Genomic DNA, 57,671 nt, shown 5'->3' on the forward strand with positions numbered 1-57,671 from the left:
TCACCCAAACAAACACGTTTGTTTAAACAATTGATACAATTCAGCCCCTGATTCCAACAAATCAGGGGCTTTTTCTTACTCTTTAAGACGTGAATATTCAGAATAATAACAAACAGGCAGAGTTCCGCAACAAACAAAGCACTTTGCGCAACAAACGAGGAGAGTTCCGCAACAATCACCCTCATTTCCGCAACAAACAAAATTTGATCTATAAAAAGAACATTATTTACGACGACCACAGCCACCCAAATAATCATGAATTGAATTCAAGTCTTGTATTTTGGACATCATAAAGAATATTAAACGAAAGTTTCCAGATACAATAATGCTGAAAATACACCCTATTTAAAAGACAACAAGATTATAAACGTGAAAGAATATCAAGAACTTTTCAGAAATTATACTGGCTTCCACTATGGTGTAGTCGGTCATATGCAAAACTTCTTTGATGGAGCATATAATTGATTTGGTATCAGTAGTCAAAACTCACAATAGCGGATACTAAAGCAATCACCCCTTAACTTAAGTTCAGGGGATTTTGATATGTGAAAAATACTAAGCACTTTTCAACAATCGGCACTAATTCTAGAAAACGCTACACTATTAATTTGTAAATTAATGAATATTATATAAATAATAGTATTATTGTTATCTAAAATAGGGTATAATAGTCTATAAAATTTACTATTATAAGAGGGATTATATGAAAAAACTACGTATTTATGTGTTAGGTCTTATTGCTTTGTTCGCTTTCTTTACGACGTCTGTTGCTTATGCAGCGGAACCACTGGATGAAGCTAAGGAATTAGTGGAGAAATATTATTATCCGAATATATCTAAAACAGCATTAAATAGTAATTCAATTCAAGAAATGACAAGCCAGTTAGATCCATATTCAGTCTATATGACAAAAGATGAATATGAAGAATTCGCGAATGCAATTGATATGAAGTTGGTAGGGATCGGAGTAACGCTTGAAGAAGATCCTAAGGGAATAATAATTACTTCTATTATGGAAGGTGGGCCTTCTGATAAAGCAGGGCTGCAGCCAGGAGATATTATACAAGCAGTGGGAGACAAGGATTTAAAAGGGGAAGCATCTCAAACGGTATGGGGACTAATTACGGGAAAAGAAAATACCGAAGTAACTTTAACCATCTATCGTTCTACAACTAACAGTACATTTACTAAAACGGTAACGCGAAAAGTCATCAATATACCAAATGTTGAAACAGAAAAACTAGCTGGTAATATTGGTTTTGTACGTCTGAATAGTTTTGCAGAGAATAGTGGCAAAGAGATTCAAAAAGCAATTAAGTCAATGCCTGGTATGAAGGGATGGATTTTTGACTTAAGAAGTAATGGTGGCGGTTATATAACAGCAGCAGGAGATGTCATTGGATTATTCCCAAAAGCCAAAGTTGGTTATTTGTTAAAAGACAAAGACGAAACTTATTCTATGGATCCAGTGAAGCAAAAAGTAAGATGGAACGCACCTGTATCAATTTTAACGGATGCCCATTCAGCAAGCGCTTCTGAAATGACAGTAGCATCATTAAAAGACCAAAAAGCGGCAACAATATACGGCCAAACTACATATGGAAAAGGTGTTATGCAGTTAGTATTTCCTTTAAAAGACGGCAGCCAATTGAAATTGACCGTCGGGGAATTCACAGGACCAAACGGCAAGAAAATACAGAAAAAAGGCATCAAACCAAATGTCACAACACCAATCGGTAAAGAAGTAGAGTACAGCCATAGCGACTTCTTAAAAAAACAATTGAAAAGTTACAACAAGCTCTCAAGTATTAATTTGAAAGCAACTCAAAAAACGATCACCATTAAAAGTAGTACGAAAATGAACTGGAGCACTATGAAAAAAGCGAAAGTTTCCTTGTTGCAAATTGGTGGTAAAGAACAATCGATGAAAGTCCAACAAGCATTAAAGAAACAGCTAAAACTTACAACCAATAAAAATCTAAAACCTGGCACGAAATATTATGTTGTCCTAAAAAGCAAAACAAGAAAATCTCCAGGTGCTTATGCAGAGATGAAGGTTGCAAACTAAGCGAACCTTAATCATTTTAAAATACGTAGTCGAAAAGACATGCGCTAAACGTGGCCTAGTCTTTTCTGGCTACGTTTTTTGTTGTAGTAAATTATAAATACACCAGGTATGTTGATTAGGGGAATATTGTGTTGTTTTTTACCGTTAAAATGGGTTAATTAACACACCTGTACATACATAACACTACCGACAGTTCATATGGCCTTTTCTTCATAACTGATAAAATTTAATCCTTTTTGTCTTTTGAATAGTCTCAGAACTAATTGTTATAACATCATTAACTTCTAACAGAGTGACTTTGAAAATCTTGATAAATGAATATTATTCCATTCTGATTAAACTTCAATCTGCATCTTTTCTTCAATTTAATTTTAACCTTGAGCATGATTAGATACGCATTAGGCATTTTTGCATTCGCCAATTCATAAAATACCGTATTTGGTCAATGTTTATTGGCTGTATGCTTTTAAATTCTGTGTAGTTGAAAAGTGGAGGAGATTAAAATGGGGAAGTATAATTTGAGATTTATTAAACCGTTAATTTCATTATCATTAGGCGCGGCAATTATTACAAGTGCAATAGTAGGCGGAGCTGAAGATGCCTCAGCGGCAACAAATTACAAAATTTCTAATGGAATATTAGTTTTTAAAGCTACTAAAAAAGTAGTAAGAGGCACGGTAACTTATAAAGGAAAAGTATATAAGAACGGACAGTTATTCACCGGTGCAAAAGGTAATACTTATTACAAAAATGGAAAAAAGGCAACTGGTATATATAAAGAAAGGTATTATTTAAACGGTAAAATTTATTCGGGTATAGCAAAAGGCATTTATTATAAAAATGGTGTTAAATCAACTGGCACATATAAAGGGACTTATTACTTAAAGGGTAAAGCCTATACAGGTTTAGTTGTAGACATATATTATTCAAATGGCAAAAAAGCGAATGGTACGTATGAAGGAGTATTTTACTTAAATGGGACGGCGTTTACAGGACTTCACCCGAACACTGGATATTTATACATTAATGGTGCATTGAATACAGTACTAAAAGTATTCGAGGGTAATTTGTACAACGGCGCAAGATTAAATGAAGGTGTGATCCAATACAATGGTTTATGGTACGCTGGCAAGACAGTGGCAAACGGTACGATTACAATACCAGGTGGACAAATAATTATAGTAGAAAACGGAAGACAAACGGGTACTATAAATTCAGGCCCAGGTAGTTATTATTCAGTCATAAACGAAGCGATAGCTAAATTAGGAGCTTTAAAATTTTATGAAGTGTATACAATTAATCATGTAACAAATTTAGTAGATGCTAGAAGGCAATATAACGAAGCAAAAGTAGCAGTTGATGTTGCAGTAGCAAGAGGTGCAGTAACGTCAGAATTCGGTGTAAATTATTGGAGATTAGCAGCGCAATCGAGAGAGATTGACCGTTATGAAGGAAGAGATACGAAAGAAGTAGCACTTAATAAAGCAACAACCGAATTAGCAAGACTTGAATATACTGCTGTTAATTCAATTCGTTCTGCAACAAATTTAACAACGGCTAAATACCAAGATGATGCCGCAACAACAGCAGTAGAAGCCGCAAGAACGAAAGGTGCAATAACATCAGATTTTGGAACAATTTATTGGAGATTAGCAGCACAAAAAACGGAGATTGACCGTTATGAAGGAAGAGATACGAAAGAAGTAGCACTTAATAAAGCAACACCCGAATTAGCAAGACTTGAATATACTGCTGTTAATTCAATTCGTTATGCAGCCAATTTAACAACGGCTAAATACCAATATGATGCCGCAACAACAGCAGTAGAAGCCGCAAGAACGAAAGGTGCAATAACATCAGATTTTGGAACAAATTATTGGAGATTAGCAGCACAAAAAACGGAGATTGACCGTTATGAAGGAAAAGAATCGAAAGAAGTGGCAATTACAAAAGCAACAACTGAATTAGGCAAGCTCAAATTTACAGATGATGAATCAATTAAGGATTCGACAAGTTTAACAACAGCCAAATCACAATACGATGCAGCAAAGAAAGCAGTAGAAGCTGCAATAGCGAAAGGTGCAGTAACGTCAGATTTCGGCTCGGATTATTCAAAATTAGCAGCGCAAGGAAAAGAAATTAATCGCTACGAAGAAGTGAAACCAACAGCAATTAAAGATGCGACAACAAAATTAGTAGCCCTCATATTCTATACAGAAAACTCAATAGATGATGCAACAAAGTTAGCAATAGCACAAACACAATATAATGCGGCAAAAACAGCAGTAGAAGCTGCAATAGCGAAAGGTGCAGTAACGTCAGATTTCGGCTCGGATTATCCAAAATTAGCAGCGCAAGGAAAAGAAATTAATCGCTACGAAGAAGTGAAACCAACAGCAATTAAAGATGCGACAACAAAATTAGTAGCCCTCATATTCTATACAGAAAACTCAATAGATGATGCAACAAAGTTAGCAATAGCACAAACACAATATAATGCGGCAAAAACAGCAGTAGAAGCTGCAATAGCGAAAGGTGCAGTAACGTCAGATTTCGGCTCGGATTATCCAAAATTAGCAGCGCAAGGAAAAGAAATTAATCGCTACGAAGAAGTGAAACCAACAGCAATTAAAGATGCAACAACAAAATTAGCAGCCCTCATGTTCTATAAAGACAACTCAATTGATGATGCAACAAAGTTAGCAACAGCACAAACACAATATAATGCGGCAAAAACAGCAGTAGAAGCTGCAATAGCAAAAGGTGCAACAGAAGCTGATTTTGCAAACCTTGCAAATTTAGCAGCACAAAAAACGGAAATTGATCGCTATAAGGCACAAGCGGAAGCAGAAAAGGCAGAAGCTGAAGCGACAGCAGCCGCAAAATCTTTCCGTGAAGCACATGAAAAAGCACTAACATTAACTGTAGAAAATGTTGGGGTTAAAAATGAAGCGGAAGTGAAAGCAGCATTATCGGCATATGATAAATTATCAAAAGCAGCACAAGGTAAAGTATCTGATGGTAAAGATCATCTTGATAAATTATCTGAAATAATAACTAAATTAATAGAAGATATAAAAGTACAAAATATAGCAAATGAAGTAATCACAGCGTTGGAAAAAATCAACTGGAAAGACGCAAAAAAAGAAATGGTAGAATACGGTATGACTGAAACTAAAGAAGCTCAATGGCATATTAGTAATATAAAAGACGCAGTAGTCAAAGTAGCTTACCAAAATCGTCTTGATATTGTAGAAGCTGCAATTCTGGCACGTGAAGAAGCTATATCAAGGGAAATCAAAGTAGTTAAAACAGGAGTTAAAGACATATAATTCTCCGTTGCGAATTAATCGGTGCCAGTCACCCAAACTAAAGTGAAAATCGTGATAGTTTGAACAATTAATACAATTTATCCCCCTAAACTTAGGTTTGGGGGATTTTGTATGTCGCAAAATCACTCCTCCCCAAAACAATTGGTAAGTAACTACTATTTTTTGCTATCGCGTAAATAACTTTCCGACTGAAAATACTAATAAATAGGCTTCAAGTGATGTATTTTGGATAACATAAAGAAGAGTTGAATAAATAACCACGGCCCGGTATTTGGAAAATACAATTGAGGAGAAAAATAATCATGAAAGAATTCAAAGTAACATACTTTTTTGATGAAGAGCATTACATTAGAAGGTTTATCCATATCGAATCTCAAGAAAAAGCGGAAGAGCTAATTCAAAATGAGCGGGATCAATATATTTCGTTTACGGATAGTAGAGGCATTTATCACGAGCTGAATACAAGTAAAGTTAGGGTAATTCAAATTTCCGAATATCATAGAATAGACAAAAGTAAAAAAACGATCAATTGATTTCATTGTATAATACGTGTCACTCATAATAATCGTAACTTGAGGGAACATAAAGGTATACCAAAATGGAGGTGTCTTGATGAACATTAACAAAGAGGGGAATTTTACGTCTTCGGGAACAGATATCGATGAGGTAAAAAGAAAAAATGCAGAGTCCGGCTTGTCTTATAATGAAGTAAAAGCCATACTTGCAAAAACTGGTGGACAAGGTACGGCAATGTATAGTGATACGAATATCCAGGAAGTAAAAAACAACAATCAGAACCAGTCTCCAAATTAATCGTGAAATCATGTTAGTTTAAACGATTGATACAGTTTAATCCCTAATCTCTTTAGAGGTTTGGGATTTTTGTATACAGAAATAAGTGACGTAAAAAGAAAATTCCATTTGCAGGAGTATTTGGTGATGAAGGGAATTGAAAGTAAGTTTGATATAGGCGAATATAGAAAAGGTATTATTATTTAAACACTAATATTGGTCTATTTTATTTTTAAATATTGTCTTTCCCTTTAGAAAGAAAAGACAATAAAATACGTAGCCTCGTTTTTATGGCTACGTATTTTGTAGAGTATTTAATTACTTACCAATACCCAATGACCAGGATTCACTTCTTGCAAAGTACTTTGGCTGAAATCATATTGTGGTGCTTCTACTGAATCTGTTTTTAATTTCTTCGATTCAATAGAAGGATCGGGAACGGGTACAGCAGATAATAATGATTTCGTATAAGGATGAATAGGATTGCTATAGAGTTCTTCGCTTTCTGCAAGTTCAATAATTTTTCCTGCGTACATCACCGCGACACGATCACTTATATGCTTTACCATTGATAAATCATGTGCGATAAACAAATAGGTTAATCCGAATTTCTCTTGTAAATCTTTTAGCAACTCGACAATCTGCGCTTGTATAGAGACATCGAGTGCTGATAGTGGCTCATCACAAACAATAAATTTTGGGTTCACAGCTAGAGCTCTGGCAATACCAATTCTTTGGCGTTGCCCACCTGAAAATTCATGAGGATAGCGCATTGCATGTTCTTTTTTTAAGCCAACCAGTTCTAATAATTCTTCCACACGTGCAAGTCGTTCGGATTTGTTTTTACATAATTGATGAATATCTAAAGATTGGCCTATAATATCCAACACCTTCATGCGTGGATTCAAAGAAGCATAAGGATCTTGGAAAATAATTTGAATCTCTTTACGAAGCAGTTTCATTTCCTTTTTGCTTAATCGGTTAATAGCCATACCTTTGTATAAAATTTCCCCATGAGTAACCTTTTGAAGCTGTAGTAGTAATCTACCGGTAGTAGATTTTCCAGAACCGGATTCGCCAACGAGTCCTAATGTTTCACCAGGTTGAATCGAAAAGCTAATAGAATCGACAGCTTTTAAAGTACGCCCACTTCCAAGTGGAAATACCTGATTTAAATCGTGTACTTCAATAAGGGGTTTGTCAGGGTTAATATCTGCTGGTAAATGTAATACTCCTTTTGGCTTTTTCTTCTCATCCATACGGGGAAGAGCATTCAGTAATTTCTTTGTATACGGATGTTGAGGAGAAGAAAAAAGTTCTTCAGTCGTATTTGTTTCGACTATTTCGCCCTCTTTCATGACGACGACACGGTCACACATACCGGCCACTACACCTAAATCATGCGTGATTAGAATAATCGAAGTACCAAATTGCTGTTGCATTTTTTTCATTAAGCGCAGTATCTGAGCTTGAATCGTTACATCGAGTGCAGTAGTTGGCTCATCAGCAATGAGTAGTTTTGGTTGGCAGGCGAGAGCCATTGCAATCATGGCACGCTGACGCATTCCCCCAGAAAATTCATGTGGATATTGATTGTAACGTTCTTCGGCATTTTTTATCCCTACGAGTTGAAGCATTTCAATTGATCTGTTCTTTGCTTCTTTTGAAGTAAGCTGCTGATGTTTGGTTAGAATCTCATCGATTTGCTTTCCCACTTTAATCGTAGGATTTAGAGATGTCATTGGATCTTGGAAGATCATACTAATCTCTTTTCCACGAACGGCTTCCATTTCGTGGTCGGTAAAAGTAGAAATCGTGTTACCTGCAAATTCGATAGCACCTTCTGTCATTAACTCAGGTGGAGATGGAAGTAAACTCATAATGGAGCGCGCAGTGACACTCTTTCCAGAACCCGATTCACCAACAATCCCTAATGTCTCTCCTTTATGTACTTCAAAAGAAACCCCTTTAACCGCCTCAAAGACTTCATGATTTGAGACAAATGAAATATGTAAGTTATCAACCTTTAAAATTCTATCCATATTATAATTCCTCTTTTACTAATAATTTAGAATAATAACCTTGACTTCCAATAATTTAAAATTTATACTTTGTTTCTAATAGTATACTAAACCGCTAGGAATAATCAATATTAATGGAGTGATCTTTCTGAAAATGAAAACAGAAAAGGTAAGAGAGCAAAATAGAAGTAGTTTAGCGAATATTTATAGCAAGTTAAGCTCGCTCCTTTTTTTTAAGTACATATTATTCTTGTTAGGTTTACCAGTCCATATCGTGATGTGGTGCATCTATAAAACAAAATATAAGAACACACAGTATCAGCAAATGCTATTCAATCATATGGAAACAATCAAGAAATCTTCTACCTATAGTGAACTGATTCATCGGTATGAGGAACAATACCGAAGTAAAAAGCTATATTTTCATGAGTCCATCCGTGAACAAGAAATGCGGGAAGAAGCAACAAAGCTGGCAAATGAACAAATTTTGAAAATGGCAAAAGTACAATTGGAAACAACAGATCAAAGCAATACAAATTATCAGCACATCTTTGCACAATGCCTACAAAATAAAAGCTTTGTTGTGGTGAGTTTTATACCAGGAATCATGATGTATTTGTTCTTATTAATCTATGCGAGACCGCTTGTTCGTTATATTTTTGAACGTTTACTGATGACTGTTTTCGTAATAATATCAGTCACCATCTTTGTATTTACAATTTTGCATTTCTCGCCTTCCGATCCAGCAGCTAATATTCTAAGGGAATCTGCAACAGCAGAACAACGTGCAGAGTTCAATCATCAATATGGTTTGGATCAATCGTATTGGGTGCAATTATGGGATACGACCAAAGGGATTCTCACGTTAGATTTAGGCTATTCTTTTACAGGCAATGAGGATATTATGACAAGCATTGCAAACAAATTCCCTATAACACTAACGATTGCTTTTTTGTCATTGTTAATGGCTATTGTGTTGGCTATACCAGTTGGAATGATTTCTGCAGCGAAGCCCAACTCCTTCTGGGATTATACCTTTATGTTTGTCGCATTAATCGGCTTATCTATTCCTAACTTTTGGCAAGGACTTGTTTTCATTTTAAACTTTTCTATAAAGTGGCACATATTACCGGCTACGTATTCTCCGGATGATTGGTTATCTATTATTATGCCTGTGGTTGTACTAGGTACTGGATTAACAGCCTCTATAGCACGCATGACAAGATCGTCTATTTTAGAAGTGATCAATGAAGAGTATATTGTGACTGCGAAAGCGAAGGGGTTAAAGCCAAGTCGAGTATTTATAAACCATGCTTTGCGTAATGCAATCATTCCTATTATTACGATTATCGGCCTGCAATTTGGTGGCATGCTAGGCGGGGCAGCAGTGACAGAGAAAGTATTTAATATTAGTGGCTTAGGAAGTTATATTGTAGACAAACAATTCATACCCGATATTCCGTCTATTTTAGGGGGTGTTGTTTACATAGCCATCACTATTTCACTTGTAAACTTAGCCGTTGATATTTTATACGCTTTCTTAAATCCGAGAATTCGATCGCAAATGAAAAATACTTAACGAGGTGTATGAAATGACAGCACAACAGGATTTTGCTTTGAAACAGTCGCAAGAGTTTAAACATGCACTCTTTGTCTTTGTTATTTCAATTGCACTAATGCTCATTTTTTTAGTGAATACCTTTGATTTTACAGAGGGAACATGGAACAAAGTTTGGGGCTTTTTCGCAATAACTTATTTAGTTGTAACAGGCTGGCAAGCTATTATTCTATTTTGTATGAAACGAGATTTACTAAATACTGGGGTTATCGAAAAAAGAACGCGGTTAATGAGTGGATTACAACTATTGAGTATTTTAGTGGGAAATGTTTTTACGACAACCTACGCTTTTCGTATGTTGCGTCGGAAAGGTTCTATTGAATATACGCTTTCCTATTATATGGTGCTGACTCAATTGTTAATTGTTTCAGTTTCATTATTAAATCTATTTAAACCATATGTATCAGATACGTTTTTACTTTCAACGCTGATGTTTACTGTATTAATCGTCTTTGATGTCGCAGTAGTAGTTATTTTTGGCAAGGTGGATATGGAACGTCATAGCAATCCTTCATTTAAATGGTTAGGCATTACTTTAATTATTACAGGCTTTACTGGAAACGTATTTGGTTTCATTTTAGGGTATAGTGTGTTATTAAAAAGTACGAATCGAGACATGTCAGCGATTGATAAGTGGAATAAGATTTGGTTTAAGATCACAAAAAATTTCACTGCAATGCTTGGTTTACTATTTGTAGTTTTCACATTTGCTATTTCAATCGCTAGCTACGGTACTTTTGTATATGAATTTGCTGTAGAAAATAATTATGGAGAAATGCTTCTAAATCCGAGTTTAGCTCATCCGTTTGGCACAGATAACTTTGGTAGAGATGTCTTTTCGCGAATTATATTTGGAGCACGTATTTCATTAATCGTTGGGGTAGTATCCACGATCATTCCGTTAGTAATTGGTGGCTTTTTAGGAGCTGTTGCCGGTTACTATAGCAAGTCGATTGATAATGTAATTATGCGTATTTTAGATGTACTATACGCGATTCCTGGAATCTTACTTGCAATTGCGATTATAGCCGCTTTTGGTGCAAATACGCTAAATTTGATCATTGCTTTAAGCGTAGGTTCCATTCCGACTTATGCTAGAACTATGCGTGCCAATGTCATGATGGTATCCAATTTAGAATTCGTGGAGGCTGCAAAAGCACTAGGCGAGTCAGATTGGAAAATAATATTCAAGCAAGTTGTCCCGAATTCTTTTGCGCCGATGATTGTCAAAGCTACATTAACTATAGGCGGTGCCGTAATTGCAACAAGTAGTTTGAGCTTTTTAGGATTAGGCGTAGAACCACACATTCCAGAATGGGGCAATATTTTAAAAGTTGGTAGCATGTATCTAGAAACCAATCCTTATTTAGCAATTTTCCCGGGAATAGCCATTATTATATTGGTACTTTCCTTTAACTTTTTAGGGGATGGGTTAAGAGATGCTTTAGATCCAAAATTGGATTGATAAATATTATTTATGGAGGAATACAAATGAAAAAGAGATTATTACTTTTCTTAGCAGCAGTAGTACTCGTTTTAACAGGCTGTGTAAATACGAAATCAGATGTAGACAAAGAGGAATCTAAAACAGATTCTAAAACGAAAGGCCCATCTATTGAAATTTTAGGAATGAGCACTGGTGAAGATGATTTAAATATTCTGCGTGATCAGCTCACAAAAAATGGATTCAATGTAAAGCTAAATATACAACCCGATTATGGTAGCTTCACTTCGCAAAAAGATGCTGGTAACTATGATTTAGCACTAAGTAGCTGGACAACTGTAACAGGTAACCCTGATTACGCCGTTCGTTCGTTATTTACATCTAATGGAGACAATAGTTTATTTGCAGATAAAGAAGTAGACAAATTAGTAGATAAAGCAAGTACACAATTAAAAGATGATTATACAAACACATATAAAGAATTAGAACAACATGTTGTTTTTGATAATGCTTATATCGTACCACTTTATACATCATATAAAGCACAAGCTGTTAATAACCAAGTAATCGATGAAAAAACGGTGCGCTTACCAAAATCTAGAGCAGCGGTGTGGGAAGCAATATCTTTCAAAGATAAGTCTAAAAGCGCAGCACAACCATTAATTGTTCAACAAGGAATTGGTGCTTTAACTTCATTAGATCCGATCAAAGGAAATGATGGATCTATTAATACATTAAATACGAATATGTATGTTCGCTTAGTCAATTTAACGGATGATGATGAAGTTGTATCAGATGGCTCATTGTCATTAAATCATGCGATTGCAGATGGTAGTAAGGATTATTACTTCTTGTTACGTGATAACATTCATTTTGCATCAGTTAAAGACAAAAAAGCAATTGACTCAGGTGAACGTGTAGGGGCAGAAGATTTAAAGTTCTCGCTAGATCGTGCTAAAGACAAAAACTCTGTACCTGACCACCGCACGTTCAGTCTTCATGAAAGTATGAAAGACATTTCAATTGTAAGAGACCTAAAAGAGTTAGATATAAAATCTACGGATGGTCAAGCGACTGTTCGCGAACAATTAGAAAAAGGTCTAGATCAAAAGATTTCAAAATTAGTAACAGATAAAACAAAAGCAAATAACGGATCTGGAACGTATCAAATTATAAAAGTAACGACAGAAAAGCCATTCCCACAAGTACTAAATTACTTAGCACATCAATCTGCTGGTATCGTTTCAAAGAAACAAGTTGAAAGTATTAACACGTATGATATTGCTAAATATGACGTCAACAAAGATATCGCTTATGGTGATCAGAAAACAGTAACAGAGGGCAAGGGCTACAATAATGCACTTTATGCAAGTGGACCTTACATCCTAACGTTCAAAAATGACTACGAAGCGCACTTTGTGAAAAATCCAGCATACATGACAGGTACAGAATATGAACCGAAAATTTCAGCAGTAACAGTGAAGTTTATTCAAGACCCAGAAAGTGCATTATCTGCATTACGTAACGGCGAAATCCATATTTTAAATGGAGTTCCAGAAAATAAATACGATATTGTGAAAGATGATAATAAGCTAACTTTGCAACAAAACAAAAGTAACGGTGTCGCATATCTATCCTTCAATATGAAAGATCGTGATGTGTCTACAAGTATTCCATTACGTCAGTCTATTCTATATTCCGTAAATCAAGAAGAATTTAAAAGTTTCTACCAAGGCAACAAAATGAATGCTTTTTCAACAGTCAGTCCTTTAGTTGAAACTGGTCTAAAACTAGAAGCGGATAGCAAAAAAGCAAAAGAGTTATTAAAAGAATATCAAAGTAAGAATTAACCGTGCAGTTCCCTAAAACTAACGAAAAAAATGATAGTTGATCTATTAAAACAATTTAGCCTCCAAACTCGAATTTGGGGGTTTTTTATCATTTCAAAGAAACCGTCATTTAACACCTATTCATGCCAGCAGTAAAGGGGAACTTTCCTTATATACAATAGTTATTTTTTACTAATTATGATAAATTAAAGGAAAGGTTTTTATTCTTAAAAAGAGGAGATGGGAGAAGTGAAGTACTATTATCAAGGGGAAGAAATAATGGATTTTAGTGCAATAACAGTGCATATTATTGAAGCAGATCGTGATGAACGTAGAATGGTATATTTAGTTCGAACGACGTATGAGTTTCCGGTAATATTTATAGTTGATGACACCATGAATACAGATTCTACTTTTGATATGGAAACCACTGAAACGAGACTACAAAGAAGAGATTTACATACACATATGAAAGAATGGAGAGGGTTTACAACGCACCATCATTTTATTACGAGACGGAGATAGTCAATAGATGCAGCACCACAAAACAAATACTAAACTAAGAGGTTTAAAATACGTAGTCAAGAAAGACAGTCGGTGATCGTTGCCGAACCTTTTCTGGCTGCGTTTTTTGCTGAAGTAAATAATGGGGGATCTTATGGAGCTAGCGTCATATCAAAATTCCTATCCGTCGAATTGTTAAAAATTGGTAATAATATATGATTCCTACAAAGCTTATAAAAAGGGTCGCATCAAAGGGAATTTTAAGTATTTTTAATAATACTATCCATTTATAATAGCCTGTTTATTGTATTTTTTGATATAATGAGTACTATAGAACTGGATATGTACAAATAATTCACAGAAAAGTAAGTGGTGACTATCTTTCATATGACCGGTAATTAGGCTTAAGCATGAGTATTAGAAATTTTTACAAAATAGTAAAATGCTAATTATATTTAATAAGGAGGATTTTTAAATGGGTAAATTTAATCTTAAATTCGTAAAACCAGTAGCATCATTAGTAATTGGTGCAGCAGTATTAACAGGATCGTTTGCAGCAACAGGTGCATCTGAAACAGCTTTCGCTAAAGAAGAAACTGTAAAAGTGACAAAAGGTAAGTTAGTATCTGTAAAATCGAGTAAGGTTGTCAAAGGTTATAAATCTTATCAAAATGTATTATATAAAAACGGCAATAAATTCACGGGCTTATACAAAAAAACATTTTACAAATCCGGTAAAAAAGGAACGGGAATCTACAAGAGTGTGTATTACATAGCTGGTAAAAAAGGTGCTGGCTGGTACGGTTCAGGATCAGCAAAAAAATGGTATTACAACGGCAAACCTTTAACGGGGATTGAAGGAAAGTCCAATAAGTTATACGTAAATGGTAAAGTGGCTAACGGCGTTGTAAATTACAACGGTGCTGAAAAACTATATAAAGATGGTATGGTAGTGTCAATGGTCATTGGTGCAGTAAAAGCGGTTAACAACACAACTGTTGAAGTGACATTCGAAAATGCTCAAAATGTTAGTGAGGTTACTGCGGGGCGTTTTGCAATTGAAGGTCTAACAATTTCTAGTGCTACTGTTAAAGCAACTGACCCTAAAGTTGTCGTATTAGTAACTTCTGCTCAAGAAGCTGGTAAAGCTTACAATGTAGCAATTGATGGTGGGAATTCCAGTATATTCTTTGGTGTTTCTGCGGTTATTCCTACAGCAATTAAATTATCAACACCTTCAGTTCAAGCTGTTGTTGGTAACCAGGTAACAGTCGAAGCTCAAGTAGAAGTTGCTGCGGGGCAATCTAAAGCTAAGATTCCTGTAACATTCGACGTAGAAAATTCTGCAGATGCTACTAAAAAACTTACTACAGAAGTATTAACCGACGAAAACGGTGTAGCTTCTTACTCTTACACACAATCATCATTTAGTAACGATACAGTATCTGCTTATGCAACTAAAAATGTAGCACTTAAATCATCCGCATCAAAAGTTTACTGGGGTAACAATGAACGTTTAACGATTGTTGATGTAACGGAAGGTTCAACATTAGCTAACGGTGCTAAAAAAGTATATAAGGTAAACGTCAATCCTGCAGATGTATCTAGTGATACAAAAGGGAAATACGTCAACGTAACATTTGCTGAAAACGTTAACGTCACTTTAGACAAAATTGATCGTAAAGCAACGGTAGTTGAAAGTAATAATACGACACCTTATCAAACTGCAAATGGTCAAGTAGGAGCAAAAGTGTATGTGAATACAAATGGTGTAGGAACATTTACGGTGACGGGTGCTAGCACATCGGTCACGCCAATTGTATTTGCTAATGGTAAAGAAACGAGAGAAAGATTAGATGTAACTGGATTACAAGCAAAAGGTTCAACAGTTAAATTTGAAATTAAACACACGATTGCTTTAAACGTTGAAGCCATTGGTACTGAAAACGCTTCTAACGCTTCTACTGAACGCAATGTTGCTGTTGGGGGAACTTACGCAGCTAACTTTGGTGGACGTCAATATAAAGCAACTGTGACGGATCTAGCAGGCAACAAAGCACCTGCTAATATCGCTGTAAAAGTTGTATTACAAGGTGATACGCAGACAGCACATATTTTCCAAGCGGGTAAAGCTGTTAATCTAGACAGAAATGGCCTTTATTCATTAGTAACTGACAAAAATGGCGTTGTCGAATTTACAGTAGTGAATAGAAAAGTGGGCTCTTATATCACGCCAACTGTATTTATCGATAACGGCTCTAGTACAGCAGTTGGTAGATTAGATGATGCTGATTTACAACAAGTAGCACCAATCACTTACTTCAATGACGCAATAGTAAATACAGCTAAAGTAAAATTTTACAATGCAAAAGGTGAAGAAGTAACAGCTACCAGAGCGGATTCTCCTGTCACTGTAAACTATCAAACAGTGGACCAAAATGGCCTTCCATATGCTCCAAAAGTAGGCGGAAATGTAACATTTGAATTTACTACTGTATTTGGCACGATTATATTATCAAACGGAATTGGTAAAGTAATCACACCAGGAAGCCCAGATAACAAACAAATGGTACTAATCGGAAAAGATGGCAACATCTCATTCACAATGAAGTCTAGCCATGCTGGTATACTCGATATTCGGGCGACAGCATCGGATAGTATTATTGAATCAGTAGCTACTGCATTAAATGTAACAGACCAAGCAACCGCATTTGAAAAAGTGAACAGTGTAACGGAAATTACTGAAATGCTATCTGCGCTATATGAAATAGAGTCATTTAAAGCAAAATTAGACAGACTTACTTATGCTAATAAAACAACAATTGCAAAATTTGTAATAGAAAAACGTCCAGCAGGAACTGGTTATGCTAACCAGACAGATTTAGAAAAAGAATTTAATGTAAAATACAATGAATTAAACTTCTAAGTCGGTGTCAGTGGTCAAGCCCCTCGAAAATGGACACTAAAATAATTGTCCATTAAGTCCATTTAAAATAAGTAGTTAGAAAGACAACTGGTGATAGGAAGCCATGTCTTTTCTAACTACTTTTTTGTTGTTAAAGCATAATTAGTTGATCATAAATATTTAAAAAAACTAGTGCTTAACAAATTTCAATTGTTCTTTGGGTAGCATCTCTGTAATTGCTACTAGTATCAAAGTAGGGAAACAGAGAAGACACATAGGACATGAACATGAAATGCCTTATCGTATCAAAAATGATGGAGAAAAGGTTATTAGTTTGCAGGAAATTCAGGAGTATTTTACTGAACACTACAATGCAGATAAGTTTTTGGTCCAGTATAGGCGCAATACAGTTACGATTGTCACCGTTTGTCTTGAGGATAAAGAAACAGGATGGACATTAACAGGGTATGAAACTAATAATTGAATTTTGGGAGGAATAGTAATGCAAACAGCATTGAGTACATTTGAAGACGAGAAATTTTTTGCAAATACTATCAATTCAAACAACGTGATGATATTAAGGGATTGGAAAGGACATAAATTAACAAGTGTTATTGTTCCTGCAAAATTGGCTTCTTCGTTTTATTCGTAAAAATCTCTTTACAGAAGTTAATAAAGCTATTAAAGCGTACTGTAATGAGATAGGAGACCAAGAAACTGCATTTACTTCCAAAGCCAGTGTACCCATCCGTCAACTCGATTTTAAAAGTATCTGAGAGCGCTTGATTTTTACTGGTTAATTTCAAAATATATTTGACAATGAGGTTATCCAGTTAACGGCTTAAAATTGCAATTTGTATGTTGAATAAAGGATTCGGCGAAGGGTTGTCATTAAAGATTTTTATCGGGATGCTGGAGTATAGTGTTGGAATTATATACCAGAAATATTAGAAAATTAATATTCTACTAATGGATTTCTATAGATTATTTGATTAAGATTATGTATATTACTTGACTAGTCAATACTAATCTTAGATTTAATGAACTTCAATAAGTTGTCATCTTTAGCATTTAAGGCTAAATAATAGGCGGTTTTGTAGGATTCAATATAGTTTTGTTCATTTAGCATTTGCTCATTGTAGGCTTTCTCATAATATAGATGGCTTAGGCGTAATTGTGTATTGATATTTGATTTATTTGCCCATTGAATACCTTTTATAGCGATTTTCAAAGCTTTTTCATAATAACCATATTTTGAATAGGCGTTAGCTACATTGAAATAAATTAGCGTTATTTTCGAGTTATTTTCTATTTTTAAGTTCGTATCGATATCTTGTAAAATGATTTCTAAATAGTGGAAACCTTCTTCAAGCATTTCCATTTTTAGTGCGAAAATACCAAGGTTATTGAATATAATAATCTCTTCATAGGAAAGACTCTTTTTATTTGCATAATAAGTGATATAGAGTGCTTTTTCTAATATTTCATAAGCCTTATGATATTTACCATTCGTAAAACCATAGTACAGTGCTTTATAAAATAAAAGAAGTTGTTTATCTAATGGTGTATAAAAGTATGAATTAAGATTAGATTTTATCAATACATAAATTTCTTCATATTTACGCTGGTAAAAAAGTACGGCTAATTCTTCTTTTAAGTTCTTTTTAATAGTCAACTCAGTTGTTGTGTATTCATTCAAATCATCTAATTTTACTTCCATTTTTTTACAAATTTTTGCGAGTAAGTGGAAATTAGGTGTGTGTTTATTTTTCTCAATTTGGCTTAACATACCTTGCGAACAGATTCCTTCGCTCAACTCTTTTTGAGAAACACCTTTTGACAACCGAAGACTGCGAATTTTAGTCCCTATATCCATGCTTTTTTCACTCCTAAACCGAAATGAGGTGCAATAATGCTAGATTTTTTAATCACAATACTAAGTGATCTTCCTTACAACCTAATTCACTTTTTCAAGTTCTAATATAATTATGTTTATAATACCATTAAAATAAAGTGTCTCATCTTTCATGGAGTATTTAAAAAGAAAAAATAGGTCAATGATTTTCGAACGACATTCCAATTTAAAGTATCATTATGAAAACAGACAGTTGTGGTGTTAAGAATTATGACGGAAAAAATACAGTGTGACATATATCCTGAATGGGAAAGAATGTAGTTAAGGGGAAATTTGATGGTTAATAATAAATACATATATTTGGATAATACTTCAACAAGTTATCCAAAACCTAATAACCTTAATAAAGTATTTGAAATACTAAGTACAACTCCTGATACTTATAATAGGAGACTACAGTAGCACCTATAATTTAAGTAATGTGATTGAATCTACAAGACAACGCTTAAAAAAATTAATAAATTGTCCTATAGATCATAAGTTAATATTCACATTAAATTCCACACAAGCAATTAATATGGGATTACGAGGTATCTTAAGAAATGGAGATCATGTGATTACTACCAACTTTGAACATGCAGCTGTTTCTAGAACTATAACTGCCTTAAAAAAAGATAGAAATATAGAATTCTCAGTTATAGATATAGATGGGATGACATCTTGCGAAGAGTTTTAAAAAAACTAACACATTTAATAAGACCAAATACAACGATGGTAATCATTAATCATGGTTCAAATGTTACTGGAGAGCTTATATATAAGCAAGGATATGGTGGAATAGCCCATAAATACAAACTATTTATGTTTGTAGATTCTTCTCAAGCCATTGGTAATGTAGAAATTAGTGTTGAAACAGATAATATTGATATCATGGCATTTTCTTGTCATAAAAGCCTTCTAGGATTCACAGGAGTAGGAGCACTTTATTTTAATAATGATATTAAAATTAATCAGATAATAACGGGTGGAACAGGAATTAGAAGCGAAAGTGATGAAATAGATCTTTTAGAAGAATCTGATTATGAAACTGGAACTATTAATATGCCTGGACTATTATCACTAAATTATTCGCTTGAATTTATTGAAAATAACCAGTAAATGAAAATGAAAAAATAGAATTAAGACTAGTTTCAAGGGAAAAACTCGTTGCTGGAAATACATATTTTTTCCCAGCAGGAGTGTTTCATCGTATTATCCCAAGTAATGAAAAAACAATTTCATTACTTGTAAGAGGGGAAGCCATTTTACCGTATACACGAATTCTTGATTCTAACACAATGAAAATAAGAAAAAAATCAGGCTCAGTTGATACATTTCTAAATAACATTAAATCTCTTATAGAAGAGCTGTAAGGAGTTAAACAATATGTTTAAACATAATTTTGCAGATAGGCTTAATAAAGCAGTTGCACAAAAAAAGTCCCATTCGGTCATAGGGCTAGATCCTGTTATTTCACGTATTCCAAATTTTATAAGGGAAGAAGCTAAAAAAAACTATGGTGAAAATCCAAAGGGAGCTGGGTTTGCTTTTACTCAGTTTAATAAATTAGTTATTGATGCAATAAAAGATCATGTAGCAGTTATAAAGCCTCAACTAGCGTATTATGAAGTCTTTGGTGAACATGGAATTCATGCTTTTTGGGAAACTGTGAATTATGCTCAACAAATGGGGTTACTTGTAATTGCTGATGCTAAACGGGGAGATATAGATTCTACTGCAACAGCATATGCAAATGCATTTTTCGGAAGTGAGTGTGAACAATGGAATGAAAACGAAAATGCAGTAGATTCACTTACGATTAATCCCTATTTAGGTAGAGATAGCCTCGAACCGTTTTTTGATGCTTCTAAAAAGAGAAATTCTGGATTATTTGTTTTAGTTAAAACAAGTAATCCGTACTCTGGGGATTTTCAAAATCAAAAGTTAACAGAGGGAATAACTTTAGCTGAGAAAGTAGGAGTTTTAATAAATAAATTTTCTAGTGAACACTTAGGGGAATCAGGTTATTCTTCAATTGGAGCTGTTGTAGGAGCAACCTATCCTGAAGACATGAAAATATATAGAAAATTAATGCCTAAATCTATATTTTTAGTACCAGGATATGGAGCACAAGGGGCAACTGGAAAAGATATTGTAAATGCTTTTAATGAAGATGGATATGGGGCTTTGATTAGTGCCTCTCGCAGTATTATATATTCTTTTGAGTTAGTAAATGCTCAAGATCATACGTCTGTAAAAAATGCTATTACACAAGCAACTATTGAAATGAATAATGATATTAATTTAGCTTTGAAAAACGAAAACAAATTTATTTGGTAGACTTTTCTGATCAATAATTTAGAAACAGGAGTGTCAATGTTTTTTACATAAATAACAACCCAACCTTTTCGAGTAAATCATCACATTTTTGTTTTTTTTACTTTTCTGGAAAGGTTAATCCTTTCAAATTTTTTGCAAGTGCTAAATAACTGAGAAAAATAGCATGGGATTTTTTTGAATCACTTAAAATAGTAGCTCACAGCAGACTTAATTATTTGAAGAGCCTTTGTTTTGTTTATAAAGGTATACTTTTAGGACGCTCTTAAAAGTATGCCTTTTTTATGTTTGTAAACCATGGTAAAAATGTTTATAAGCGTTTATAATAATTCGCGTATCTTTATTAAACGAAAATTAGGGATGAGAAGCGTGATTCATAGTGACGATTTCATTTACATCACTCGATTGCTTGGGATGTAATTATGATGAAATCATTCGGGAATCGATGGACATTACACGTGTGGTCAATGCTGATAATATTTTCACACGATACTTATCCTTTAGCAGCAGGGTCATCAGAAGTTTTAAAATAGGTTTGAAATCCAAACGAATGACAGTCGGTGTCGTTGGCGTGTCATCAGCCTCATCAATTCATACGATACGAATGGTTTAATGTAATAACTCAACTGTACATGGGTGACATTAAACCAGCTCGATGGAGTAGTGTTTTTTCAATCAACTCGTCTAAATAAGGCTCTGATAAAAAATGCTACTCAGCTGATGTTTCCTGAATTACTTGAAACAATAGATCATTCGCGAGCATCTCTTGTAGACGCTTCTCTATTGAACTCGTCTGTTCGATACGCTAGCCTCTCCTGTTCTTCGCAAAAATTTTCAATTCTTTTCTCCCCTATGGCAGAATTAACCCGTTATGGCGCTCATTTGTCCCTCGCTCACAGGACGTATAGGGGTGGGTAAAGTAGATGTCCGTATCTTCTTTTTTTAGTGTAGAGTCCAGGTCCGCAAATCCAGATCCGTTGTCGGTAGTAATTGTTTTGAACACTTTTGAAAAGTTTGAACCACATGTAGCTTTGAAATAAAGCCACGATGTTTGTAAAAAAAATACGATGTTTAAAATTTTAGTGATGGCTTCTTTAACAATCAAATTTGAAAGTAACAGTGACGGTGCTAGAAAAACGCTAGCAATTGCAACAACATCAGCACCAGGCAATAACACTACAGATGGTGTATTCATCCATGAAAACAATGTTACGTTAAAAAACATCACAGTAACAAGAACGCATGAAGACAACCTAATCGAAATTTATGGTGATTACGTAACACTTGAAGACGTAACAGTATCAGGTGGTAGAAAAGCTGGAGTTTACGTTAATAACAACGGTACAGCAATAATTACGGTCTACTTCAAAGGAATTCACACAAGTGGTCGCACAAAAAAGAAGGATCTAAAGTTATCGCAAAATTCTCTGGAGAAAACACATTCGGTGAAAATGTAATGGTTTATACAATTGATAGTAAGAAATACAAAGGTGAGTATGAAGTGCTTGGATTAAAAGGATATCAAGAAACAAATGATGAAAACCAAGTTAAATGAGTAAAAGAATAAAGCTTAATAACTAACGACCACAATTTGTCCCCTAATCTAAAGATTAGGGGATTTTTGCTATCACCATAACCGCAGTTATGAAGCATGTCGAAGAGTAACAACTGAAAGAACCCATTCATACTATACAACTAAAGACATAGTTGAATGTTTTGATACATCCATTTATTGAACAATCAGCTAGTAACATTTAGGAGCGTGAGTATGGCAGCTATTACTGGGAAACAATATATTGATCGAATTAATCGGTTGAAAACGAATGTATGGATAGATGGAAAACCTGTGACAGGCAATATCTCCGAGCACCCTGCATTTAAAGGGATTATGCAAAGCCAAGCAGCTTTATATGATATACAACATGATGCGTCATTAAAAGGTGTTATGACTTATCCATCACCAACGACGGGAGATCAAGTTGGTCTTTCTTTTTTACAACCAAAAACAAAAGAGGATTTAGCTAAAAGACGGGCAATGGTACAACAATGGGCTAAATCAAGCAATGGTCTAATGGGAAGAAGTCCAGACTATATGAATACAACATTAGCGGCCTTTGCGTCAGCCGCAAAATTTTTAGAAGGGAAAGAGAACTGTTTTCCTGAGCACTTACTTGCGTTTTATGAATACGCACGTGAAAATGATATATCAATGACACATACATTTATCGATCCACAAGTAAATCGGGCACAATTTTATTTTGAAAATACAGATGAGCCTATTGCTGCCAAAGTAATAGATAAAAACGAAGAGGGAATAATCATAAAGGGTGCACGACTGCTGGCAACACAAGGTGGCATAACAGATGAGCTATTGGTTCTATCAGCTGCAGGGGTTATTGAGGAAGAAAAAGGATTTGCATTTTCCATACCTAGTAATAGCAAAGGGCTAAAATTTATATGCAGAGAATCTTTTGTTGGTGGAGATTCTACATTTAACTATCCATTAAGTTCTCGGTATGATGAAATGGATACAATTGTTGTATTCGACAATGTATTAGTGCCATGGGAACGCGTATTTTATTATGCTAACTTAGGCGTATCGAATAATTTTATGATGGCTAGCGCGTTTCAACCATTTGCATTACATCAAGTTATTTCTAGACAGATTGTAAAAACAGAATTTATTTTGGGATTAGTTCAATCTATTATAGATACGATTAATATCTCGGAATACCAACATGTTCAAGAAAAGGCTTCTGAAATTATTATAGCTTTGGAAACGATGAAAGCATTGGTGCTTAAATCAGAAATAGAGGCGGAAAAGGATGCTTGGGGATTTATGCGACCAGATCGTACTACACTGCAAATCGCCATTAACTTTTTCCCACGTGTATATCCAAGGTTTACTGAAATCATCCAGCTTTTAGGTGCTAGTGGATTAATGTCTATCCCAACGGAAAATACATTTCAATCAGCAGTTCGACCAGATTTAGATCAGTATCTGCAGTCTAAGGCTGCCAATGCTGAGGATCGTGTGAAAATTTTCCGTCTGGCGTGGGATTTAACGATGAGCTCTTTCGGTACACGCCAAACGTTATATGAGCGCTTTTTCTTTGGTGATCCTATTAGGCTTTCTAGTCAGCTGTATAATTCATATGATAAAAGTCCATACGTGCGTCGTGTGATGGATATACTGGAGTAATTTAATGCATGCCAGTTAGCTAAAAAAGTAAATTTAATAGTAGTTTTAACAATCAATACCAAAAATCTTCTTATCATAAGATAAGGGGATTTTTTGCGTAATAATTTATCGTATTTAGAGGATACTCATATAAATCGATTTATTATAACGCAAAAAGAGGAGTGTTTTTATGAATCAATATCTGTTCAAAGACAAAAGAGTGATGTACCTGTACATAACTTTGTTTATCATTATGGCTCTAATTGGTTGCTCCTCCCATCAAACAAAAATTGCTGCAAGCAGCAACGTAAGCTTTTTAGATATGGTGATTTTTAAAATAGGAAAAGCGGATAGTATGCTTTTAATGGCTGGCGGTAAAACTGTGCTTATTGATAGCGGGGAAGATAAGGATGGGGACAAGGTTGTGAAGTATTTAGAAGAAAATAACATCGATAAAATTGACTATATGATTTTAACGCACTTTGATAAGGATCATGTAGGAGGAGTCGATGTAATTATTAATAGCGTGGATGTTGGGCAAATTATTACGCCTAATTATAAGCGGAGTAGTAAACAGTATAGGGAGTATAAGAATGCAATTACAGCAAATCATAAAACACCCAAAGCCTTGATCAATACTTATACCTTTAGTGCTGGTACCGCTGAATTCACAGTCTACCCACCTCAAAAAAATAAATACAAAGAGGAAAATGATTACTCTCTTGTGGTTAGTGTAAAGCACGGAAACAACAGTTTATTGTTAACTGCAGACGCAGTAGAAGAGCGACTTGATGAGTTAATGGGACACAGCGATATAGAGCATACTTTCTTAAAAGTTCCTCATCATGGTAAATTTGAAGCGAATACCTTGGAGTTTTTTAGTATGGTGAAACCGCAATTTGCTGTTATCACTAGTGCAAGGAAACGAAATAAAACGGTTAAAGCGTTGGAGAAATTAGGTACGAAAGTCTTTGTGACAAGAAACGGCAACGTCTATGTGAAAAGTGATGGATATTCAATGAGTATGCAACAATAACAAATGCTTAACAAACCATTCGATTCACCGTATGTTTTATGCTCATTGAAATGAACTAGGTGAAAGTAGTGTTTTGTTGTTGGGAAATGTCAAAAAACAGCATCTACATGTTCTGGAGTCGTTATGAATGATATTACAATTAATGATGAGCCAGTCGTTGCATTTGGCGATAAAAAGCAATTTGGGTTCTGGACAATGTAATTTACTAAATTTAAATACGTCAATTGAAGGGTGAGTATGGCAATGGATTTTCTGTTGTAGCAAGTGAGAATAGAAAACTCGCCCTCAATTGAACAAAAAAATGTCACTAAAATGGATGGCATCATGGAACAGATTAATGATCCAATCAAACAACTGGACCGATTATTTCAATGACAATGCAGAAATTAAGTCGTAACGCTAGCTAAAAAGGCAGAAAATCTAACGAAAATATAGAGGATTTAGATTAGCGCCAGTTACTAGAGTGCTTCCCAATCTCTCCGGAGGTTGGGTTTTTTCTTTCTTCAATACGTACCACACATCAAAAAAAGATATCACTTTCCCCGTTTGAATATATGCATCATAGGAAAGAATAAACACAATAATCCTTTTGGGAGGAGATATTAAATGACTAAAAGACCTTGGATCATGACGCAAGAATGGCATGATGTATTCTTTCTGCATTGGTCGGTTTCTGCGGAAGACATACGGAAACATATCCCTTCAGAATTAGAACTAGATCTCTTTAACAATAGGGCATGGATCAGTTTAGTGTTTTTTCAAGTAAAGAGGAATAGACCAAGGTTTATGCCACCATTACTGGGCTCTGGTTCTTTTTTAGAACTAAATGTTCGAACGTATGTCACTCATAAAGGCAAGGCAGGTGTTCATTTCTTCAGTTTAGATGCTAATAATTCTTTAATAGTGAAATTAACAACATTTAGAAACTTTCTACCTTTCCGAAATGCGAATATTACTTCAAAAAAAAGTAATAATACATTTACTATTTATAGTAGAACTAAACAATTTACAACATTTCCAGAGACACTTATTGCTTCATTTGAACCGATTTCTCGTCCAATTAAACATACTCAATTGGATCGGTGGTTGACGGAGCGTTATCATGTATGGGTCAAAACTCAGGGGCAGCTATTTCGAGTAGATAATTGCCATTCACCTTGGGTTTTGCAAAATGCAGTTTATACGATCCATCAAAATTCATTAGCTTCATTTTTAGAGTGCCATTATCAAGAAAATCACCCAATCGTTCACTATTCCGAAGTGAAAAAAGCTCGCTTTTTTCCGCCTGTTAAGGAAAATTGACTATAACCGGAGTAATCACTCAAACAATAAAAACAAGAGCGAGATAAATAGTAGTACTCGATTCAAATATGAAGAAATTAACAGATGTTTATTTTGAAATGATGTTTAAATAGATAGTTGTTTAGCACTTCATATATATGGAAATGTAAACACCTAATTTTAGCTCTAGAACTTGTTCGTAGAACTCTCACAATTCATTAGCAGCTAAGGTTCTAATATACGTCTGAACCGTTTAAACTAGGTAACAACTATACTAGAGAACGACGCATCATTTCATTCATTAAAAGACTTATAAATTCAGGGCTTAGCTTAATAGCATTTGCAGTAACATAAGCCTTGATTAATAAATCATCTGATAGTTTACTCATACGTGAATTCACCTCCAAGTTTTTAAATACAGTGTTCTAATACGAAGAACGAAAGAATATAGTAATAAGTTGCCAAGACACTTACTTAATTTATCAAATAGTTTTGTTCAAAACAACCCATGAATTATCCACAGGAGTCGGTGGATAATTTGTGATTAACTCCTGTGGATAGCAGGGGAATGCATATAGTACAAGGGTCGAAATGTGAATAACTTTATCCACAGACGATCAAGAAGCATAAATTTGTCGAAACATTTTTTTGATTTGCATGTACCCCATTGTTATTTCGGGTTGAATCGACAACGGAAAACAATCCGTACCAGTTCCTTAAAAATAAGACGAGGTTCTTTTTAGATAACATTTTTTAATCGAATGCTAAACCTGTCTTAGATTACGATTGTTTTATTCAAATAAAAAGCAATATGAGGGAGCTATTTTTATATGAAAACGTCCGGTTCTTAAATAGAGAACCGGACGTTTTTGCATCTCAATTATTTCTCAACAGGCTGCGATGCGATCATTGGCAATTTTCTCTTCATTAAGTATAGAGAGTAACCAATTGCAGTTCCTACAAATGCAGGAATAACCCACCCTAATCCAAGCTCTGCAAATGGAAGATAGCTCATATATTGATCAACTACGCCAAAAGTGAAGCCAAATGCTTTTAGGCCATCATATAAGGCAACTACTCCTGTCAGCGCTATTGCCCCAACGTATACATAAGAAGAACCTTTAAATAACGGATGGAAAAGGGAAATCACGATCAATACTATTGTTAATGAGTAAGCAGCAACTAGGAAAGGTACACTTACCGTTAAAATAGTATTTAAGCCAAAGTTAGCTAATGAAAAACTAATAAATGTAAATAATAAAGATATTTTTTTGTAACTAACTTTTGGAGCTAATGAATGAAAATAGTTTCCACAAGCAGACACCAAACCTACACAAGTAGTGAAACAAGCTAATACAAAGATAACACCTAATAGTAAATTTCCCCGTTGCCCGAACAGTAAATAAGAAGCAGATGAAAGAAGGGTACTACCGTTTTCAAATGAACCTATTCCAGCCATTTTGACTCCAATATAACCAAGAGAACAATATACAACAGCAAGTAATAATCCTGCTAAAAGACCTGCTTTAAGCATTTCTCTTCGAATCATTTTGCCTTCTGTAGCACCTTGTCGCTTCAACGTAGTCAAAATGACAATACCAAACGCAATAGCAGAAAGTGCATCCATTGTGTTATATCCTTCCAAAAAGCCTTTTAAGAAAGGAGATTCAGCATACTCGGTTGTTGCCGGCGCTAACGTGCCATTTTGTAATTGAATAAAGCCGGTTACGACTAATACGACCATACTTAGCAATAATAGGGGCGTGATGATTTTCCCCATGAGATCCATCATTTTGCTTTGGTTTAAACTAATTAAAAAAACAAGAAGGAAAAATAATGCCGTAAAGCCGAATAAAGCAATAGAAGAATCAGCAATAAAAGGCTTTAACCCCATTTCATAAGCAAGAGTCGCATTACGTGGGATAGCAAGAAACGGTCCGATTGATAAATAAACAATGATTGTAAAAACTAATCCGAAAATAGGATGAACTCGACTAGCTAGCGTACGCACGCCACCTTCAACAAAGGATAAAGCTGTTAATACAAGTAGTGGAAGTCCAACTGCAGTCACGATAAAGCCAGTTATAGCGAGTGGGAAGTTTGTTCCGGCATTAGCACCTAAAAATGGTGGGAAAATAAGATTACCTGCCCCAAAAAACATCGAAAATAACATTAATCCAATAAATAAAGTTGTAGATTTACTCATTTCATTCACTCCTCAAAGTAGATTGATCCATATTCAGTGAAAATAGGCACAAAAAAAACTCGCCCCTATAAAAGGGACGAGATTACTCGCGATACCACCCTAATTCCGAAAATTTGTTTAACACAAAATTCCAGCACTCAGCCAACGTACTATCATACGTGATCCTAAGGTAACGGAGGATAAGCCGGCAAAATTTACTTAAAGGTTCAATTTTGCTTCTCAGAGATTACTTCAGAAAAGGGCCTAAACATCGACTTTCAGCAAGCGTCGACTCTCTTTAGATTAAGTGACCTTCCATACTTGTTCTCTTCAACGAATTTGGATTTGTTTCATAGCTTATCAGTTGAAAAATAAACTGTCAATATAAAATGAAAAGTTTAAGTATTCAGTTAACTGATGTGAGGATATTGAGCCTTATTAATTTGAAAAATTATTATTATAGTAAAATAGAAATGATTTTTTAGTAATTATTGTTTAATTAGCATGTTACAAGGTGCGAATTGATATATTTACATAATATCGGGCGTGTTGATTAACCAATTTTAACCATAATTATTAAAGTGGTAGGTTGATTTCCGCTACGGGATGCTCGCTTTAAGCGAGCAAGCACCGAGCCGTTTCCTCCGCTACAATCAATTAAAAAATGTAGTAACATACGTTAGTATTAAACATAAAAAAACCATTCTAACGGTAAATGACAACTTAATATTCCCCTAATCAACACACCTGATAAGAGGTAATAAAAGCTACATTATATTATTCGCAATAATATAATGTGCTATGTAAAACGATGGATATGAAATTTATTTGAAATGTGAAAGGGTATTATTTATCTATTCTATTATTATCGAAAAAGATAAAAATAAAAAACTCGACGTATGAATTTACACACGCCGAGCGAGAAGAAATTAGAGTTTCTTCCTATTATAAAGGAAGAAAAGATTAAAGCGTTTCTGAAGTTGTTTTTGCTTGCATATGAAGCTGTAAATAATCAGGGCCACCAGCTTTAGAATCTGTACCTGACATATTAAAACCACCGAATGGTTGGTATCCTACGATAGCACCTGTACAGCCACGGTTGAAGTATAAGTTACCAACATGGAAGCGTTGACGGGCATATTCAATATTGGCGCGATTTTTAGAAATAACAGCACCTGTTAAACCGTATTCAGTATTATTAGCAATTGCAATGGCTTCTTCAAAATTAGAAGCTTTTGAAATTGCAACAACTGGTCCGAAAATTTCTTCTTTCATAATACGCGCTTCAGGAGATACATCTGCAAATACTGTTGGTTGTACAAAAAAGCCTTCTGAGTTGTCTGCAGTACCACCAGCGATTAAACGACCTTCTTCTTTACCAATTTCAATGTAGCTAGTAATTTTATTAAATGCGGCTTCATCAATAACTGGTCCAGTATAGTTAGCTGGATCTACAGGGTTTCCGACTTGTAATGCTTTTGTTTTTTCTTCTACAAGTGCGATTACTTCATCATAGACATCTTCAACAATGATTGCACGTGAGCATGCTGAACATTTTTGTCCACTGAAGCCAAATGAAGATTTAACGATAGACTGAGCAGCTAATTCTAAATCAGCTTCTTTATCTACTACAATCGTATCTTTACCACCCATTTCAGCGATAACTCGTTTAATCCAGATTTGGCCTTCGTTTACGACAGAGGCACGTTGATTAATACGAAGTCCGACATCACGAGAACCAGTAAAGCTAATAAAACGAGTAAGCGGATGATCTACTAAATAATCGCCAACTTCTGCGCCTGAACCAGGGATGTAGTTAACGACACCTGCTGGAAGTCCAGCTTCTTCTAATACTTCAATGAATTTATAAGCGACAACTGGTGTCGTTGAAGCAGGTTTTAAAAGAACAGTGTTACCAGTTACAACTGCCGCTACAGTAGTACCAGCCATGATTGCAAATGGGAAGTTCCAAGGAGAGATTATTACTCCAACTCCTAATGGAATGTAGTCATAGCGGTTATATTCACCTACTCGACTTTCAACGGGTTGACCATCTTTAAGTGCTAACATTTGACGACCATAATACTCAAGGAAATCGATAGCTTCAGCAGTATCAGCATCTGCTTCATTCCATGGTTTACCAGCTTCAAATGTTAACCAAGCAGAAAATTCGTGTTTACGTCGGCGAATGATTGCTGCTGCTTTAAATAAAATATCAGCTCTTACTTCAGCGGGAGTATATTGCCACTCTCCGAAAGCGGTATGTGCAGCTTGCATGGCTGTTTCAGCTAATTCTTGGTTTGCTTTAGATACAACACCTACTAATTCTGATTTCTGAGCAGGATTGTAAGATGAGATCTTTTGTTCAGTTGTTACTTTTTCACCGTTTATAATTAAAGGATATTCTTGTCCTAATTGTTCTGTTACTTGTTGTAATGCAGTTTGATATGCTTTTGCGTTTTCTTGTGAAGTGAAATCTGTGAATGGCTCATGTTTGTATGGAATCATTTTTGTTTCCTCCCGTGGTTGTTAGGTGCAAAATGAGTTTGCACTTTTCTGAATACTATATATATAATAATGCAATATGGTTTGGCATAATTCAACAAAAATATTCCAAAAATTTTAAATAAATTGATAGGGGATATAAAAATTGGAATTAAAAGGTCTACTTCAAGTCTATGAATTTATTACAGAAATGAGTGATATCGGTGTTAGGGCAATAGATGCGCATGGAATGCTAGTTGTTTGCAATGAAAAAATGAAGGAGCTTGAAGGCGTAACAAATCAGGAAGTCGAAAAACGTACTGCTAGAGAAATTATCGATTTTAGGGTGGAAGAGAGTTTATTGCAGCAAGTATTACATAGTGGTCAATCGATTCGAAATCATAAAAAGACATTTTGGAATCAAAAAGGGCAGGAAATTACGACCATTAATAATATTTTACCGATTGATAAAGATGGTCGAATTCTAGGGGCAGTGGAATTTGCACGTGATATTTCAACACAAGAATTTATGATGTACCAACCGCTGCGTCGCTATGGACAACCGTTAACATTTGAAACGATAACAGCTGTATCTGCTGAGATGAAAAATGTTATTTCAACGGCAAAAGTAGCTGCGACTAGTCGAATTCCTGTAATGCTCATTGGAGAATCGGGAACCGGTAAAGATATGATTGCTGAAGGCATTCACCATACACTTTCAATACCGAACGAGCAGTTTATTACGCTCATTTGCAGAAGAGACGAAGAAACAGTTATTGCGCAACTCGAAAAATATATAACTGAAAATAAGAACATCACATTTTTTGGAGAACGTATCGAATACTTATCTATGTCGGCACAAGAAAAAATTGTAGAATTGTTGAAAATCCATGAAACGAAAAATCACGTATTTATTGCTAGTATTGGTGGAGATCCAATTGAGTTAATAAGCAATGGGAAGCTATCGAAAAGTTTATACTTCTTCTTCTCATCCATTACAATCCGTGTACCTTCACTAAGAGAAAGAAAAGAAGATATTATGCCTTTCGTGAATGATTATTTTTTGAGATATCGACAAAACTTTGGTTCAATTGTGAAAGGACTGTCGGATGAGGTTGAAGAAATCCTTTTATCCTATGATTGGCCAGGGAACTTGAAAGAGCTAGAAGTGTTATTAGACGAAATAGCATCTCTTGTTACTACCGAGGAATTTATAACCTATGATATGCTACCTGCTTATTTTCGTTGGAAGGTTCAAGATATCCATCGTCAAGAAAATAATACAAAGAGTGAATTATTCATCGTACAAACGGTAAAGGATCTTCGGCCACTTGATCAATATATTCGTGAAGTTGAAGATTATTATGTTATTAAGGCATTAGAGTTTTTTAGTGGTAACGTATCGAAAACAGCGCAAGCGTTAGGAATGAAAAGACAAAGTTTACAATATCGAATGAAGCGAATGAAAGAAGCAGCAGATAAGGAATAAAAAAATCCCGCAAAGGCGGGATTTTTTTTATTTACGTTTTGATAGACGACCTACAAGGAAAGCAGATGCAGCTATACCAATCGCAGTATTTGTTTTTTTATTGAAAACTTGTTTTGTAACAAGTGTTAAATTTTGTGGACGTTCTGCTAAACGACGCATGAAGTAGCCATACCAATCACGACCAAATGGAACATACGTACAGAAGTTATAGCCTTCTTTTGCTAATTGTAGTTGCATATCTTTACGGAAACCATAAAGCATTTGGAATTCAAATTTATCATTGGAAATATTATTAGTTTTTACAAATTGTTTTACATGATTAATGACATGGTGATCGTGTGTTGCGATAGAAGTGAATTTGCCATTTAGTAAATGATATTCAATTAGTTTAATATAATTTTTATCAATCTCAGCCTTATCTTGATAGGCAATATTTGCAGGTTCTTTATAAGCACCTTTTACGATACGTAAACGATAGTTTTTATATTCCTCAATATTTTCCACAGATTCATGGAAGTATGCTTGGATAACTGTGCCAACATTTTGATGTTCATCGTTTAGTTGCTTCATCAATTCAAAAGAAGGGTGTAAACGGTCATAATCCTCCATATCAAAGTTAACGAAGGTATCATATTGATCTGCTAATGCAACAATTTCTTTTAAATTTTCATAGCAGAAGTCACGATCAATATCTAAACCTAATTGCGATGGTTTTAAAGAGATATGAGCATCTACTTCATGGTCATTAATGGCATGAATTAATTCTAAAATTTGATTTTTAGCAGCGGTAGCCTCTGATTTTTCGAAAACAAATTCACCAAGGTTATCCACTGTACAAGAAATACCCTGCTTATTTAATTCTTTAATGCTTTCAATTGTTTCCTGTATATTCGTACCGGCTACAACATTTTGTGCCCCCATTTTCAATCCATATCTTTGAGCAGCCCCGTTTAATGTCCGGTTTTCAGATAAATACATAAAAAAGTCACGTAATATCATAAAAAATCTCTCCCCATCATTTGTGAAATAAATTCCAAGTGATTATATCACAAAATTTAAAATTGCAAGAGTTTTCTTTTAAAAGGAAATTGTCTTGGAAAAAATTTTAATCTGATAATTTATGTGGAAAATTGTTAGAAAATAAGGGTTTAAGAGAGTTGGGGAATGATTAAATTCGTAAATATACAAAATAATGCTTTTTTTGAGATTCTCTATGAATTAGTTGTGATGAAAGGCTAACAAAAAAAAGGTTTTAACATTTGAGATCAGGCGTGTTGATTAACCAATTTAAACCATTACCATTAAAGCGGTAGGTTGATTTCTTCCACGGGCAAGTACCGAGCCGCTTCCTTCGCTACAATCAACTAAAAAATGTAGTAACATACGTTAGTATTGAACATAAAAAAACATTTTAACGATAAATAACAACCTAATCAACACACCTGATTTGAGATAGAACAAAAAGGGTGGTTTTACTTAGCGCGATAGGGATTAGCCAATATCAAAGAATTACTAATCCATTCACTTTTGCACAGCTGAGCATTTTTATTAATTCACAATATCGTTTGTCTGTGATAAACTGAGGATAAGTTAATAGATACGGTTTGAGCTACTGAGAGACCTAACGACATTATTGCGTTTTTGCAATGATGTGCGTTGTGGTCTCTTTTTTGTTGCCTCAAAAGGAAAGGAAGGGAAAATAATGGTTCAATTTTCAGCAGTCGAAAGAAATGCAGCACTAGAAGGTATGGGTAAGGAACAATTTGATTTACTTGTCATTGGGGGAGGTATTACAGGTGCAGGTATTGCGCTAGATGCTGTAACACGTGGTCTAAAGGTTGCACTTGTGGAAATGCAAGACTTTGCTTCTGGAACATCTAGTCGGTCTACTAAGTTAGTCCATGGAGGTTTGCGCTATTTAAAACAATTTGAGATTAAAGAAGTAGCGGAACTTGGGAAAGAACGGGCAATTGTATATGAAAATGGGCCGCATGTTACTACACCTGAGTGGATGTTACTGCCTTTTCATAAAGGGGGTACTTTTGGGAAAGTATCTACCTCGTTCGGATTAAGAGTGTATGACTTTTTGGCAGGGGTTAAGAAAGCAGAAAGAAGACGAATGCTTTCTAAAGAAGAGACGATTAGCAAAGCACCACTTGTTAAAAAAGAAGGTTTATTAGGCGGAGGTTTGTATGTTGAATACCGCACAGATGATGCACGTTTAACGATAGAAGTAATAAAAGCTGCTTCTGAAAAAGGGGCATCTATCGTGAACTATGCGAAAGCTGATAAATTTATATACAATGATCAGAAGGAAATAACTGGAGTGACAATAGTGGATGTTCTCACAGGAAAAAGCGTTCAAGTCCAAGCAAATAAAGTCGTGAATGCAACAGGACCTTGGGTAGATGATTTAAGAGGAGTAGACGGCTCTAAAAGCAACAAGAGTTTAATCTTATCAAAAGGTGTCCATCTTGTATTTAATCAATCTATTTTCCCACTTGACCAAGCGGTTTATTTTGATACGCCGGATGGTAGAATGGTATTTGCTATTCCAAGAGATGGAAAAACGTATGTAGGAACGACAGATACTTTTTTCAAAGGTAACCCAAAAGATATGAGCATATCCAAAGAAGATCGACATTATATATTGAATGCGATTCAATACATGTTCCCCGAAATAAATGTATTGGAAAAAGATATTGAATCTAGTTGGGCCGGTGTTCGCCCATTAATTCACGAGGATGGTAAAAATCCATCTGAAATTTCGAGAAAAGATGAAATTTGGGAATCTGAAAGTGGGTTAATAACAATTGCTGGTGGTAAGTTAACTGGTTATCGTAAAATGGCAGAGACTGTCGTGAATATGGTTGTGAAAAAATTAGACGGTGAACAGAAATTCACGGCGTGTTTAACGAGAAACTTACCAATTTCGGGTGGTGAAGTTGGAGGTTCTTCGAATATGCAACAATTCGTAATTGAAAAAGTAAAAAAAGGGCAAAGTATTGGTTTAGAGGAAAAAGAGGCAAGACAACTTGTAAAATTATATGGATCCAATGTAGATGTTGTGTTCTCGTACTTGAAAGAAAATAGCAAAAATCTCCCTCAAGTATTATATATGCAGTTAATGTATGCAATTCATCATGAAATGGCTGTCAAACCTACCGATTTCTTTATAAGAAGAACGGGGCAACTATTATTTAATATTGCAACAGTGTATGAATGGAAGGACCAAGTTATTTCGGAAATGTCATCTATTTTCAATTGGACAGAAGTGGAAAAAATAAAGTATGAAGAAGAGTTGAATCTAGAAATTCTTAGTGCAACTACTGTATTATAGATATGATGCTAATGATTTAAAACAATAGTAAATAGTGTAAAAGGGAGGGAAATGATATGTCTTTTCATAATCAAAAAATTCTTCCAGCAATGCGTAATCTAAAACAGTTAGAGCAGTTGTTAAACAGTCAGTTTGAATATATTGTTTTGCTTGAAGTGCATTTAAGTAATTTAAAGTCAATTAAAGCAGAAGCTAATAAGCACGGTAAAAAACTAATAATCCATGCAGATTTAATTCAAGGTTTAAAAACGGATGACTACGCAGCTGAATTTCTTTGTAATGATATCTGTCCAGCAGGTATTATTTCGACTCGGGCGAATATGATTTTGAAAGCAAAATCCAAAGGAATCATAGCCATTCAACGGATGTTTTTACTGGATACAATCGCTTTAGAAAAGAGTTATTCTTTACTCGAACGAACAAAACCAGATTTTATAGAAATTCTACCTGGAGTGATTCCACAACTAATTAGCGAAGTACATGCTAGAACAGGAATTTCGATTATTAGTGGGGGATTAATCCGTTCAGAGGAACATGTACAAGACGCCTTAAATGCTGGAGCAAAAGCAGTAACAACTTCAAATGCTGAACTATGGGCTGCGTTCAGCTGAAAACTTGTATGCTTATGTTAGAAATTTATAACGCCTATAGAATATAAAATATATTGACAATAGTAAGAATGATTAATAGAATACAGATAGGTTAACAAACAGTGGTTGAGTTTTGAGCTCCACATTTTATCACTCCGCCGTAGGCGGGTGATTAAATGTGGAGTTTTTTGCTTTTTCGTAACCGCTTACAAAGAAGGGGGAAAAGAAATGACAGCGTTTTTAGGGGAATTAATTGGTACAATGATTTTAATCGTCTTTGGGGCCGGAGTTGTTGGTGGTGTCGTACTGAAAAAATCCAAAGCAGAAGGTTCAGGTTGGATCGTTATTACTGTTGGATGGGGTCTTGCAGTTACGATGGGGGTCTATGCTGTAGGGAATTTCAGTGGGGCGCATTTAAATCCAGCAGTAACTATTGGTATGGCATCTATTGGTGAATTCCCATGGGCTGATGTACCAGGATATATTTTAGCACAAATGATGGGGGCAATAATTGGAGCAGTTATAGTATATTTTCAATATTTACCGCATTGGCAGGAAACAAAAGATACGGACGCAAAACTGGGTGTATTTGCTACAGCACCTGCGATTCGTCACCCACTTTCAAATCTAACAAGTGAGATTATTGGAACGTTCATTTTACTTCTTGGTTTACTTATGATAGGTGCAAATGAGTTTACAGAAGGTTTAAACCCGTTAATCGTAGGGGCACTTATTGTGGCAATTGGTTTATCACTTGGGGGAACAACAGGATATGCCATTAATCCAGCACGTGATTTGGGCCCTAGAATTGCGCATTTCATCCTTCCTATCCATGGAAAAGGTTCATCGGACTGGAGTTATGCTTGGGTACCAGTTGTTGGCCCAATCATCGGTGGAGCATTTGGAGCACTATTTTATCAACAAGTATTTACAGGAGTTAATAGCATAGCATTTTGGGTAGTAGGAGCGATAACGCTTGCCATTCTTGTAGGAGCGCAATTAACCCTGAAAAAGAGTGGGGAGTAGTGGTTAAGTAAGGAAACGCTGAGAAACTATAAAAAACATAACTTGGGGGAGATCATATGACAGAGAAATATATTTTGGCACTAGATCAAGGAACAACAAGTTCTCGTGCAATTTTATTCGATAAAGAAGGCGCAATTTTTCATAGTTCACAGCAAGAATTTACGCAGTATTTTCCGGAATCTGGATGGGTAGAGCATAATGCGGATGAAATTTGGAGTTCAATTTTGGCAGTTATTGCTGGCGTATTATCTGAGAAAAATATAAAAGCAGAGCAAATTGCCGGAATCGGTATTACAAATCAACGTGAAACAACTGTTGTTTGGGATAAAAACACAGGAGATCCTATTTACAACGCAATTGTTTGGCAATCTCGCCAAACAGCTGAAATATGCGAACAATTAAAATCACAAGGGCATGCGGAGACATTCCGTGATAAAACAGGCTTATTAATAGATGCCTATTTCTCTGGTACAAAAATAAAATGGATTTTAGATAATGTAGAAGGGGCACGTGAGAAGGCGGAAAGAGGCGACTTATTATTCGGTACGATCGATACATGGCTTGTTTGGAAGTTATCAGGCGGAAAGAGACATGTAACTGATTATTCGAATGCATCTAGAACGCTTATGTACAATATCTATGACTTAAAGTGGGATGTAGAATTACTAGACATTTTAGGAGTTCCTGCTTCTATGCTACCTGAAGTACGTCCTTCTTCAGAAATATACGCACATACAGCGGAGGATTGTTTCTTTGGATATGAAGCGCCGATTGCTGGCATTGCAGGAGACCAACAAGCAGCACTTTTCGGTCAAGCTTGCTTCGAAAGTGGAATGGTGAAAAATACGTATGGTACTGGTTGCTTTATGTTAATGAACACCGGTGACAAAGCTGTTAAATCTGAACATGGTTTATTAACAACAATTGCTTGGGGAATTGATGGTAAGGTGGAATATGCTTTAGAAGGAAGTATATTTGTTGCTGGTTCTGCAGTTCAATGGTTACGTGATGGTATGAGAATGTTAAGAAACTCTACTGAAAGTGAGCTATATGCTGAAAAAGTGACTTCAACAGAAGGCGTCTATGTAGTTCCAGCATTTGTTGGTTTAGGGGCTCCTTACTGGGATAGTGATGTTAGAGGAGCTATATTTGGACTGACTAGAGGAACATCAAAAGAACATTTTGTACGTGCAACTTTGGAATCGCTTGCATATCAAACGAAAGATGTTTTGGATGCAATGGAAGCAGATTCTGGCATTTCATTAAAAACGTTGCGTGTGGATGGTGGAGCCGTAGCAAACAATTTCTTAATGCAATTCCAAAGTGATTTATTAGATGTTCAAGTTGATCGTCCAGTGATCAACGAAACAACGGCACTCGGAGCAGCTTATTTAGCAGGGTTAGCAGTTGGCTATTGGGAAAATAGAAATGAAATTTCAGAGAACTGGAAGAATGACAAGTCATTCCAACCTGAAATGGAACAAGAGAAACGAGAAGGATTATATGAAGGCTGGCAAAAAGCAGTAAAAGCAGCAATGATTTTTAAATAAATCGCTTCATTGTCACATTAGCTTGAACAAACCCTAATCTCTCCGGAGGTTAGGGTTTTTCTATATCTTTAAGAGAGGACTATTCAGATGAACAACACTCGTCCCGAATTCGGCGACAAACAGGCTTCTTTGAGCACTAGATCACTACTTTCAATAACACCCCACCAATTTGATTCCTACACGATCATTAAACTGAAAATTTTATTTTTCAGAAAAATTCATTGACTAATACCAAGTATACAAGTAAGATTAATTGAATTAAAAGTATAGCTTCTTATCCAGAGGGGGGAAGGGACTGGCCCGGTGCACCCCCGGCAACGGACTGATTGATAATCAGCACCGTGCTAATTCCAACGAAGAACATTCGGGAGATGAGAAGAGGTAGCAGCTTGGCAGTAAACCTCTTCTTTGTTCGTAAGAAGAGGTTTTTTTATTTGCAGAAAATATATACATAAAAGGAGATTTTATTCATGAAAAAGTGGGCGTTATTTTTATTAACAATTGTTGTATTAACGGTTCTAGCTGCATGTGGTTCAAAAGACGAAGGTACTAAAGAGAAGGCAGATGCAGTAACAACATTGAAAGTGGGAACAGTGCCACAACCGCATGCAGAAATCTTAGATCATATTAAGGAAGACTTAAAGAAAGATGGCGTGGAACTAGAATATGTAATGGTTAACTCGGGTCGTCAAACGAACGAACAAACTGCACAAGGTGATCTAGATGTAAACTACTTTCAACACGTACCTTATATGGAGTTAATTAATAAAGAAGCTGGTATTGATTTAGTCAGTGTAGTAAATGTACATATTGAACCAATTGGTGTGTACTCAACTAAGATTAAAGATATTAAAGAATTAAAAGAGGGTGCGAAAATTTCACTATCAAGTGATGCAGCAAATTTTTCTCGTGTATTACAGCTGTTTGCAAGCAATGGGCTAATTGAATTAGCTAAAAAAGAAGGCACATACACTGTAGACGATATAACAAAAAATGATAAAAACTTAAAATTCATAGGTGTTCAAGCTGAAATGTTAAATCGTACAGTTGAAGATGTAGATGCAGCAGCAATCGCTACAAACTATGCATTAGAAGCGGGCTTTGTACCGAATAATGATGCACTAATTCTTGAAGGGACAGATACAGATTTCGCAAACATTTTAACAGCACGTAAAGATAATAAAGATAGCAAAGCTGTAAAAACTTTAGCGAAATGGTTAACAAGTGATAAAACGAAAAAATTCATTGAAGAAAAATATGAAGGTGCAGTTATTCCTGCCTTCTAGGCTGACGTTTTGAAAGAAGGGAAGTTAGAGTGCATGATTGAATTTAAACATACGACGAAAGAGTTTAAGAGTGGTAACAATACAGTTAGAGCTTTATATGATGTAAATTTAATGATTAATAAAGGGGATATCTTCGGTGTAATTGGTTTTAGTGGTGCAGGTAAAAGTACACTAATTCGTACAGTCAATTTGCTCGAGTATCCTACTTCAGGCGAAGTAATCGTAGATGGCAAAAATCTAGTTAATCTCAGCAAGAAAAAATTACGTGAAGAAAAAAAGAACATCGGGATGATCTTCCAACACTTTAATCTCTTAAACTCAAAAACCGTATTCGATAATGTCGCTATGCCGCTCTCACTAGATCGAATAAAACGAAAAGAAATTGAAAAGCGAGTGAATGAAGTATTACAATTTGTCGGTTTAGAAGATAAAGTCCACAGCTATATTGATCAATTATCAGGTGGCCAAAAGCAGCGAGTTGGCATCGCTCGGGCATTGGTAACACAACCATCCATTTTATTATGCGATGAAGCGACTTCAGCACTTGATCCGCAAACAACAAAATCTATACTAGAATTATTAAAACGAATAAATGAAGAATATAAAATTACGATCTTAATCATTACGCATGAAATGGAAGTAATTCGAGATATTTGTAACCGTGTAGCGGTTATGCAAAACGGTGAAGTCATTGAAACAGGTGATGTATTTGAGATTTTCTCGAAACCAAAAACAGAGACGGCAAAGAATTTTGTGAAATCAGTCGTACACGATGAAATTCCAGATTCCGTTTATGAACAATTGCAAAAAAGCGAGTATAGCGGACGTATGTATAAATTGGACTTCATCGGTGTAAATGCGGGTCAGCCGATTGTCTCGCAAGTAGCTAAGCGCTTCGATGTAGATGTTAACGTATTATTTGGTACTATTACGGAACTACAAAACACTCCTTTTGGTAATTTGATTGTTGAATTGATTGGCGAAGAAGTTGAGATTGCTCGTGCATTTGAGTATATCAAAAGTAAAAATATTAAAGTACAGGAGGTGACTACTCATGAAGGTGAGCTCACAGATCATCATCGATGCGATTTGGGAAACGTTATACATGGTTAGTATTTCTTTATTCTTCGGGGCAATTTTGGGATTTATACTAGGTGTTACGCTAGTTGTCACAAGGAAAGGACATATATTACAAAACAAATTCATCTTCGGAGTCGTAAATCCAATCGTTAATATTTTTAGATCGATTCCATTTATCATTTTATTAGTAGCCATTATTCCACTAACGCGCCTCATTGTTGGAAGTGCTATCGGCACAACTGCAGCAATTGTCCCTTTAGTTCTGCATATTGGTCCTTATATTTCACGCCTTATAGAAAACTCATTATTAGAAGTAGACGATGGCATTATCGAAGCTGCAAAAGCAATGGGAGCCTCTCCGTTTCAAATTATTCGTAAATTCTTATTACCAGAAGCATTTCCATCATTAATTTTAAGTGTCACAACAGCAACAATTGGTTTAATAGGCGCAACGGCGATGGCAGGAGCTATAGGCGGTGGTGGTATTGGTGATGTAGCCATTACATACGGCTATCAACGTTTCGACAATACAACCATTTTAGTAACGGTCATCATTTTAGTGGCCTTTGTACAATTGATTCAAAGTATCGGAAATGTATTAGAACGTCGATTAAGACGAGTTTCATAAATTATAAACAAACCAATGTGGTTCAAACCCTTCATCTTTTGATGGAGGGATATTTTTTTACTTAAAGAGTCAAAGTCGAGTGTGAACATTTAGGTGGTATATGGATATAGTTTCTAAAATACAGCTAAGCCGCTTAAACTAAATATAGAGAGCGACGCATAATCTCATTTTCTAAAAGGTGTATAAAATCAGGACATAGCTCAATAACTGTTGCAGTAACATAAGCCTTGATTAATAAATCATCTGATAGTTGACTCATACGTGAATTCACCTCCAAATTAATACAAGCAGTGTTCTAATAAGAAAAAAGTTAGAATATATTGATAGATTATCTATCTGCACACTTAATTTAACAAATAGTTTTGTTCATAACAACCAGTCAATTACCCACAGGAGTTGGTGGATAATCTGTGATTAACTTGTTTAAATATCAGATTATTCTATATAATACAGCGGGGATAATGTGAATAACTTTATCCACAGGTGATAGGAAAGGGAAAATTTGTCGAAATATTTTTTTACTTCGTAAGTATCCAATTGTTATTTCGAGTCAAATCGACAATGGAGAGTGATTTGTATGAGTCACTAATAAAATTGAAAAATCCCTAAACTCCTCTGAGCAAAGCATATTATTAGTAATGTAAAGAATGTGCTATGAATGCCATTTCAAATCACCTCGCTTTAATGAGTGTTTTCCATAGCAGTATTGACTATTTAGGTGTAGGGATTTTCTAAATGACAACCTCCCCTCATTATAGAACGTATGTTTCTGTTTCGCAAGACTTTACGCTGAGCCTAATCGATATTCCTCTACCACTTTCACTAGTGCACTACACCTTGATATTTAAACGCGTAAGACTTCTTTCGGAGTCCGTTAAAGAAGCAGTGTGTAAAAATAGTTTCTTTAGGCTAATCGGACAAAAAGCTAATTTACCTATACCCATTGATGGCAAAGATAAATAATTTTTATTAATAATAGCTACGATGCGAATCACTAAAATAATAAACTACGGATCTTCAAATGGGGGTACTATTTGATAATTTACGAATTATCTTACATAAATAAAGCCACTAGATTACATAGCGTATTTCGTAGTAAAATGTCAGGTTTATAAAATTTTAATAATATTAAGAATTTAAGTTCACAGATTTATATGATTTTATATATAATGGTAGAAGGTAGAGTCATCGATTTAGGATTGTACAATACCAATAGAAGGATAACTTAGGAGGATGTTTAAATGGCGAAACATACATATAAATTTGTAAAACCAGCTGCATCATTAATATTAGGAGCAACAGTTTTAATAGGATCTCTTGCTACGACGGAATCAGTGGATGCGGCATCTTCAAAGTATCAAGTTTCTAATAGTAAATTAATAGTAAAAAAAACGGGTAAATCGGTGAAAGGCTATAAGCAATATAACAGTAAACTTTACAAAGACGGTAAGCTATATACGGGATTAAAAGGCGGCATTTATTATAAAAGTGGTAAAAAGGGTACTGCTAAATACAAAGGTGTATATTACTCAAAAGGTAAAGCTTTTACAGGCGTGAAAAACAATACTTATTATAAAGCAGGAAAAGTAGCGACAGGTTGGTATGGTAAAGGCGACGCTCGCACCTATTATGTGAAGGGTAAACCGCTAACAGGAATCGGTGCCAGTACGGGTCGATACTTTAAAAAAGGTAAACTCAGCACAGGTTGGTATGGTGACGGAGCAAAACGCACTTATTATGTGCAAGGTAAACCATTAACAGGGGTTGCAGAAAAAACTGGGCGTTACTTTGTTAAAGGTAAGTTAAATGTTGGCTTAGCGTTATATAAAGAAAAATTATATAACAGTGACAAGCTAAATGTAGGCTTAGCTCTATATAAAGAAAAGTTATATAACGGTGACAAGCTAAATACAGGTGTCATTCAATACAAAGACATCTGGTATAAAGATTCTATGATTGCGAACGGCAATATCACAACACCTGACGGCAAAGAAATTACAGTAGTTAATGGCGTAGAAAAGAACTTCTCATTATCAATCATGCATACAAATGACACGCATGCGCATTTAGACAAGGCGGCAAAAAGAACAACTGCTATCAAAAATATTAGAGCCAAAAACCCAAATGCATTACTACTTGATGCAGGTGATGTATTCAGTGGAACACTATATTTCAATGAATTTAAAGGACAAGCAGACCTAAAATTGATGAATTTAATGGGTTATGATGCTATGACTTTTGGTAATCATGAGTTTGATTTAGGCTCAAGTCCAGAAGGGCATCAAGCATTAGCAGACTTCATCAAAGGAGCAAACTTTCCATTCATTAGCGCAAACGTGGATTTCTCAGCGGATCAGCGATTTGCAGGTCTATTTACAGATTTAATTTCAAGTGAACCCGAAAAAGGAAAGATTTATAATGGTATTGTTAAAGTAATTAATGGAGAAAAAGTAGGGATTTTCGGTTTAACAACTGAAGAAACAGCAGATATTGCGAGTCCCGGAAGCATAGTCTTTGAAAATTATATTGCAGCGGCTGAAAAAGCAGTAAAAGCCTTTGAAGGTCAAGGCGTCGATAAAATTATTGCGCTAACACATATTGGTTTTGATGACAATGCGGAAGTAGATAATGATTTAACATTAGCAGCAACAGTAAAAGGCATTGACGTTATCGTTGGTGGACATAGCCATACAAAATTAGCTGAACCCGTTATTGTAGATCAAGATATCAACAAACAGAAAAAAGATCCAACTGTAATTGTCCAAGCCTACCAATATAGCGATTTTTTAGGCACGTTAGATGTAGAGTTTGATGATAAAGGTACAGTAGTCAAATCAAATGGTAAGCTCATCGATTTAGAACCTGTAGCAGCGGATCCAGAAGCAGCTGCGATATTAAAAACATATTCTGATAAACTCGTAGAAGTAAATAGTAAACCAATTGGTGCAGTAGCAAAAAGTGAACTGACAAACCCAAGAAAAACAAATTCAGAAGCGGGTAATATTAGTGTACGTAGCAATGAAACAGCACTTGGTAACATCATAACTGACGGTATGCTAAATAAAGCAAAAGCTAAAAATAAAGATGTTATTATGGCGCTTCAAAATGGTGGTGGCATTCGAGCAGGAATTGACGCAGGTGAAATTACTGTAGGCGAAGTGATAACAGTACTACCATTTGGTAATACATTAGCAACAATGACACTAACAGGTGCTGATTTAAAACTAGGATTCGAAACAAGTTTTAAAGAGTATCCGGCAGAAAGCGGTGGCTTCCTTCACGTATCTGGTGCTAAAGTGGAATTTGACTCAAGCAAACCAGTAGGCCAACGTGTAGTTTCTATTAAGTATAAAAATGCAAGTGGCAATTACACTGCGATCCAAGACAGCGAAAGCTACACAGTAGCAACTAACGCCTTCACAGCCAAAGGTGGAGATGGCTACGATATCTTTGCCAAAGCATACGCAGAAGGCCGCGTAACAGATCTAGGCCTCTCAGATTGGGAAAACCTAGCAGAGCATTTAACATCACTAAAAGAAATTAACCCAACTACAGAAGGTCGAATTGTAGATATTTCGAAGTAATTTAATGCCAAGCAGCCGAAAAACTATGAATCTCATTTTCGTTTGAATAATTAATACAATTTATCCCCCTGATTTTCAAATTGGGGGATTTTTTTATGCGCTTAAGCTATAGATATGCTACTAAATTACAATCAATGCAGTTAGCACAACAATCAGCCGAATTAGTGCAATAACTCATCCATGATTCCTGGGAATAGGGATTTTATAAAATCTTTAAGAAGCGAATTGGCATAAGTAATATAGTTTCTTAGGTGTGTTGAATAGGGGAATATTGTGTTGTTATTTACCGTTAAAATGGTTTTTATGTTCAATACTAATATATGTAATTCCATTTTTTAGTTGATTCCCACTTTAATGGTGATGGTTAAAAATGGTTAATAAACACACCTAATAAGTTCAAAGTGAATCTATACTAGCTTATTCTAAAGAGAAGAAGTTGATGGGTAAACAGTCTAAATAGAACTTTAATAAAGATAGTGAAATAGACCTGCTATAGAAAGTGATTAATAATTACCTTTTTTAAAAATTAATGTAAGAATTAAAAAGAAAAAAATAATAACTATTAAAAAAGGATGATTCAAATTAGCCCTTTGTTTAATAAGAAGAAAGTGCATCTTGAAAGTTTTTTTTAGGGTTTTATCAATAATGAATATTAGTACTAAAGTTTTATTGTATGCATTTAAAATTGAATAGTTAAATTACTCTCTTTTTGATTTAGTAGGTGTATTTAGGTGTTTTTTTATAAAATAAGAAAATCTAATGAATTTATTATAAATTAGTTAATCTCTTGATATATTAATAGTATCAACGGTTTCAATCACTCTAATACCCTTTCTTTAAGTATATAAAAATTACATTTTTAGTACTAATGACACATTATTTGATAGTACAAAATTATCATTTTAGAAAATTCTGATAATTCAGTATAAAAATAGACAAAATTTGCAATTGAGTTGTTATATAGTTGTAGTTACAACTAGAGATACTGTTCGGCACCATTGATTCTGTTTACCTAAATGTCTTTTTAGGAGAGGAGGCAAAGGTGTTTTTCTTTGGTCTTTTGAGCTTTTTAAAAGACTGTTGGCTTCTAGCAAGGAACTAATATCTTTATAAAATGAGAGGGAGGAATGAAGATGAGAAAAAGAAGTGGTTCACTCAAAGCATTTAGTATTGCTGCATCTGTACTCATGGCGGTTTCTTTAGTTGCACCAAATGTAGCTAGTGCAAAAGCAACAAGTAAACTTCACCAATCATTCAGAGATTCAAGTTCTAATACAGTTCTGGTGAAAGATAAGCTAAGCGATCGATTACTCAATAATTTTAAAAATGATGAAAAAGTAACATTCTTAATCAAATTCAAAGAAAAATCTTCTGCAAAAAAAGTAGCTGGTGAAGCTAGGGGAAATGCTAAAGCGGATAATATGTCAGCCCATCAAGCTAAGCTCTTTCAACGTTCTGCTGTAGTATCTGACTTAAAGGCAACTTCACTTGAATCACAGGAGACAGTTATGGAATACCTTGAAAAGGAAGAGGCAAAAGGGAATGCTAAAGACATCATATCTTACTATATTGTAAATGGGGTAGCTGTAACTGCAACAAAAGAAATTGCTGAAAAAGTAGCGACATTTGAAGAAGTAGAAAAAGTATTACCAAATGAGACCCGCCAGTTATTTACGACGAAAACCAAAAATGAAGTTGTTCCTAAAGCCAAAACTGCAAGTGTTGAGTGGAACGTTGAACGTGTGAAAGCTCCTAAAGTTTGGGAAAAGGGGATTGATGGAGCAGGAACAGTGGTAGCCAGTATTGATACTGGTGTGCAATGGGATCACCCAGCTCTAAAGCAAAAATATCGTGGTTTTAATACATCAACGGGACAAGTTTCTCATGACTTCAACTGGTTTGATGCAACAAGTGGTCGTAATACACCGTTTGATGATGTTGGTCACGGTACGCACGTAACAGGAACAATGGTTGGTGGTGAACCAAATGGAGCTAACCAAGTAGGCGTTGCACCTGGTGCAAAATATATTTCAGTAAAAGCGTTTACTTCCACAGGTGGGGAAGATACTGACCTTTTGGCAGCTGCACAATGGATTCTAGCACCAACTGACTCAAATGGAAATGCACGTGTTGATATGGCTCCAGATATTGTAAACAATTCTTGGGGAGGCGGTGCTGGACTTGATGAGTGGTACAGAGATGTAGTTCGCAATTGGCGTGCTGCCGAAATTTTCCCAGAGTTCTCTGCAGGAAACACGACGCCGACGAACCCAGGTGGCCCAGGATCTGTTGCAGCACCAGCAAACTATCCTGAGGCGTTTGCAACTGGCGCAACGGATATTAATAACAAAGTGGGAAGCTTCTCGCTTCGTGGACCATCGCCATATGATCAGATTAAGCCAGACATTTCAGCACCTGGTGTGAACATTCGTTCATCTGTGCCGGGTAGTGGATATGAAGGTGGGTGGAACGGGACATCCATGGCGGGTCCAGCAATATCGGGTGTTGCAGCATTGCTTCGTCAAGTTAATGCGAACTTAACTGTTGATCAGATGGAACAGATTTTACTAGATACAGCTATACCATTAACTGACTCTCAATATCCACAATCACCTAATCATGGATATGGTTACGGACTAGTGGATGCCAATGCTGCTGTTTCTTCAGTTATGACTGGATTAGGTACGCTAAAAGGTCAAGTGACAAAACAAGGTGATGACAATGAGGCTCCAGTACTAAAGCATAAAGTTCCTGAAGAGATATTTGCAGGGATGAATCTTGATCTAACGGCTTCAGTAACGGACAACATTAGTATTGCAACTGTTATCTTAAACTACAAAGATACGAAAGGTGCATGGAAAGAGATTACTGCAACTCGCAAATCAGGAGATCATAAATCAGCGGAATTTGGGGTTACTATCCCTGGTGAAGTGATCGAAGGTAATTCATTCACGTACAAATGGACGATCAACGACTTTGGTAACAACGAAGTAAGTAGTGAAGAGTATGTAATTCAAGTAAAGCCGGGCATCACAGTCGGTTACTTTGAAAATTTAGAAAAACAACCTATTGGCTGGACTTCATTTGGCAATAAGAATAGCTGGGAATGGGGTGTACCAACTTCAGGTCCAGGCAAAGCCTCATCTGGTGAAAAAGTGTATGCAACAAATTTAGCTGGTAATTATGACAGCCAAATGAACGCTACATTAGTGATGCCTCCAGTGAATCTACCAGAAGGAAATTCCTATTTGCAGTTCAAACAATGGCATAATTTTGAAGCAGCTTCAACTGGACGTGCTTGGGATTACGGTCATGTCTTTGTTTCGAGAGATCGAGTAGAATGGACTCAACTAATGAAAGTGCAAGGAGCTTCAAACGGATGGATTAATGCAGAAGTTGACTTATCTGCTTACGCAGGTCAACGTATTTATATTGGATTCAACGCTTTTTCTGATGGCAGTATCAATAAAGAAGGCTGGTATATTGATGATATCGCACTTGTTGATGTCTCGCATACTGGTAAAGTCTCTAAAGGTAAGGATAAAAACAAAGGTACGAATGAAAATAACAGTAACGATAGCATCAAAGGTGATTTAGGAAAGAGCCAAGATAAAGATTCTAAGAAAGAGTCAATTGACCCTAAGACCATTCGACCTGTATTGCCTGTAGAAGAAAAACAGTCAGTAGAAGAAGTTGTTGTAAATCCTACGCTTCTACCTTTAGGTGCACAAGTAAGTATTCTTGAATCGGGCCGTTCAGTTTATTCAAATCCTGCTGATGGTTCATATTCATTAACACATGGTGCAGGCACATTCACTGCGAAAGCAGAGGCGTATGGATTCACGTCTAAACAACAGTCTGTATCAGTTAAAGCAGATGGAACGTCTACTGCAAATTTCACATTAAAAGAAGTGGCACAAAATGCAGTGAGTGGTAAAATAATTGACAAATCAACAGGTGAGGGCATAGCAGGAGCAACTATCCTAATCGTTGAAGATGCAAATATTAAACCTGTAGTGACAGATGCGGAAGGAAACTATTCACTAACTGCATACGAAGGCGACTATACATTAAAAGTAATCGCCCGAGGTTATTCTGGCCAAGAAACAGCCATTAAAATAGGCCAACAAGCAACTAAACAAGATTTCGAGCTTAAACCATTCCACACGTATCCAGGTGGTGAAATTGGTTATGATGATGGAACAGCTGAAAATGCACATGCATTTAATGCGGCAGGTAACGCATGGGCAGTGAAAATGTCTCTTCCTGAAGGGAAAGGAAGTGGAGTTGTAACAGATGGTGTATTCCGATTCTGGGATACTGAATGGCCAGTCCCTGGTGGAACAGCGTTTGCAGTTGAAGTTTGGGATGCAACAGGTGCACAAGGTACGCCTGGTAAAAAACTAGCAGGTCCTATTGATGCAACGGCTTTACGTAACGGCGAGTGGACAGTCGTAGATCTAAGTGAACATAATATTATTGTAAACGGCGACTTCTACATGGTTTATCGCCAAACGTTAGCAAGTCCGAATACGCCAGGTCTTGCAACGGATGAAAGTGGAAAAAATGCTGGCAGAAGTTATCAAGGTGTTTCTGATGCTTGGTCACCTTCACCAGCAGAAGAGGGTAACTACATGATTCGTGCCCGTGTAAGCTATGAAGTACAGGGGCTAGTCATTACTTCACCAGCAGCTAATTTTGTTACAAATGAAGCAATGACTAAAATTGAAGGAACAGCTACACCAACAGCAACTATCAAATTAAAACAAAATGATAAAGAAGTGGGAACTGCTGTCGTTGGAGCAGATGGTAAATTCTCAATTGATGCTAAATTATCAGAGGGTGCAAATAAATTTATTGCAGAGGCAACCCTAGATAACAAAGCGATAGGGAAATCTGAAGCGGTCACTGTTATTTTAGACACAATGAAACCTGAATTGAAAATTGAAAGTCCGCTAGATGGAGATAAAACAAATCGTGAGTCAGTGACAGTTGAAGGTACTGTCGAAGATGCAAATCTCGACTGGGTTCGTGTAAATGGTAATGATGCACCAGTAGTCGACGGGAAATTTTCAAAACGTATTCTTCTAGATAAAGGTGCAAATGAAATCGAAGTGGTAGCTAGCGATAAAGCAAACAACAAAGTAACGAAGAAAATTACCGTCACTGCAAACTACGATGCAGCTGGCATTGAAAACTTAACACCAGTAGAAGACCTTTACTTGGAAACAGGTAAAAGTGTCAAAATTGAATTTGACAGTGCACCAGGATTGAAGGCAACATTTGTCATCCATATGCCATTAACAAATGTCAACAATCCAACTCGAAATGCAACGGAATTGCCTATGACCGAAGAATCAGATGGTCACTACGTAGGTTATTGGACGGTACCAGCTGGAACTGTAGCAGATGGAGCGGTTATTGAAGTAAAAGCCGTTGACAGCTTCAAAAATGAAACACGCAAAAAAGCTACAGGTAAATTGTTCATTAATCTTGAGAAGGAAAAGGAAATGCATACACAATCGAAAGATTAACACAATTTTGCCCCATATCTCTTTGGAGATATGGGGCTTCCTTAAGACTCGAATATTCACCTGGATAACAGATAATAAGTTAGTATTGCAATCCTGTTATCGTGGAATTCCTTCACAACTAAACGCCCCAACAAATATTCGCAGTAAATTTTAATAATGCTGGTTCAACAATGAGCAATTATGTGAATATGGTGAAGCAAAAAAAGTGAAGTGAAAGGATGCTTATATTGACACTAACTATCTTATGGATGAAACTCTTCTACGACACCAGCCATCCAAACAAAAAAGAAGCATATTAAAGAATTGATAAAAGTCTAAGTAAATAATTTCTCATTTTTTTATTTTTATCCCAACCCAATTTGTTCACTTTTACATATTCTATACAGAATGATAAAAAAGGAGTGAAATTGAATGGTTCAACCTTTTCATGGGCAGGACGGCTTTATGCAGCATGGACACCAAGGATTCCCAGGTGGTCAATGGAACCAAGGGCATAACTGGAATCAAGGGCATAACTGGAATCAATGGAATCGATGGAATCCGTGGAATCCGTGGCAACAATGGAATCCATGGTTCCCAGGTCAACAATGGAATACTTGGCGCCCAGGTCATAACTGGGATCAAGGCCATCACTGGAATCAAGGCTTTCGCTAGCGAAGAATAGAAGACCTCAATCACCCCAACAAAATTGAATTTCACGTTTGTACTAACAATTAATCCCCTGATTCCGGCGAGTCAGGGGATTTTTTTGTTCTAAAAACATAAATATTCAGATGAGCAACAAACACCCGATTACCGGCAAAAATTTTTACAAAGAAATAAGCTTAACAAAAAAACATGAACCCTTCAATTAGCCGCATAGGATAATTGAGAAAGGGGTCGGGTGTACAATGTTTGATTATGTGAATGTGCTGAAGAAATTTTTACCACCTACAGCAACAATTTTGGAACTGCAGCAACCCGAAAAGAGAGCGGCTATTTTGCTGGCAGATATAGATGGGGATCATGTTGAAGAATTAATTGCGGCATACATTTATCTAGGAAAAAATTATATTATAATATTAAAAAACGTTAATAATCAGTGGTTTCCGCTAGCGCGTATAGAAGGAAGCGGGTATGGGATATCGGATTTGTTGGCCGTACCAATCACAGATAAAGGGATGAACACCCTAATTGTCGGTTGGCAAATAGGTAGTATATGGTCAGAATTAAATCTACTGCAATGGACGAGAAATGGCTTTGTCCATTTACCTACGAATAATATGGTTTACAGTAAATTGCAAGTTGAAGATATGCCTGGTATACATGGACAGGATGGCAAATACGAACTTGCGATTTGGATTCATGATACCGGAGATGCCTATAAAGTAACCGTTTATCGTTATAAAGGAATGGGACTAGTGCGAGCAAAAGATGTCTATCCATATTATTTTAAAAAAGTAGCGGCTTATTATAAAGAGCTATTGCAAAGGAACAATTTCCCCTTTTATTGGTATTATTTATCGGATGCTCAGATGAAGTCAGGGAAATTAGATCGGGCATTAATTTCGCTTAATAAAGCTTTGTCATTTAATGCTCCATATCCGTCTAAAGAAAAGTTAGTAGAAAAAAGAAATCAAATTATGCGTGAATTAAAAAGTAGAAAGCCGAAAAATCCAACTATAATAGTTAGAAAAAATGGTGATGTAACGGGGGATGGCTCGATTGACACTATCTATCTAACTGGCGATATGACCAAGGGGAGCCCTTACTGGAAAAATATTAGCCTTGTAGTTTCTAATAAAAAACTCAATTTATATGAGAAATTTCCCTTGAAAGAAAATGGGGGCTATAATCCTACTTTATTTCTTGGTGATTTTACAGGAGATCATGTAGATGACATTTTGGTAGTCATAGATTCAGGGGGCAGTGGCGGTATAATTTTCGCATATATATTTTCATTTTTGAATGGAAAAATGCGACAAATATTTGATGCAGATGCATATAATGAGCGCTTCAAATACGATGTCAATTATCAAAATTACTACAAAGTAAATGTCTTAAGCTCTAATCCCAAGAAGAAATATATATTAGATTTAATGTATAAAGGCAAGGAATATTTGTCTGAAATCTATAACAAAGATGGAACGCTTAAAGAGCCAATCCAAGGGTGGGTTGATCCTATTGGTGGTCTCTATCCCATTGATTTCGAGAGGGACGGTACCTATGAACTGATGGCATTCCAAGAAATCGCGGGCAGATACCATGCAGATGGATTAGGCTATGTGGAAAATGTATTAAAATGGAACGGACATGAATTCGTACCAGATCGCCAAACCGTATCCATCTTTGGAGAAGATTTAGCTTCAAACTAACCTTAGATAATTGATTAATTGCATATAATCAAATAATTTAAGACGTGAATATTTAGAAAAATAACAAACGGGGCGAGTTGCGCAACAAACGGGGCGAGTTGCGCAACAAACGGGGCGAGTTGCGCAACAAACGGGGCGAGTTGCGCAACAAACGGGGCGAGTTGCGCAACAAACGCATGGAGTTGCGCAACAAACACACCAAGTCCCGCAACAAACACACCAAGTTCCACAACAAACGCCAAAACACCCTCACGGAAAAAAACATTGGAATTATCCAATTGTTTGTTATAATAAGGGGGAAAAGTTCATATGTGAAAAAATGTGGGGGGGCTGGTGTTGCCAGCTGAGAATGTATCCGTTAGATGCTGACCCTTAGAACCTGATCTGGCTAACACCAGCGGAGGGAACATCAGCTAAAAACTTGAGTGCCACTGTTTTTTAGAATGTATGTTAACGTCCGGAATAGTTCCGGGCGTTTTTCTTTTTTTATATGGAACTTGTCAAAACATTTTAGATGGGGGCAAGTGAAATGAAAAAATGCATGTTGCTACTTGTAGCTTTACTGGCTTTAGTTGGTTGCCAATCGCAGGAGTCAAAAGAAAATAGTGATGAATTAACCAAAGTCACTGTTGTGTTAGATTGGACTCCAAACACAAACCATACAGGCTTGTATGTAGCAAAGGAACAGGGCTTCTTTGAAAAACAAGGATTGGATGTTGATATTATTCAACCAGGTGAGACTGGGGCAGATCAACTAGTGGCTTCTGGAAAAGCAGAATTCGGGATTAGTACGCAAGAATCTATTACACAAGCACGTGTACAAGAGGTTCCACTTGTATCAATCGCTGCGATTATCCAACATAATACGTCTGGTTTTGCATCGCCAGTTGACAAAAATATTAAATCGCCGAAAGACTTCGAAGGAAAAACTTACGGAGGTTGGGGTTCACCCATTGAAAAGGCCATACTTAGTTCTTTAATGAAAATTGAAAATGCGGATAGTAATAAGCTGGATATTATTAATGCAGGAGATGCCGACTTCTTTACAATGGTAAAAAAAGATGTGGACTTCGCTTGGATTTACTATGCATGGACAGGTGTTGAAGCCGAATTGCGTGGAGAGAAGATCAATATGCTTTATTTAACGGATTATAGTGAAAAACTAGATAACTATACGCCTGTTCTAGCAACTAATGAAAAACTGATAAAGAGCAACCCAGATACGGTCAAAGCTTTTGTCAAAGCAGCATCACAAGGGTATGAATTTGCTATAAATGATTCAGAAAAGGCAGCGGATATTTTACTGAAAGCTGAACCGGTATTAGATGAAGAGTTAGTAAGGAAAAGTCAAAAGTGGTTGGCTAGTAGATATCAAGATGATGCCAAGCAATGGGGAGAGCAGAAGGTTGAAGTATGGGAAGAATATGCAAATTGGATGACTGAACAAGAAGTACTAGAAGGAAAATTCGATGCAAAAAAAGCATTTACAAATGAGTTTTTACCACAATAAGGGGGAGAGAAAGATGGCTAATTCATTAATCAGTGTACAAATTATACCTAAAACAAAAACGTATGAGGATGTTATTCCGCTTGTAGATGCAGCGATTAAAATTATCGACGATGCTGGTGTGAAATATGAAGTACATCCCCTTGAGACAACAATGGAAGGGGAGCTTTCTGAGCTGTTAGAAATTATTCAAAAGATGAATGAAAAGATGATCGAACTTGGTAGTATCAACGTGATTACACAAGTAAAAATGCTTTACCAACCAACTGGTATCACAATGGGCACATTAACGGAGAAATACAGATAATGAAATGGGTTCGTGAAAAAGGAGGAGCAATTTTTCTGCTCCTTTTCATTTTATGTAGTTGGGAATTACTAGTTAAGGTAAATGAAGTGCCAGGCTGGCTATTACCTGCCCCAATAGCAGTTTTTTCAGAAGCGATAAAAGTAATCCCTAGTTTTTCTACTGATATTTTTTCAACAATTCAGTTGGCGCTACTAGGATTGACGATTGGAAGTCTCGTTGGTTTTATCATAGCAGTACTATTACATATGATGCCATTCGTTCAGAAAATGGTCTATCCATTACTCATTCTGTCGCAAAATATCCCCATTATCGTATTAGCGCCACTACTAATTATTTGGTTCGGCTTTGGTTTAATGCCAAAATTGATTATTATAGGCTTAGTATGCTTTTTCCCGATCGTTGTAGCAGCATTAGATGGTTTTAAAAATACCGCTTCTGAGCTCAAATATTATATGGAAATGGCAGGGGCATCGAAAAGTCAATTATTTTGGAAACTCGAATTACCACATTCTCTCCCTTCATTATTTTCGGGGCTGAAAATTTCAGCAACATATAGTGTCATGGGGGCAGTCATTTCCGAGTGGTTAGGTGCGAAACAAGGAATTGGCGTATTTATGACATTATCACAGTCTTCATTCCGCACGGATCGTGTGTTTGTTGCCATTTTCACTATCATGCTATTAAGCATCCTTATTTTTGGCTTACTACGTATGGTTGAAAGAATAGTTATTAAAGGCAAAATGGAGAGGTGAAAACAATGTTACTTAAGATGAATCATATAGAAAAGTCTTTTGCCAAAACACGAGTATTGAACGATATATCAATGCATGTAGAAGAAGGTGAATTTGTTGCTTTGCTCGGACCATCAGGGAGCGGCAAGAGTACGCTCTTTAACTTAATCGGAGGAATGACTAGTCCAGATGAAGGTACAATTTTGTTGAATGACAACATAATTCACGGACAAAAGGGACTGATTGGCTATATGCCACAGCAACCATCCCTTTTTCCTTGGCGAACTGTCATTGAAAATGTCGTACTCGTGCAAGAACTTTCTGGAAAGCCAAATTATGAAGAAGCAAAAGAATGGTTAAAAAAAGTAGGATTGCAAGATTTTCAAAACGCCTATCCAATGGAATTATCAGGTGGCATGAAGCAGCGAGTAGCCTTTATAAGAGCGTTACTAAGTAAGCAAAACTTACTATGTCTGGATGAACCATTCTCAGCTTTAGATGAATTTACAAGAATTGAAATGCAAAAGTGGCTGCTTTCTGTATGGGAAGATAATCGAAAGTCGATTTTGTTCGTCACACATAGCATTGAAGAAGCTTTATTTTTAGCAGACCGAATTTACATATTAACGAAACGGCCAGCTACTATAAAGGAAGAAATAATAGTTCCTTTTGCAAGACCTAGAGAGGAAAGTCTTTTGAATGCAAATGAATTTTTTCAACTAAAGCAGAAACTTTTCAATTTGTTGAGAGATGAAATCAAAGTAGGTGAGTGATAATGATAATGATGATAGATGCCCACATCCATTTTGATCAATATGCTGAAAGTCAGCGAGAGATTATATTAAAAGAAATGTCCTTATTTAATATCTCGCATCTCATTTCAGTATCGACTAGCTTAGCATCCTGCAAAGAAAATCTAACTTTAGCCAAAAAAGATAAGCGTATTCTGCCTGCTTTCGGTTTTCATCCAGAACAAGTCCTAATAGATGAAAAAGACCAAATTCATTTATTTGAATGGATAAGAGAAAATCGTGATCATATGGTCGCAATAGGAGAAGTTGGGTTACCTTATTATAGGAATAAAGAAAAAGGGCTACAGTACCAACCATATATCGACTTACTAGAACAATTCATCTCCCTTGCGACGGAAATAGATAAGCCAATTGTTTTGCATGCCGTATATGAGGATGCAGAAATAGTTTGCGATTTATTAGAAAAATATAAAGTTACCTCTGCCCACTTTCATTGGTTTAAAGGGGATAAACATGTTGTAAAGCGAATGATTTCGAATGGCTATTTCATCTCCATCACACCTGATGTATTATACGAAAAAGAAATTCAGCAACTCGTACATCAATATCCATTAGAGCAAATGATGATAGAAACAGACGGGCCATGGCCATTTGAAGGGAACTTCTTTGGTGAAATGACACATCCAAAAATGATGAGAACCTCTTTTGAAAAGATCGCTGCCATTAAACAACTATCGTTTGAAGCGGTTTCCGAAACTCTCTATGAAAATACGAAAAAATTTTTTCGGGTGGAATGATAGAAATTGATATTAAAAGTTATCCCCTTTGTCTTCTGACAGAGGGGATTTTCTTGTGGAATCGATCTATTTTAGGACGTGAATATTTAGATAAATAACAAACGAGCGGAGTTCCGCAACAAACAAGCGACTTTGCGCAACAAACAAGCCTAGTTCCGCAACAAACGAGTGACTTTGCGCAACAATCACCTTCGCCACACTCCAA

General features: G+C 35.8%; 44 protein-coding genes, 1 pseudogene, 2 riboswitches and 1 other annotated feature. Of the genes and pseudogenes, 35 read left to right on the forward strand and 10 right to left on the reverse strand.

Annotation, left to right across the window (positions count from 1 at the left end):
- The coding region (locus tag JFL43_RS22400; RefSeq protein ID WP_234447660.1) for a hypothetical protein at positions 1-239 on the reverse strand (239 nt) is incomplete at its 3' end.
- Between the two features lie 464 nt (positions 240-703).
- Here JFL43_RS22400 and JFL43_RS07715 point away from each other — a divergent pair.
- From JFL43_RS07715 to JFL43_RS07730, 4 genes are all read left to right on the forward strand, one after another.
- Complete coding sequence (locus tag JFL43_RS07715) at positions 704-2,068, forward strand: S41 family peptidase (protein WP_200748562.1); 1,365 nt, start codon at positions 704-706, stop codon at positions 2,066-2,068.
- A gap of 503 nt (positions 2,069-2,571) precedes the next feature.
- Positions 2,572-5,400 carry a toxin-antitoxin system YwqK family antitoxin gene (locus JFL43_RS07720; RefSeq protein ID WP_200748563.1) on the forward strand — a complete coding sequence of 943 codons (2,829 nt, stop codon included), beginning with the start codon at positions 2,572-2,574 and terminating at the stop codon, positions 5,398-5,400.
- A 302-nt stretch (positions 5,401-5,702) separates the two neighbouring features.
- Positions 5,703-5,933 carry a hypothetical protein gene (locus JFL43_RS07725; RefSeq protein ID WP_200748564.1) on the forward strand — a complete coding sequence of 77 codons (231 nt, stop codon included), beginning with the start codon at positions 5,703-5,705 and terminating at the stop codon, positions 5,931-5,933.
- Positions 5,934-6,012: 79 nt separating this feature from the next.
- The gene (locus tag JFL43_RS07730) at positions 6,013-6,213 is read left to right on the forward strand and encodes a gamma-type small acid-soluble spore protein (protein WP_100794781.1); all 201 of its coding nucleotides are present in this window, start codon (positions 6,013-6,015) and stop codon (positions 6,211-6,213) included.
- Between the two features lie 293 nt (positions 6,214-6,506).
- Here the strand turns inward: JFL43_RS07730 and JFL43_RS07735 are convergent, their stop codons facing one another.
- Positions 6,507-8,234: an ABC transporter ATP-binding protein gene (locus JFL43_RS07735; protein WP_200748565.1), complete on the reverse strand. Its 1,728-nt coding sequence runs from the start codon at positions 8,232-8,234 to the stop codon at positions 6,507-6,509.
- Positions 8,235-8,367: 133 nt separating this feature from the next.
- Here JFL43_RS07735 and JFL43_RS07740 point away from each other — a divergent pair, with 133 nt between their 5' ends.
- The 7 genes from JFL43_RS07740 to JFL43_RS07770 all read left to right on the forward strand — a co-directional run bounded on the left by JFL43_RS07740 (position 8,368) and on the right by JFL43_RS07770 (position 17,165).
- Positions 8,368-9,792 (forward strand): ABC transporter permease, encoded by a 1,425-nt coding sequence (locus JFL43_RS07740; RefSeq protein WP_200748566.1) that lies wholly within the window; start codon positions 8,368-8,370, stop codon positions 9,790-9,792.
- A gap of 13 nt (positions 9,793-9,805) precedes the next feature.
- Positions 9,806-11,296 (forward strand): ABC transporter permease, encoded by a 1,491-nt coding sequence (locus tag JFL43_RS07745; RefSeq protein WP_200748567.1) that lies wholly within the window; start codon positions 9,806-9,808, stop codon positions 11,294-11,296.
- Positions 11,297-11,322: 26 nt separating this feature from the next.
- A complete protein-coding gene (locus tag JFL43_RS07750; protein ID WP_200748568.1) occupies positions 11,323-13,125 on the forward strand; it encodes an ABC transporter substrate-binding protein in 1,803 nt (600 codons plus the stop codon).
- 228 nt (positions 13,126-13,353) lie between these two features.
- A complete protein-coding gene (locus tag JFL43_RS07755) occupies positions 13,354-13,629 on the forward strand; it encodes a hypothetical protein (RefSeq protein WP_200748569.1) in 276 nt (91 codons plus the stop codon).
- 454 nt (positions 13,630-14,083) lie between these two features.
- Entirely contained in the window at positions 14,084-16,534 is a 2,451-nt protein-coding gene (locus JFL43_RS07760; protein WP_200748570.1) for a hypothetical protein, read from the forward strand.
- Between the two features lie 271 nt (positions 16,535-16,805).
- Complete coding sequence (locus JFL43_RS07765; protein WP_200748571.1) at positions 16,806-16,997, forward strand: hypothetical protein; 192 nt, start codon at positions 16,806-16,808, stop codon at positions 16,995-16,997.
- Between the two features lie 18 nt (positions 16,998-17,015).
- A complete protein-coding gene (locus JFL43_RS07770; RefSeq protein WP_200748572.1) occupies positions 17,016-17,165 on the forward strand; it encodes a hypothetical protein in 150 nt (49 codons plus the stop codon).
- Between the two features lie 363 nt (positions 17,166-17,528).
- Here the strand turns inward: JFL43_RS07770 and JFL43_RS07775 are convergent, their stop codons facing one another.
- A complete protein-coding gene (locus JFL43_RS07775; protein WP_267907761.1) occupies positions 17,529-18,389 on the reverse strand; it encodes a helix-turn-helix domain-containing protein in 861 nt (286 codons plus the stop codon).
- A 460-nt stretch (positions 18,390-18,849) separates the two neighbouring features.
- Between JFL43_RS07775 and JFL43_RS23435 the strand changes: the two genes are divergently transcribed.
- The 3 genes from JFL43_RS23435 (at position 18,850) to pyrF (ending at position 20,747) form a co-directional block, all read left to right on the forward strand.
- The gene (locus JFL43_RS23435; protein ID WP_200748574.1) at positions 18,850-19,104 is read left to right on the forward strand and encodes an aminotransferase class V-fold PLP-dependent enzyme; all 255 of its coding nucleotides are present in this window, start codon (positions 18,850-18,852) and stop codon (positions 19,102-19,104) included.
- Positions 19,089-19,526: an aminotransferase class V-fold PLP-dependent enzyme gene (locus JFL43_RS23020; protein WP_200748575.1), complete on the forward strand. Its 438-nt coding sequence runs from the start codon at positions 19,089-19,091 to the stop codon at positions 19,524-19,526. The genes JFL43_RS23435 and JFL43_RS23020 overlap by 16 nt, the downstream gene beginning before the upstream one ends.
- 267 nt (positions 19,527-19,793) lie before the next feature.
- Positions 19,794-20,747, forward strand: a complete 954-nt coding sequence (gene pyrF / locus JFL43_RS07790) for an orotidine-5'-phosphate decarboxylase (protein ID WP_200748576.1) — start codon at positions 19,794-19,796, stop codon at positions 20,745-20,747.
- Positions 20,748-21,603: 856 nt separating this feature from the next.
- Here the strand turns inward: pyrF and JFL43_RS22415 are convergent.
- Positions 21,604-21,765 (reverse strand): annotated as a pseudogene (locus tag JFL43_RS22415) (IS30 family transposase); the annotation flags it as partial.
- Positions 21,766-21,811: 46 nt separating this feature from the next.
- On the opposite strand from JFL43_RS22415, the gene JFL43_RS07795 reads away from it, so the two are divergent.
- The 4 genes from JFL43_RS07795 to JFL43_RS07810 all read left to right on the forward strand — a co-directional run bounded on the left by JFL43_RS07795 (position 21,812) and on the right by JFL43_RS07810 (position 26,263).
- Positions 21,812-22,201, forward strand: a complete 390-nt coding sequence (locus JFL43_RS07795; RefSeq protein ID WP_200748577.1) for a hypothetical protein — start codon at positions 21,812-21,814, stop codon at positions 22,199-22,201.
- Between the two features lie 311 nt (positions 22,202-22,512).
- A complete protein-coding gene (gene hpaB / locus JFL43_RS07800) occupies positions 22,513-23,946 on the forward strand; it encodes a 4-hydroxyphenylacetate 3-monooxygenase, oxygenase component (protein ID WP_200748578.1) in 1,434 nt (477 codons plus the stop codon).
- Between the two features lie 169 nt (positions 23,947-24,115).
- Complete coding sequence (locus tag JFL43_RS07805) at positions 24,116-24,961, forward strand: ComEC/Rec2 family competence protein (protein ID WP_200748579.1); 846 nt, start codon at positions 24,116-24,118, stop codon at positions 24,959-24,961.
- Between the two features lie 606 nt (positions 24,962-25,567).
- Positions 25,568-26,263 carry a YqjF family protein gene (locus JFL43_RS07810; RefSeq protein ID WP_200748580.1) on the forward strand — a complete coding sequence of 232 codons (696 nt, stop codon included), beginning with the start codon at positions 25,568-25,570 and terminating at the stop codon, positions 26,261-26,263.
- Between the two features lie 248 nt (positions 26,264-26,511).
- On the opposite strand, the gene JFL43_RS07815 is transcribed toward JFL43_RS07810, so the two are convergent.
- The 3 genes from JFL43_RS07815 to pruA all read right to left on the reverse strand — a co-directional run bounded on the left by JFL43_RS07815 (position 26,512) and on the right by pruA (position 30,935).
- The gene (locus JFL43_RS07815) at positions 26,512-26,631 is read right to left on the reverse strand and encodes a sporulation histidine kinase inhibitor Sda (RefSeq protein WP_100794770.1); all 120 of its coding nucleotides are present in this window, start codon (positions 26,629-26,631) and stop codon (positions 26,512-26,514) included.
- A 491-nt stretch (positions 26,632-27,122) separates the two neighbouring features.
- A complete protein-coding gene (gene brnQ / locus JFL43_RS07820; protein WP_200748581.1) occupies positions 27,123-28,448 on the reverse strand; it encodes a branched-chain amino acid transport system II carrier protein in 1,326 nt (441 codons plus the stop codon).
- A gap of 69 nt (positions 28,449-28,517) precedes the next feature.
- Positions 28,518-28,770 (reverse strand) — a binding site (T-box leader).
- Positions 28,771-29,390: 620 nt separating this feature from the next.
- Positions 29,391-30,935 carry an L-glutamate gamma-semialdehyde dehydrogenase gene (gene pruA / locus JFL43_RS07825; protein WP_200748582.1) on the reverse strand — a complete coding sequence of 515 codons (1,545 nt, stop codon included), beginning with the start codon at positions 30,933-30,935 and terminating at the stop codon, positions 29,391-29,393.
- 142 nt (positions 30,936-31,077) lie between these two features.
- Here pruA and JFL43_RS07830 point away from each other — a divergent pair, with 142 nt between their 5' ends.
- The gene (locus JFL43_RS07830) at positions 31,078-32,400 is read left to right on the forward strand and encodes an AAA-type ATPase lid domain-containing protein (protein WP_200748583.1); all 1,323 of its coding nucleotides are present in this window, start codon (positions 31,078-31,080) and stop codon (positions 32,398-32,400) included.
- Between the two features lie 27 nt (positions 32,401-32,427).
- On the opposite strand, the gene JFL43_RS07835 is transcribed toward JFL43_RS07830, so the two are convergent.
- A complete protein-coding gene (locus JFL43_RS07835; protein WP_200748584.1) occupies positions 32,428-33,399 on the reverse strand; it encodes a proline dehydrogenase family protein in 972 nt (323 codons plus the stop codon).
- Between the two features lie 703 nt (positions 33,400-34,102).
- Here JFL43_RS07835 and JFL43_RS07840 point away from each other — a divergent pair.
- The 7 genes from JFL43_RS07840 to JFL43_RS07870 all read left to right on the forward strand — a co-directional run bounded on the left by JFL43_RS07840 (position 34,103) and on the right by JFL43_RS07870 (position 41,900).
- On the forward strand, positions 34,103-35,740 hold the full coding sequence (locus JFL43_RS07840) for a glycerol-3-phosphate dehydrogenase/oxidase (RefSeq protein ID WP_200748585.1): 1,638 nt from the start codon (positions 34,103-34,105) through the stop codon (positions 35,738-35,740).
- Between the two features lie 56 nt (positions 35,741-35,796).
- On the forward strand, positions 35,797-36,351 hold the full coding sequence (locus JFL43_RS07845) for a glycerol-3-phosphate responsive antiterminator (RefSeq protein WP_100794764.1): 555 nt from the start codon (positions 35,797-35,799) through the stop codon (positions 36,349-36,351).
- A gap of 207 nt (positions 36,352-36,558) precedes the next feature.
- On the forward strand, positions 36,559-37,356 hold the full coding sequence (locus JFL43_RS07850; RefSeq protein ID WP_200748586.1) for an MIP/aquaporin family protein: 798 nt from the start codon (positions 36,559-36,561) through the stop codon (positions 37,354-37,356).
- Positions 37,357-37,412: 56 nt separating this feature from the next.
- Positions 37,413-38,906 (forward strand): glycerol kinase GlpK, encoded by a 1,494-nt coding sequence (glpK, locus tag JFL43_RS07855; protein WP_200748587.1) that lies wholly within the window; start codon positions 37,413-37,415, stop codon positions 38,904-38,906.
- 271 nt (positions 38,907-39,177) lie between these two features.
- A riboswitch (SAM riboswitch) is annotated at positions 39,178-39,284 on the forward strand.
- A 92-nt stretch (positions 39,285-39,376) separates the two neighbouring features.
- Positions 39,377-40,192 carry a MetQ/NlpA family ABC transporter substrate-binding protein gene (locus JFL43_RS07860; protein ID WP_200748588.1) on the forward strand — a complete coding sequence of 272 codons (816 nt, stop codon included), beginning with the start codon at positions 39,377-39,379 and terminating at the stop codon, positions 40,190-40,192.
- 33 nt (positions 40,193-40,225) lie between these two features.
- The gene (locus JFL43_RS07865; protein WP_200748589.1) at positions 40,226-41,305 is read left to right on the forward strand and encodes a methionine ABC transporter ATP-binding protein; all 1,080 of its coding nucleotides are present in this window, start codon (positions 40,226-40,228) and stop codon (positions 41,303-41,305) included.
- On the forward strand, positions 41,247-41,900 hold the full coding sequence (locus JFL43_RS07870) for a methionine ABC transporter permease (protein WP_200748590.1): 654 nt from the start codon (positions 41,247-41,249) through the stop codon (positions 41,898-41,900). Before JFL43_RS07865 ends, JFL43_RS07870 begins: the two co-directional genes overlap by 59 nt.
- 133 nt (positions 41,901-42,033) lie before the next feature.
- On the opposite strand, the gene sda is transcribed toward JFL43_RS07870, so the two are convergent.
- Positions 42,034-42,159 carry a sporulation histidine kinase inhibitor Sda gene (gene sda / locus JFL43_RS07875; RefSeq protein WP_100794758.1) on the reverse strand — a complete coding sequence of 42 codons (126 nt, stop codon included), beginning with the start codon at positions 42,157-42,159 and terminating at the stop codon, positions 42,034-42,036.
- Positions 42,160-43,141: 982 nt separating this feature from the next.
- On the opposite strand from sda, the gene JFL43_RS07880 reads away from it, so the two are divergent.
- The 4 genes from JFL43_RS07880 (at position 43,142) to JFL43_RS23440 (ending at position 53,372) form a co-directional block, all read left to right on the forward strand.
- Positions 43,142-45,484, forward strand: coding sequence for a bifunctional metallophosphatase/5'-nucleotidase (locus JFL43_RS07880; protein WP_200748591.1), 2,343 nt, complete (start codon positions 43,142-43,144; stop codon positions 45,482-45,484).
- A 1,133-nt stretch (positions 45,485-46,617) separates the two neighbouring features.
- Positions 46,618-51,018, forward strand: a complete 4,401-nt coding sequence (locus tag JFL43_RS07885) for a S8 family peptidase (RefSeq protein WP_200748592.1) — start codon at positions 46,618-46,620, stop codon at positions 51,016-51,018.
- A gap of 411 nt (positions 51,019-51,429) precedes the next feature.
- Positions 51,430-51,672, forward strand: a complete 243-nt coding sequence (locus tag JFL43_RS07890; protein ID WP_234447661.1) for a hypothetical protein — start codon at positions 51,430-51,432, stop codon at positions 51,670-51,672.
- Positions 51,673-52,640: 968 nt separating this feature from the next.
- On the forward strand, positions 52,641-53,372 hold the full coding sequence (locus JFL43_RS23440; RefSeq protein ID WP_200748719.1) for a hypothetical protein: 732 nt from the start codon (positions 52,641-52,643) through the stop codon (positions 53,370-53,372).
- A 14-nt stretch (positions 53,373-53,386) separates the two neighbouring features.
- Here the strand turns inward: JFL43_RS23440 and JFL43_RS07900 are convergent, their stop codons facing one another.
- On the reverse strand, positions 53,387-53,614 hold the full coding sequence (locus JFL43_RS07900; protein WP_200748594.1) for a hypothetical protein: 228 nt from the start codon (positions 53,612-53,614) through the stop codon (positions 53,387-53,389).
- Positions 53,615-53,685: 71 nt separating this feature from the next.
- Positions 53,686-53,795, forward strand: a riboswitch (TPP riboswitch).
- 106 nt (positions 53,796-53,901) lie between these two features.
- Between JFL43_RS07900 and JFL43_RS07905 the strand changes: the two genes are divergently transcribed.
- The 5 genes from JFL43_RS07905 to JFL43_RS07925 are packed head-to-tail and all read left to right on the forward strand — an operon-like array spanning position 53,902 to position 57,466.
- Positions 53,902-54,882: an ABC transporter substrate-binding protein gene (locus tag JFL43_RS07905; protein WP_200748595.1), complete on the forward strand. Its 981-nt coding sequence runs from the start codon at positions 53,902-53,904 to the stop codon at positions 54,880-54,882.
- Positions 54,883-54,895: 13 nt separating this feature from the next.
- On the forward strand, positions 54,896-55,186 hold the full coding sequence (locus JFL43_RS07910; RefSeq protein ID WP_100794752.1) for a thiamine-binding protein: 291 nt from the start codon (positions 54,896-54,898) through the stop codon (positions 55,184-55,186).
- Entirely contained in the window at positions 55,186-55,938 is a 753-nt protein-coding gene (locus JFL43_RS07915) for an ABC transporter permease (protein ID WP_200748596.1), read from the forward strand. Before JFL43_RS07910 ends, JFL43_RS07915 begins: the two co-directional genes overlap by 1 nt.
- A 5-nt stretch (positions 55,939-55,943) precedes the next feature.
- Complete coding sequence (locus tag JFL43_RS07920; protein WP_234447663.1) at positions 55,944-56,690, forward strand: ABC transporter ATP-binding protein; 747 nt, start codon at positions 55,944-55,946, stop codon at positions 56,688-56,690.
- A 2-nt stretch (positions 56,691-56,692) separates the two neighbouring features.
- Complete coding sequence (locus tag JFL43_RS07925) at positions 56,693-57,466, forward strand: TatD family hydrolase (RefSeq protein ID WP_325166651.1); 774 nt, start codon at positions 56,693-56,695, stop codon at positions 57,464-57,466.
- Positions 57,467-57,671 lie beyond the last annotated feature (205 nt).

It is taken from the genome of Viridibacillus soli (assembly GCF_016612995.1).
Classification (GTDB): Bacteria; Bacillota; Bacilli; order Bacillales_A; family Planococcaceae; genus Viridibacillus; species Viridibacillus soli.

Excerpts from the sequence above, each read along its gene's own strand:
- JFL43_RS07730 (WP_100794781.1), top strand. The coding sequence starts at position 6,013 with ATGAACATTAACAAAGAGGGGAATTTTACGTCTTCGGGAACAGATATC.
- JFL43_RS07860 (WP_200748588.1), top strand. The coding sequence starts at position 39,377 with ATGAAAAAGTGGGCGTTATTTTTATTAACAATTGTTGTATTAACGGTT.
- JFL43_RS07740 (WP_200748566.1), top strand. The coding sequence starts at position 8,368 with ATGAAAACAGAAAAGGTAAGAGAGCAAAATAGAAGTAGTTTAGCGAAT.
- JFL43_RS07885 (WP_200748592.1), top strand. The coding sequence starts at position 46,618 with ATGAGAAAAAGAAGTGGTTCACTCAAAGCATTTAGTATTGCTGCATCT.
- JFL43_RS07715 (WP_200748562.1), top strand. The coding sequence starts at position 704 with ATGAAAAAACTACGTATTTATGTGTTAGGTCTTATTGCTTTGTTCGCT.
- brnQ (WP_200748581.1), bottom strand. The coding sequence starts at position 28,448 with ATGAGTAAATCTACAACTTTATTTATTGGATTAATGTTATTTTCGATG.
- JFL43_RS07745 (WP_200748567.1), top strand. The coding sequence starts at position 9,806 with ATGACAGCACAACAGGATTTTGCTTTGAAACAGTCGCAAGAGTTTAAA.
- JFL43_RS07915 (WP_200748596.1), top strand. The coding sequence starts at position 55,186 with ATGAAATGGGTTCGTGAAAAAGGAGGAGCAATTTTTCTGCTCCTTTTC.
- pruA (WP_200748582.1), bottom strand. The coding sequence starts at position 30,935 with ATGATTCCATACAAACATGAGCCATTCACAGATTTCACTTCACAAGAA.
- JFL43_RS07910 (WP_100794752.1), top strand. The coding sequence starts at position 54,896 with ATGGCTAATTCATTAATCAGTGTACAAATTATACCTAAAACAAAAACG.
- JFL43_RS07850 (WP_200748586.1), top strand. The coding sequence starts at position 36,559 with ATGACAGCGTTTTTAGGGGAATTAATTGGTACAATGATTTTAATCGTC.
- JFL43_RS07750 (WP_200748568.1), top strand. The coding sequence starts at position 11,323 with ATGAAAAAGAGATTATTACTTTTCTTAGCAGCAGTAGTACTCGTTTTA.
- JFL43_RS07765 (WP_200748571.1), top strand. The coding sequence starts at position 16,806 with ATGCCTTATCGTATCAAAAATGATGGAGAAAAGGTTATTAGTTTGCAG.
- JFL43_RS07920 (WP_234447663.1), top strand. The coding sequence starts at position 55,944 with ATGTTACTTAAGATGAATCATATAGAAAAGTCTTTTGCCAAAACACGA.
- JFL43_RS07880 (WP_200748591.1), top strand. The coding sequence starts at position 43,142 with ATGGCGAAACATACATATAAATTTGTAAAACCAGCTGCATCATTAATA.
- JFL43_RS07845 (WP_100794764.1), top strand. The coding sequence starts at position 35,797 with ATGTCTTTTCATAATCAAAAAATTCTTCCAGCAATGCGTAATCTAAAA.
- JFL43_RS07870 (WP_200748590.1), top strand. The coding sequence starts at position 41,247 with ATGAAGGTGAGCTCACAGATCATCATCGATGCGATTTGGGAAACGTTA.
- glpK (WP_200748587.1), top strand. The coding sequence starts at position 37,413 with ATGACAGAGAAATATATTTTGGCACTAGATCAAGGAACAACAAGTTCT.
- JFL43_RS07810 (WP_200748580.1), top strand. The coding sequence starts at position 25,568 with ATGACTAAAAGACCTTGGATCATGACGCAAGAATGGCATGATGTATTC.
- JFL43_RS07725 (WP_200748564.1), top strand. The coding sequence starts at position 5,703 with ATGAAAGAATTCAAAGTAACATACTTTTTTGATGAAGAGCATTACATT.
- JFL43_RS07795 (WP_200748577.1), top strand. The coding sequence starts at position 21,812 with ATGTTTAAAATTTTAGTGATGGCTTCTTTAACAATCAAATTTGAAAGT.
- JFL43_RS07775 (WP_267907761.1), bottom strand. The coding sequence starts at position 18,389 with ATGGATATAGGGACTAAAATTCGCAGTCTTCGGTTGTCAAAAGGTGTT.
- JFL43_RS07805 (WP_200748579.1), top strand. The coding sequence starts at position 24,116 with ATGAATCAATATCTGTTCAAAGACAAAAGAGTGATGTACCTGTACATA.
- JFL43_RS07840 (WP_200748585.1), top strand. The coding sequence starts at position 34,103 with ATGGTTCAATTTTCAGCAGTCGAAAGAAATGCAGCACTAGAAGGTATG.
- JFL43_RS07760 (WP_200748570.1), top strand. The coding sequence starts at position 14,084 with ATGGGTAAATTTAATCTTAAATTCGTAAAACCAGTAGCATCATTAGTA.
- JFL43_RS07770 (WP_200748572.1), top strand. The coding sequence starts at position 17,016 with ATGCAAACAGCATTGAGTACATTTGAAGACGAGAAATTTTTTGCAAAT.
- JFL43_RS07865 (WP_200748589.1), top strand. The coding sequence starts at position 40,226 with ATGATTGAATTTAAACATACGACGAAAGAGTTTAAGAGTGGTAACAAT.
- JFL43_RS07735 (WP_200748565.1), bottom strand. The coding sequence starts at position 8,234 with ATGGATAGAATTTTAAAGGTTGATAACTTACATATTTCATTTGTCTCA.
- JFL43_RS07835 (WP_200748584.1), bottom strand. The coding sequence starts at position 33,399 with ATGATATTACGTGACTTTTTTATGTATTTATCTGAAAACCGGACATTA.
- JFL43_RS07720 (WP_200748563.1), top strand. The coding sequence starts at position 2,572 with ATGGGGAAGTATAATTTGAGATTTATTAAACCGTTAATTTCATTATCA.
- JFL43_RS07890 (WP_234447661.1), top strand. The coding sequence starts at position 51,430 with ATGGTTCAACCTTTTCATGGGCAGGACGGCTTTATGCAGCATGGACAC.
- sda (WP_100794758.1), bottom strand. The coding sequence starts at position 42,159 with ATGAGTCAACTATCAGATGATTTATTAATCAAGGCTTATGTTACTGCA.
- JFL43_RS23440 (WP_200748719.1), top strand. The coding sequence starts at position 52,641 with ATGCGTGAATTAAAAAGTAGAAAGCCGAAAAATCCAACTATAATAGTT.
- JFL43_RS07815 (WP_100794770.1), bottom strand. The coding sequence starts at position 26,631 with ATGAGTAAACTATCAGATGATTTATTAATCAAGGCTTATGTTACTGCA.
- pyrF (WP_200748576.1), top strand. The coding sequence starts at position 19,794 with ATGTTTAAACATAATTTTGCAGATAGGCTTAATAAAGCAGTTGCACAA.
- JFL43_RS07905 (WP_200748595.1), top strand. The coding sequence starts at position 53,902 with ATGAAAAAATGCATGTTGCTACTTGTAGCTTTACTGGCTTTAGTTGGT.
- JFL43_RS07925 (WP_325166651.1), top strand. The coding sequence starts at position 56,693 with ATGATAATGATGATAGATGCCCACATCCATTTTGATCAATATGCTGAA.
- hpaB (WP_200748578.1), top strand. The coding sequence starts at position 22,513 with ATGGCAGCTATTACTGGGAAACAATATATTGATCGAATTAATCGGTTG.